The sequence below is a fragment of the Sphingobium phenoxybenzoativorans genome (assembly GCF_001757355.1).
GTDB classification, from domain to species: domain Bacteria; phylum Pseudomonadota; class Alphaproteobacteria; order Sphingomonadales; family Sphingomonadaceae; genus Sphingobium; species Sphingobium phenoxybenzoativorans.
This window is the reverse complement of the sequence record NZ_MINO01000003.1, coordinates 1-56,230: the sequence shown is the minus strand read 5'-3', so window position 1 is coordinate 56,230 and position 56,230 is coordinate 1. Positions and strand designations below refer to the sequence as shown.

54 protein-coding genes (1 of these 54 cut by a window edge) are annotated in these 56,230 nt (G+C 59.9%); 25 read left to right on the top strand and 29 right to left on the bottom strand.

What is annotated here, in order from left to right; genetic code table 11:
* A protein-coding gene (rlxS, locus tag BHQ40_RS02670; protein ID WP_070151925.1) for a relaxase/mobilization nuclease RlxS crosses the window boundary here: on the top strand, positions 1-1,184 show its 3' portion. Its footprint begins 826 nt before the window's first position; the window shows 1,184 of its 2,010 coding nt (coding positions 827-2,010); its start codon lies beyond the left edge, outside the window; the stop codon is at positions 1,182-1,184.
* A gap of 108 nt (positions 1,185-1,292) precedes the next feature.
* On the opposite strand, the gene BHQ40_RS02665 is transcribed toward rlxS, so the two are convergent.
* The 6 genes from BHQ40_RS02665 to BHQ40_RS02640 form a co-directional block, all read right to left on the bottom strand.
* Positions 1,293-2,036, bottom strand: coding sequence for a PP2C family protein-serine/threonine phosphatase (locus tag BHQ40_RS02665; RefSeq protein ID WP_083276649.1), 744 nt, complete (start codon positions 2,034-2,036; stop codon positions 1,293-1,295).
* Complete coding sequence (locus BHQ40_RS02660) at positions 2,033-3,043, bottom strand: type VI secretion system-associated FHA domain protein (protein WP_070151923.1); 1,011 nt, start codon at positions 3,041-3,043, stop codon at positions 2,033-2,035. The genes BHQ40_RS02665 and BHQ40_RS02660 overlap by 4 nt, the downstream gene beginning before the upstream one ends.
* Positions 3,043-4,680 (bottom strand): serine/threonine-protein kinase, encoded by a 1,638-nt coding sequence (locus tag BHQ40_RS02655; protein ID WP_070151921.1) that lies wholly within the window; start codon positions 4,678-4,680, stop codon positions 3,043-3,045. Before BHQ40_RS02655 ends, BHQ40_RS02660 begins: the two co-directional genes overlap by 1 nt.
* A gap of 3 nt (positions 4,681-4,683) precedes the next feature.
* Positions 4,684-5,406, bottom strand: coding sequence for a LysM peptidoglycan-binding domain-containing protein (locus tag BHQ40_RS02650; RefSeq protein WP_070151920.1), 723 nt, complete (start codon positions 5,404-5,406; stop codon positions 4,684-4,686).
* Positions 5,403-7,019, bottom strand: coding sequence for a putative bifunctional diguanylate cyclase/phosphodiesterase (locus tag BHQ40_RS02645; protein WP_070151918.1), 1,617 nt, complete (start codon positions 7,017-7,019; stop codon positions 5,403-5,405). Before BHQ40_RS02645 ends, BHQ40_RS02650 begins: the two co-directional genes overlap by 4 nt.
* Before the next feature lie 253 nt (positions 7,020-7,272).
* Positions 7,273-7,617, bottom strand: coding sequence for a hypothetical protein (locus BHQ40_RS02640; protein ID WP_070151917.1), 345 nt, complete (start codon positions 7,615-7,617; stop codon positions 7,273-7,275).
* Between the two features lie 511 nt (positions 7,618-8,128).
* On the opposite strand from BHQ40_RS02640, the gene BHQ40_RS02635 reads away from it, so the two are divergent.
* Entirely contained in the window at positions 8,129-8,677 is a 549-nt protein-coding gene (locus BHQ40_RS02635) for an opacity protein (protein ID WP_070151916.1), read from the top strand.
* Positions 8,678-8,992: 315 nt separating this feature from the next.
* Positions 8,993-9,397, top strand: coding sequence for a BLUF domain-containing protein (locus BHQ40_RS02630; RefSeq protein ID WP_083276648.1), 405 nt, complete (start codon positions 8,993-8,995; stop codon positions 9,395-9,397).
* A 284-nt stretch (positions 9,398-9,681) separates the two neighbouring features.
* Here the strand turns inward: BHQ40_RS02630 and BHQ40_RS25505 are convergent, their stop codons facing one another.
* On the bottom strand, positions 9,682-9,873 hold the full coding sequence (locus BHQ40_RS25505; protein WP_139139149.1) for a hypothetical protein: 192 nt from the start codon (positions 9,871-9,873) through the stop codon (positions 9,682-9,684).
* 257 nt (positions 9,874-10,130) lie between these two features.
* On the opposite strand from BHQ40_RS25505, the gene BHQ40_RS02625 reads away from it, so the two are divergent.
* Complete coding sequence (locus BHQ40_RS02625; RefSeq protein ID WP_070151913.1) at positions 10,131-10,325, top strand: hypothetical protein; 195 nt, start codon at positions 10,131-10,133, stop codon at positions 10,323-10,325.
* Positions 10,326-11,821: 1,496 nt separating this feature from the next.
* Positions 11,822-12,274 carry a PA2169 family four-helix-bundle protein gene (locus BHQ40_RS02610; RefSeq protein WP_070151907.1) on the top strand — a complete coding sequence of 151 codons (453 nt, stop codon included), beginning with the start codon at positions 11,822-11,824 and terminating at the stop codon, positions 12,272-12,274.
* Positions 12,275-12,308: 34 nt separating this feature from the next.
* Here BHQ40_RS02610 and BHQ40_RS02605 read toward each other — a convergent pair whose 3' ends face one another.
* The 8 genes from BHQ40_RS02605 to BHQ40_RS26460 all read right to left on the bottom strand — a co-directional run bounded on the left by BHQ40_RS02605 (position 12,309) and on the right by BHQ40_RS26460 (position 19,413).
* Positions 12,309-13,154: a glycosyltransferase family 2 protein gene (locus BHQ40_RS02605; protein WP_171905734.1), complete on the bottom strand. Its 846-nt coding sequence runs from the start codon at positions 13,152-13,154 to the stop codon at positions 12,309-12,311.
* Positions 13,151-13,738 carry an SAM-dependent methyltransferase gene (locus tag BHQ40_RS02600; protein ID WP_070151902.1) on the bottom strand — a complete coding sequence of 196 codons (588 nt, stop codon included), beginning with the start codon at positions 13,736-13,738 and terminating at the stop codon, positions 13,151-13,153. Before BHQ40_RS02600 ends, BHQ40_RS02605 begins: the two co-directional genes overlap by 4 nt.
* A complete protein-coding gene (locus BHQ40_RS02595) occupies positions 13,738-14,424 on the bottom strand; it encodes a PIG-L deacetylase family protein (RefSeq protein WP_083276647.1) in 687 nt (228 codons plus the stop codon). Before BHQ40_RS02595 ends, BHQ40_RS02600 begins: the two co-directional genes overlap by 1 nt.
* Positions 14,424-15,551, bottom strand: coding sequence for an acyl-CoA dehydrogenase family protein (locus BHQ40_RS02590; protein WP_070151900.1), 1,128 nt, complete (start codon positions 15,549-15,551; stop codon positions 14,424-14,426). The genes BHQ40_RS02595 and BHQ40_RS02590 overlap by 1 nt, the downstream gene beginning before the upstream one ends.
* Positions 15,548-16,594: a glycosyltransferase family protein gene (locus BHQ40_RS02585; protein ID WP_070151898.1), complete on the bottom strand. Its 1,047-nt coding sequence runs from the start codon at positions 16,592-16,594 to the stop codon at positions 15,548-15,550. Before BHQ40_RS02585 ends, BHQ40_RS02590 begins: the two co-directional genes overlap by 4 nt.
* Positions 16,591-17,565, bottom strand: a complete 975-nt coding sequence (locus BHQ40_RS02580) for a glycosyltransferase family 2 protein (RefSeq protein ID WP_070151896.1) — start codon at positions 17,563-17,565, stop codon at positions 16,591-16,593. The genes BHQ40_RS02585 and BHQ40_RS02580 overlap by 4 nt, the downstream gene beginning before the upstream one ends.
* Complete coding sequence (locus BHQ40_RS02575) at positions 17,558-18,718, bottom strand: glycosyltransferase family 4 protein (protein WP_070151894.1); 1,161 nt, start codon at positions 18,716-18,718, stop codon at positions 17,558-17,560. The genes BHQ40_RS02580 and BHQ40_RS02575 overlap by 8 nt, the downstream gene beginning before the upstream one ends.
* A 71-nt stretch (positions 18,719-18,789) precedes the next feature.
* Positions 18,790-19,413: a hypothetical protein gene (locus tag BHQ40_RS26460; protein ID WP_216094845.1), complete on the bottom strand. Its 624-nt coding sequence runs from the start codon at positions 19,411-19,413 to the stop codon at positions 18,790-18,792.
* A 242-nt stretch (positions 19,414-19,655) separates the two neighbouring features.
* Here BHQ40_RS26460 and BHQ40_RS02565 point away from each other — a divergent pair, with 242 nt between their 5' ends.
* A complete protein-coding gene (locus BHQ40_RS02565; RefSeq protein WP_070151890.1) occupies positions 19,656-20,369 on the top strand; it encodes a Crp/Fnr family transcriptional regulator in 714 nt (237 codons plus the stop codon).
* Positions 20,366-20,533 (top strand): hypothetical protein, encoded by a 168-nt coding sequence (locus BHQ40_RS26025; protein ID WP_171905733.1) that lies wholly within the window; start codon positions 20,366-20,368, stop codon positions 20,531-20,533. The genes BHQ40_RS02565 and BHQ40_RS26025 overlap by 4 nt, the downstream gene beginning before the upstream one ends.
* A gap of 700 nt (positions 20,534-21,233) precedes the next feature.
* Here the strand turns inward: BHQ40_RS26025 and BHQ40_RS02555 are convergent.
* Complete coding sequence (locus tag BHQ40_RS02555; RefSeq protein WP_070151887.1) at positions 21,234-22,334, bottom strand: AI-2E family transporter; 1,101 nt, start codon at positions 22,332-22,334, stop codon at positions 21,234-21,236.
* Between the two features lie 273 nt (positions 22,335-22,607).
* Positions 22,608-24,047: an IS1182 family transposase gene (locus BHQ40_RS02550; protein WP_070151885.1), complete on the bottom strand. Its 1,440-nt coding sequence runs from the start codon at positions 24,045-24,047 to the stop codon at positions 22,608-22,610.
* Positions 24,048-25,728: 1,681 nt separating this feature from the next.
* Between BHQ40_RS02550 and BHQ40_RS02540 the strand changes: the two genes are divergently transcribed.
* From BHQ40_RS02540 to BHQ40_RS02525, 4 genes are read left to right on the top strand one after another with little or no spacing between them, the layout of a single operon-like run.
* The gene (locus tag BHQ40_RS02540) at positions 25,729-26,295 is read left to right on the top strand and encodes an SRPBCC family protein (protein WP_070151881.1); all 567 of its coding nucleotides are present in this window, start codon (positions 25,729-25,731) and stop codon (positions 26,293-26,295) included.
* The gene (locus BHQ40_RS02535; protein ID WP_070151879.1) at positions 26,295-27,485 is read left to right on the top strand and encodes a zinc-dependent alcohol dehydrogenase; all 1,191 of its coding nucleotides are present in this window, start codon (positions 26,295-26,297) and stop codon (positions 27,483-27,485) included. Before BHQ40_RS02540 ends, BHQ40_RS02535 begins: the two co-directional genes overlap by 1 nt.
* An 18-nt stretch (positions 27,486-27,503) precedes the next feature.
* Entirely contained in the window at positions 27,504-28,091 is a 588-nt protein-coding gene (locus BHQ40_RS02530) for a DUF4142 domain-containing protein (protein WP_083276646.1), read from the top strand.
* A 10-nt stretch (positions 28,092-28,101) separates the two neighbouring features.
* Positions 28,102-28,884, top strand: a complete 783-nt coding sequence (locus tag BHQ40_RS02525; RefSeq protein ID WP_070152209.1) for an SDR family NAD(P)-dependent oxidoreductase — start codon at positions 28,102-28,104, stop codon at positions 28,882-28,884.
* 90 nt (positions 28,885-28,974) lie between these two features.
* On the opposite strand, the gene BHQ40_RS02520 is transcribed toward BHQ40_RS02525, so the two are convergent.
* The 7 genes from BHQ40_RS02520 to BHQ40_RS02495 form a co-directional block, all read right to left on the bottom strand.
* On the bottom strand, positions 28,975-29,919 hold the full coding sequence (locus tag BHQ40_RS02520; protein WP_070151877.1) for an NAD(P)/FAD-dependent oxidoreductase: 945 nt from the start codon (positions 29,917-29,919) through the stop codon (positions 28,975-28,977).
* Positions 29,916-33,047, bottom strand: a complete 3,132-nt coding sequence (locus tag BHQ40_RS02515) for a TRCF domain-containing protein (RefSeq protein ID WP_070151875.1) — start codon at positions 33,045-33,047, stop codon at positions 29,916-29,918. Before BHQ40_RS02515 ends, BHQ40_RS02520 begins: the two co-directional genes overlap by 4 nt.
* Positions 33,044-33,601, bottom strand: coding sequence for a PRC-barrel domain-containing protein (locus BHQ40_RS02510; protein ID WP_083276645.1), 558 nt, complete (start codon positions 33,599-33,601; stop codon positions 33,044-33,046). Before BHQ40_RS02510 ends, BHQ40_RS02515 begins: the two co-directional genes overlap by 4 nt.
* A gap of 125 nt (positions 33,602-33,726) precedes the next feature.
* Positions 33,727-34,383 carry a DUF6766 family protein gene (locus tag BHQ40_RS02505; RefSeq protein ID WP_070151871.1) on the bottom strand — a complete coding sequence of 219 codons (657 nt, stop codon included), beginning with the start codon at positions 34,381-34,383 and terminating at the stop codon, positions 33,727-33,729.
* Between the two features lie 48 nt (positions 34,384-34,431).
* Positions 34,432-34,632 carry a hypothetical protein gene (locus BHQ40_RS24875; protein ID WP_083276644.1) on the bottom strand — a complete coding sequence of 67 codons (201 nt, stop codon included), beginning with the start codon at positions 34,630-34,632 and terminating at the stop codon, positions 34,432-34,434.
* Positions 34,629-35,375: a Crp/Fnr family transcriptional regulator gene (locus BHQ40_RS02500; RefSeq protein ID WP_070151869.1), complete on the bottom strand. Its 747-nt coding sequence runs from the start codon at positions 35,373-35,375 to the stop codon at positions 34,629-34,631. Before BHQ40_RS02500 ends, BHQ40_RS24875 begins: the two co-directional genes overlap by 4 nt.
* 104 nt (positions 35,376-35,479) lie before the next feature.
* The gene (locus BHQ40_RS02495) at positions 35,480-36,007 is read right to left on the bottom strand and encodes a hemerythrin domain-containing protein (protein ID WP_070151868.1); all 528 of its coding nucleotides are present in this window, start codon (positions 36,005-36,007) and stop codon (positions 35,480-35,482) included.
* Between the two features lie 393 nt (positions 36,008-36,400).
* Between BHQ40_RS02495 and katE the strand changes: the two genes are divergently transcribed.
* From katE to BHQ40_RS02465, 6 genes are all read left to right on the top strand, one after another.
* Positions 36,401-38,575 (top strand): catalase, encoded by a 2,175-nt coding sequence (katE, locus tag BHQ40_RS02490; RefSeq protein ID WP_070151865.1) that lies wholly within the window; start codon positions 36,401-36,403, stop codon positions 38,573-38,575.
* Positions 38,556-39,125, top strand: coding sequence for an ankyrin repeat domain-containing protein (locus BHQ40_RS02485; RefSeq protein WP_253183229.1), 570 nt, complete (start codon positions 38,556-38,558; stop codon positions 39,123-39,125). The genes katE and BHQ40_RS02485 overlap by 20 nt, the downstream gene beginning before the upstream one ends.
* The gene (locus BHQ40_RS02480; protein ID WP_070151863.1) at positions 39,118-41,361 is read left to right on the top strand and encodes a hypothetical protein; all 2,244 of its coding nucleotides are present in this window, start codon (positions 39,118-39,120) and stop codon (positions 41,359-41,361) included. The genes BHQ40_RS02485 and BHQ40_RS02480 overlap by 8 nt, the downstream gene beginning before the upstream one ends.
* A complete protein-coding gene (locus BHQ40_RS02475) occupies positions 41,358-42,116 on the top strand; it encodes an SDR family oxidoreductase (protein ID WP_070151861.1) in 759 nt (252 codons plus the stop codon). Before BHQ40_RS02480 ends, BHQ40_RS02475 begins: the two co-directional genes overlap by 4 nt.
* A complete protein-coding gene (locus BHQ40_RS02470) occupies positions 42,113-43,249 on the top strand; it encodes a glycoside hydrolase family 130 protein (RefSeq protein ID WP_070151860.1) in 1,137 nt (378 codons plus the stop codon). The genes BHQ40_RS02475 and BHQ40_RS02470 overlap by 4 nt, the downstream gene beginning before the upstream one ends.
* A 370-nt stretch (positions 43,250-43,619) precedes the next feature.
* Positions 43,620-44,399, top strand: a complete 780-nt coding sequence (locus BHQ40_RS02465) for a hypothetical protein (RefSeq protein ID WP_070151858.1) — start codon at positions 43,620-43,622, stop codon at positions 44,397-44,399.
* Between the two features lie 228 nt (positions 44,400-44,627).
* On the opposite strand, the gene BHQ40_RS02460 is transcribed toward BHQ40_RS02465, so the two are convergent.
* Entirely contained in the window at positions 44,628-45,938 is a 1,311-nt protein-coding gene (locus BHQ40_RS02460) for a cation:proton antiporter (RefSeq protein WP_070151856.1), read from the bottom strand.
* A 310-nt stretch (positions 45,939-46,248) separates the two neighbouring features.
* Between BHQ40_RS02460 and BHQ40_RS26020 the strand changes: the two genes are divergently transcribed.
* Entirely contained in the window at positions 46,249-46,410 is a 162-nt protein-coding gene (locus BHQ40_RS26020; RefSeq protein WP_171905732.1) for a hypothetical protein, read from the top strand.
* Between the two features lie 104 nt (positions 46,411-46,514).
* Here BHQ40_RS26020 and BHQ40_RS02450 read toward each other — a convergent pair whose 3' ends face one another.
* Entirely contained in the window at positions 46,515-47,363 is an 849-nt protein-coding gene (locus tag BHQ40_RS02450) for a transglutaminase-like domain-containing protein (RefSeq protein WP_070151852.1), read from the bottom strand.
* 346 nt (positions 47,364-47,709) lie between these two features.
* On the opposite strand from BHQ40_RS02450, the gene BHQ40_RS02445 reads away from it, so the two are divergent.
* The 3 genes from BHQ40_RS02445 (at position 47,710) to BHQ40_RS02435 (ending at position 49,132) form a co-directional block, all read left to right on the top strand.
* A complete protein-coding gene (locus tag BHQ40_RS02445) occupies positions 47,710-47,925 on the top strand; it encodes a hypothetical protein (RefSeq protein ID WP_070151850.1) in 216 nt (71 codons plus the stop codon).
* Between the two features lie 17 nt (positions 47,926-47,942).
* Positions 47,943-48,299, top strand: coding sequence for a PDZ domain-containing protein (locus BHQ40_RS02440; protein ID WP_216094844.1), 357 nt, complete (start codon positions 47,943-47,945; stop codon positions 48,297-48,299).
* Positions 48,300-48,412: 113 nt separating this feature from the next.
* Positions 48,413-49,132 (top strand): hypothetical protein, encoded by a 720-nt coding sequence (locus tag BHQ40_RS02435; RefSeq protein WP_070152203.1) that lies wholly within the window; start codon positions 48,413-48,415, stop codon positions 49,130-49,132.
* A gap of 131 nt (positions 49,133-49,263) precedes the next feature.
* Here the strand turns inward: BHQ40_RS02435 and BHQ40_RS02430 are convergent, their stop codons facing one another.
* Positions 49,264-49,908, bottom strand: coding sequence for an alpha/beta hydrolase (locus tag BHQ40_RS02430; protein ID WP_070151846.1), 645 nt, complete (start codon positions 49,906-49,908; stop codon positions 49,264-49,266).
* 762 nt (positions 49,909-50,670) lie between these two features.
* Positions 50,671-50,865, bottom strand: coding sequence for a hypothetical protein (locus BHQ40_RS02425; RefSeq protein WP_070151844.1), 195 nt, complete (start codon positions 50,863-50,865; stop codon positions 50,671-50,673).
* On the opposite strand from BHQ40_RS02425, the gene BHQ40_RS26915 reads away from it, so the two are divergent.
* The 4 genes from BHQ40_RS26915 to BHQ40_RS02410 all read left to right on the top strand — a co-directional run bounded on the left by BHQ40_RS26915 (position 50,864) and on the right by BHQ40_RS02410 (position 53,743).
* On the top strand, positions 50,864-51,751 hold the full coding sequence (locus BHQ40_RS26915; protein ID WP_354320673.1) for a GFA family protein: 888 nt from the start codon (positions 50,864-50,866) through the stop codon (positions 51,749-51,751). The two genes, BHQ40_RS02425 and BHQ40_RS26915, sit on opposite strands and share 2 nt — an antisense overlap.
* A gap of 19 nt (positions 51,752-51,770) precedes the next feature.
* Entirely contained in the window at positions 51,771-52,190 is a 420-nt protein-coding gene (locus tag BHQ40_RS02420) for a secondary thiamine-phosphate synthase enzyme YjbQ (protein ID WP_070152200.1), read from the top strand.
* 23 nt (positions 52,191-52,213) lie between these two features.
* Positions 52,214-52,513, top strand: a complete 300-nt coding sequence (locus tag BHQ40_RS02415; RefSeq protein ID WP_253183228.1) for a GNAT family N-acetyltransferase — start codon at positions 52,214-52,216, stop codon at positions 52,511-52,513.
* A gap of 87 nt (positions 52,514-52,600) precedes the next feature.
* Positions 52,601-53,743: an alpha/beta hydrolase gene (locus BHQ40_RS02410; protein ID WP_070151842.1), complete on the top strand. Its 1,143-nt coding sequence runs from the start codon at positions 52,601-52,603 to the stop codon at positions 53,741-53,743.
* Between the two features lie 162 nt (positions 53,744-53,905).
* On the opposite strand, the gene BHQ40_RS02405 is transcribed toward BHQ40_RS02410, so the two are convergent.
* Complete coding sequence (locus tag BHQ40_RS02405) at positions 53,906-56,218, bottom strand: xanthine dehydrogenase family protein molybdopterin-binding subunit (protein WP_070151840.1); 2,313 nt, start codon at positions 56,216-56,218, stop codon at positions 53,906-53,908.
* Positions 56,219-56,230 lie beyond the last annotated feature (12 nt).

Below are 56,230 nucleotides of genomic sequence, written 5' to 3'. Positions count from 1 at the left end.
GCCTTGTTGTCGGAAGGCTCGCCAAGCTCGCCCGCCTTGGTCTCGCCAAACCCTTAGGCACTGGGCGATATCGATTGCAGCCGGCCCTCGTCAACACCTTGCGTCGCCTCGGCGAACGCGGCGATATCATCCGGACCATGCAGCGCGAATTCACGCGCCAGGGGGCGGTGCGGGGTGCTGCCGATCAGGCGATTTGCGATCCGCAAGCGCCGGGCGCCGGCCCGCTTGTCGGACGCATCATGGCGCGTGGGCTCGCGGACGAGCATGCCGACCGCCATTATCTGATTGTCGACGGTGTCGACGGGCGAAGCCATTATGTAAATATCGGGGCAGGTGCAGTCCTTGGACGTGGCGCTGTCGAAGGTGATGCCGGCCTTGCGTCTGGCGCGATCGTGCGCATCACCGCAAATGCCTTTGGCGTGCGTGATGCTGACCGGACGATCGTCGCGGTGGCCGCCGCTAATGGCGGGCGCTATGATGTCGATGCGCATCTCCGTCATGATCCCTCCGCCACCGAGACATTCGCGCAGACCCATGTCCGGCGCCTCGAAGCGATCCGCAAATCCGTTCGGCAACTCGAGCGCGAAGCTTCGGGACGATGGATTGTCACGGACAATCATCTCGCCAAGGTCGAAGCCTATGAAGCACGGAGGCTCCAGGATCGTCCGGTTGCCATCGCCTTTCTCTCCGCGCAGCCGCTCGACGGGATGATCGATGTCGAGGCGGCAACTTGGATCGATCGGGATCTCGTGTCGCCTGCACCGGAGCCTGTACGCCACGCTGGGTTTGGCCAGGAATTGCACGATGCGCAGTCAAGACGCCGGCAATGGCTGGTGGCGCAAGGATTTGCGGAGGAGGGGAGCGATGGGTTCGCGTTCCGGCCGGACATGATATCCGCGCTCCAGCGCCGCGAATTGTTACGGGTTGCGGGCCAGTTGTCGGATGAGGTTCAGAAGCCCTTTCAGGAGACGCCGGATGGCACGCGGATCGAGGGCATGTATCGCCGCCCCGTAGACCTCATCAGCGGGCGTTTCGCCCTTATCGAAAGATCGCGGGATTTTACGCTCGTCCCCTGGCGGGAGGTGCTCGATCGGCAAGTTGGAAAATCCGTGTCGGGGATCATGCGCAGCGACGGGATTAACTGGTCAATCGGGCGTAGTCGGAGCGGACCCTCGATCAGTTGAGCGGAAGGTAGATTTGCGGCGACGCTTTTGGTGTGCGATGGCCTTTTGGCATGGCTGCGGATTGAAGATCTGTTCCGCGAACTGCGAAGGTAAACATATCCTATTCCATCATGTAGCAACTAGTACAGCTGAAAGATTGTCCTTTCCTCCTCCGTGCAACGCTGCATTTCTTAGCGCTGTAGCTGCTGTCGCGATCGGACCTGCGCGCAGAAGGGAAGCGATTTCACCGTCCCCAATTGCCCCGGAAATTCCATCAGAACAGAGAAGGTAGACGTCACCCGTGGCATAGTCGATGGCACGCGTCTCGATTTCGACTGCAGGCGCCACGCCGATCGCGCGCGTGATCACGTGGCCGCGCGGATGGTTTTTTGCCTGATCCTCATCCAGGACGCCTGCGTCGAGCAACTCCTGAACAACGCTATGATCACGACTGAGACGTTCAAGAATGCCCTTCCGCATTCTATATATCCGGCTGTCTCCCGCCCAAAATAGAAATGCTTCGCCTGAGCAACTGACCGAAAGGCCCGCAACTGTCGAGCCGCAGGTCACCCCCCGCTCCTGCGCCTTTGCATATACTGTGCGATTTGCCTCATGAAGTGCCCTAAGAATAGCTGGCGCCCCCATCTCGGACAGGTTTGCTGCGACGAGCGCTTGCACGACCGTGGTCGCCGCCCAATCGCCCAGGCTATGACCGCCCATGCCGTCGGCTACCGCGAACAGGCCGCGCGTGCCGTCATCAAGGATGCGATCTTCGTTAGCAGTGCGCACCAACCCGATATGCGAAAAGGCGGTCGAACGAATATGTTCGCATAACATTTCAACGTCTGACGCCTGCGGCAAGAAACGGCTCATGCCGAGGGACTTTCGAGATTCGCTTCCGCCGCATGATAGCCTGCAAGGAAGGCGGCACCCAATTCGCCCTCCATCGCACCTGCAAGTTCATTGGCCAGCACCGTGTGCCTGTGCGCTGCTTCTTCACCTATCAGCGCCGCCCGAGGTTTCAGAAAAGTGCTCTTCCCTTGGACAGCAGCGTCGAGCGCAGCGGGCGCGAAGGTCGAGACCGAAAATTCAAGAGCGCGGTGAAACCCACTGAAGGTTGCGATCACATGTTTTTTGATATCGCGAAAGGAAGATAGCATTGCTTCCTGACCGGCCATAAACCCGTTCCGCGGTGGCCGCAGAAGGTCAACTGCGAGACGCTGCGAGGGCGCCCACTTAAAAGGATTGTTATTGCTTCCACCGATCGTAGTGTGGGCAAGAGCATAGCGTTGCCGCAGTTGCTCGCGCTCGGACATAAGATCCGCTACTCCAAGAAGCATCTGGCGGTAGAGCGCCCCTGCCTGCCGCATGACTTCAGCAGGTTTGTCCGACACAAAAGCCGAGGCGTGTAGCCCTGCGCCTTCGCAGAAGGCGTCGAGCAGCGACTCACCCGGATCACTGCCAGTATTTTCACTATCCTGCCATTCCGTTGGTACTGAGATCGAGCGCCCCATGGGCGGCGCAAGAATTAGCGTGCTGCCTTCACTCTGAGCGCCAAAGTCTTCTTGCGGTGCATAGTCGGTGCTGAGCACATACGGGCCAAAGCGGACTGAGGTCGGCACGATAATTTCAATATCTTGGTCCTGCACCATACGCTTGCCGTCGGCGCCATAGACACCGTTGGCGCCCAGGCAGCGCAAGCTCAACCTCCCGTCCCGCGCCTCAAACTCACAATGCCAGCGCGATATTTCTCGACTGACATCGGCGACAACCCAGTCGGCTGCCGGATCTCGGCCGATCCGCAGGACGCCATCGGCGAGGAAACGCGCGTCAACGGGGTGAACGATCTCGTCACCTTCGAAGAGCTTGAAGACATACATTAGGCTGCCTCCCGCTCGAACCGCTCGACGCGTGTCATCGCCATCGCATCCTGCAAATTGTCGGGTTCAGCCCGGTTCTCCACCTCCACCGAGAGGCGATTGAACATATCAAACAGCGGCGCGAATTCGTCTCGTCGGCGTGCAGTCAAGCGTACGCCCTTTTCGCCATCTGCGAGCGCTTCCATTGCCTTGCGCAAACGTCTTAAGGGTCGCAGCAGGCTTTGCGCACTCATATAACCGACCAGCCCAAGAAGGGCGGTTACAAATAAGCTGAGGCCGATCATCCACTTTCGCCCTTCAGCGCGCGCCGCTTCGATCGGCTGGCGATCGAAGATCATTTCGACTGTTCCGAACGAGGCGCCTCCATAACGAATGGGTTCGACCACCAATCCAGTCTGGTCAGGAAGCGTCCGATGAACCTTGCCTAGCAACGCCTTGTCACTTGCGGCACGGATGACGTGCTGATCGTCCGCGATTATGAGCCGAAGGACCGAGCGATCCTGCGCGGCTGTCTCCGCAAAAGCCTGTAATGGAAGCCAATCTTGCTCCTCGCGTGCAAGGCCCGCATTCTCCGCCACACGGAGCGCTGCATTGCGGGCGACGAAATCCGCCATCGAATGGGCCGCGTGCGCCGCCATTTGCTCCATCGTGGCGTTTTGACGGAAGAGAACAATCCCGCTGCTGGCAACGAGCGCGAGCGCAGAGGCACCCGCAAATACCAAGGGCATTCGGACCGACAGCGCCAGTCCGCGTCGGCGCGTCTCGGGCTCAGAGGTCAACGCCTCGATCTCGCGCAGCAGCGCGCGATGAGCAGCGCCGGCGTCGGCGAAGCGCTCATCTGGCTTTTTCGCCATGAGCGATGTCAGGATCGCAAGCACGCCATCGGGACAGCCTGGTACCATCGTCTCAACGGCTACCGGCTTGTCTTGGGTGATTTGAATTGCCAGGGTCGCGACAGCCGTCCCCGCGAAGGCTGGCTTGCCGGTCAACATTTCGTACAGAACCGAACCTAGTGCGAAGAGATCGGATCGTGCATCCACGGCAAGTCCCAGCGCCTGCTCCGGACTCATGTAGCGTGGGGTCCCCATGACCTGGCCAACCTGAGTGCGCTGCGCATCACGCTCCGCATGTTCCTCGTCGCGACTGTCGATTCGGGCTATGCCGAAGTCGAGCAACTTTGCGGTCTGACCCTGCGCGCAGACGAGGATGTTTGAGGGCTTGATGTCGCGGTGGACGACGCCACGCCCATGGGCGTAGCTGAGCGCACTTGCGATCTGGGCACCAAGCCGCAGCGCGCGCTCAAGACCTAAGCGCCCCTCGGTTCCGAGAAGCTGGTCGAGAGGAAGGCCGTCAACATATTCCATAGCGATATAAGGAACACCCTCCGCCTCGCCTACATCGTAGATTGTGACGATATGGGCGTGGGACAGGCGTCCGGCCGCGCGCGATTCATCTAGAAACCGGCGCACTATCTCGCCTTCCTGGCAAAACTCCGGCTTGAGCGTCTTGATCGCGACGGCGCGGCCAATCGAAGGATCCTGCGCAAGTGCGACATTGGCCATCGCGCCTTCACCGATCCGGCGTTCAATGGCGAAGCGCCCGATCCGATCGGCCGGAATGTTGCAATGCGCATTCATAGCTCAACCCTTCGCCTTGACAGTCTTATAGAGCCGTTCGGCTCGCGCTAGGTCTCGTCTGATCAGGACATCGTCTGGGGCGGCAGCCGCCGCCGCCCGGAGGGCTGTCACAGCTTGTGCGACCTGCCCGCGATTAAGCGCGCTCAATCCATTTGCGCGCAGTTTTGCCGCCCGCGCGGGATCGGCCGTTGCCGCCTTGGGCGGCGCTGCCGCTGTGGGGGGCTTGGCCGGACCAGCGCTTCGTGCCGGGCGCGCTTCCCGTGCGGGAGGCGCTGCTGCTTCGCGCGGCTTCGTGCCAGGGACCCTAAGCGTTGCGCCTGGTTCGAGCGGCGTTGGGCCGGTCCGACCATTGTAGCGCATCAGCGCATAGAATTTGTAGCGATCGCCGAGATAGCGCTGGGCAAGGCTGAGATAGTCGTCGCCTGCCTTAACCGTATAGGCGAAGCTCTGACTTCCGAGAAACGTCTCCGGGTCTTCGGACATGGACCGTAATAACGTCGCGGCCTCTCGGTCGGTTGGATCCTTTTTGATCACGGCTTTCAGGGCCTTCTCCGCTTTCTTCAAATTGCCGGCTTGGAGTAGGCCAATCGTATCATGGAGCCGCGCGGGATCCCGTATCGGCTGGATCATCGCAGGCCGAACCGGCTCCTTTCCGCAGGCTGAGAGCGCTGCGAGGACGATCCCGGCCAACAAGGCATTGGCGAAGGGGCGACGGGTGGGGTTCATGCGAGCCTCGCTTTTATGCCCGCCAACTGCCGGGCAGGTCCGATATCGATGAGAGAAGTGACGGCGTGAGATTGGGTAGCAAAATGGAAGAAGTCGGCAGCCGGAAGCGGCCTTGAAAAATAATAGCCTTGAAAGAGTTCACAGCCGTGGCGACGCAACCAAGCGAATTCGTCCTGCGTTTCGACCCCCTCAGCAAGGACAGGAATGCCAAGGCCTCGTCCTAGCGCGATGATGCTCTGGCAGATCGCCTGGCTGTCCTTGTGGCAATGAACGTCGATGACGAACTCCCGGTCAATCTTGAGCTTGTCAAAAACGAGCTGCTTCAAATAGCTGAGACTGGAATAACCCGCTCCGAAGTCATCAATCGAGACCGCAACGCCGAGGGCCCGAATACGTTGGAGAAGCGCTTTGGCCTGTGTGCTATCGATCGCCGCTACCGTTTCGGTTAGTTCGATTTCCAAAAGTCCGGGCTTAAGGCCGTGCTGGTCAAGAGTGCGCTTGACCAATGCATCAAGATCAGGCCGTGCCAGTTGATGAGCCGACATATTGACCGCGACCTTGAGGCCCATATATCCGGCTTGCTCCCATTCGCGTGCCTGTCTGCAGGCCGTGTTGAGAGTCCAGAGCCCGATTTCCTCCGCCAAACCGATGCGCTCTACAATCGGAATGAAGACAGATGGCGAGGGATTGCCAGCTTCGTGTCTGTGCCATCGCAGTAACGCTTCGGCACCGCAGATCCGGCCACGGACAGCATCTATGAATGGCTGATAGTGAAGTTCGAATTCCTGCCTTTCAATGGCTTGCCTCAATTGCTGCTCGATCCAAAAGGTCTTTCGCGCAGTTTCGCGCGGATCCGTCATTTCGGTCGTTCCCGCCATTTCCATTGATAATGCCGATATGGCGCGCGCGAGCGTGGCAGAGGGTTTTTCGGATTGGGGCGTCGCCTTGACGCTTGCAGACCGGATTTGGGGTTGCAGGTTTCCCGCGTCCTCGCCTAAACGATTCCGTAAAGCATAGGACAGGGTTTCCAGCTCAATTTCCGCTGTTTGCGAGTCAGCACCTGCAAACCAGATTGCAAAGCGGCTGCGATCGATCTGCGCGACAGTGCGTCGTGGATCAGCCATGCGGATGAGTTTGCTCGCGATGATAGCGAGTAGCCTGTCGGCGGCTTCTTGATCGAACGAGCATAACCTATCGAAATCCAGGACGTCGATGATGCCCAGTAGCGTCGGTTGCGCTGCGCAGTGCCAGTCGCCATCCATGGTCGATAACAGCAGTTCACGCGTGGGAAGATCAGTAACGGGGTGTCGTTGCGGCAATCGGGTCGCCGTTTCGGCGAGACGTTTCGCCACCACCGGAATACGTTCGGCCACATCGCGCAATCCTATGGCTGGAGTTGCATAGCCATCCTGTGGTGCAATACTCTTATTGTATTGCTCGATCACAGCCTCATGTAGAGCAATGCGCGAGCGGAGCGCCAATCCAGCGATAAGGATCGTAATAACCACCGCGATAGTGGCGGTAAATAGTGGGTGAAACCCAGTCGCCGCCCAAATAATTGCCAGCAACGCGAGCAGGAATAACGCTACCACATAAGCGAAGGCGTGAAGCACGCGGATTGTCCTGGTGCTTAGACGCACGATGGTTCCCTGTCACTGATGCCCCACTCCCTATTAAGAGAAAAACACCAAAGGAGACGTTAACTGCCCAAAAAAAATGAAGCAGACAGAGGAGGTTAACCCAGATTAAGGGAAATGCTACCGTTTCGACTTCGTATCAATTTCTCTGTGGCTACACTGTTGGCATTTCGATCCATCAGTGTGTGTCCGGCTTTGACGATGTATCTAAGCTCCAGCGCACATGCTTTCATTCAGGTTTGCCGTTAACCCAGGATGCCTGGTCCGCGTTGCGCGCGGCTTCCGGTGTCAGCTCTATCTCGCCCTCTTCGTCGGTACCCTTTTGGGCATGATGCGCAGCGTCCATTGCGCCAGCAATATCCCATTTCCCGACGAGTGCCGCGTCGATCATGGCGCGCCAAGTATCTCCGTTCCCAGCCGCAACCATTTCAGAATCAGGATCCTTGAGCACCGCTATAATCGTCGAGGCGCGTTCGAGGAGTCCTGACCAATCATATGGATCGACAGGTTTGGTGGTGCCCAAATAGCGCGCGAGGCGGTCGATCGCACGCTGGGGTTCAGCTATGTTGTCCATTCCTCATCAGCGTCTTAAACCGATACTGGTTCCAACGTGTCCGCCTCAACGCCGCTGACAGGACCGTGGCGGCGCTACTGTGCCGTGCCCTGACAAACAGCCCCAAATCTAACTAGCCGTCGGCTTCGCCGCCGTTAGCTCCAAATCCGGTCGGCCATCGTCGATGATCAGGGGGCTGACCGCAAGCGTTGACAGATATCTTCAAGTTGATCCGGAACCAAAGACACCATGTTCGTTACCGCCATGAGGGCGAATATTCGCAACCTTCCGCCAGCCTTTCTATACCGCTAGCACCTCGGAGTCTGGCATATGGCCGTGACAGATTTTGCCCGCAACAAACCTATATCAATTTACCTGCAGTAAGTTAGCGGCCGCATCATAACGCTTGCGAAAGCGTGTATCCTATTAGCAACAACAATGACTTAATCGATTTTGCGCTGCAACCAACCTCTCCGATGATCGCTTCATGGCTCCCGCACAATAAGCTTGCGGGTGATATTGGAGTTTCAGAATGAAGAAGTTGTTTATCGCTGCTGCCTTCGCAGCTGCCTTGCCAACCGCAGCGCTTTCGCAAGACACTGCGCCTGATGGTACCCCGGCTTTTGGGATCGAGCCTTACGTCGGCGTTCTGGGTGGCTATCACACATTTGACAAGGACAGCGAATTTGGTTCGCCACGCGGCGGTCGCATGAACGGCGGGCTTGTTAGCGGCGTCGCAGGCGTAAATATTCCGCTTGGGCCGGTTTTTGTGGGCGCTGAGGGCAACGCCTCCAAGGGCTTCGGCGACATTGATTGGGAATATGGCGTTCGTGGTCGCGTAGGCGCCCGTGCAGGTGACAGCGGTATGGTTTTCGCGTCTGCTGGCTATCAGTGGGTGAATGGCAAGCGTGGTTACAGCGACCAGAAGGACTGGATCTACGGCGTGGGCGTTGAAGTCGGCCCCAAGGATATAGGGCTTAGCGGAATCACGGGAAACAGCGGTGTGCGTGTGCGCCTCCAAGCTGAAACTTATGATTTCGACAGCATCCGGCCGATGGCTGGCGTGATCTTCCACTTTTAAACGAGAGGGGTGGGCGGCAAGTGAACTTTCTGCCCACCCGTCCGGCTCGACAGCAATATGGCTCGACGCTAAATGTTATCGAGCGGCCGCCAGACACCACGGGTTGCGGAACCTGCTGGCGGCCCACTCCGCTTCGGCTAACTCATAGACAACTTGGATCAGCCTTTCCATCTCGGTGCGTAAGGCTTTGCTGGGTGCACTCAAATCGTAGCTGATGAGCGCCAAGTGCAGGACGCGATCAATACTAACAAATGTTAAGCACAAGAAATTAGGAAATAGCGGCTACATTCGTCCTGAGATAGTGGAGTGAATGCAGTGATTCAAATAATCTACATTAGCTCCGCCCGGCCTATGGTGGGGTTAGCTGACTGCCACGACATTCTTCAGACGGCAGTCGCAAATAATTCGAAATTCGACGTCACCGGGCTGCTTTTGTTTAACTCAAAGAGATTTCTTCAGGTGCTCGAAGGGCCTGAACGGCACGTCGATTATCTGTTTCACAAGATTAGCCTAGACCCTCGTCATCGTGCGGTGGTGGAGCTAAATCGCAAACAGATCGGTGAACGCGAATTCGGTAGCTGGGCAATGGCATTTGATGATGGCCGGTCACCAGAGCGCTCCGAACTGAAACAGCGCATTTCAAAACTACTGGATCGGACAAGTCCTTCCACTCGCGCGCTGTTCGAAACCACCGCAGACCTTCATAAATCGGCACCTTAGCCAGAGGGCGTGTACCTCATGCTATCGCTGTTATCTCAAAACTGGATCGCCATATTGATCTCCATCATTGCAGCCGCTGCCGTTTCCGCCATTATGGAGATAACAGAAGATTCGGGGTCCTTCGGAAGTCGCGGTTCGATACCCAGATTAAGGTGATTTCGTTTGTGTGTGCGCTGTTGCTGGTGCTGGTGCAAAGCCGCCGCGCGACCCGAGCGTTAAACCAAACGCTTTACCTGGCCCGGTGCTATTCCCAGGATCGGGCCATTTTCCAAGATTAGCTTTGACTAATGCTGAGGGTTGTCAAAATCCTGCCTTCCCATCTTAGCGTCTTTTGCTGCTGATCGACCCATGTCGTAGCCGTAGCGATAGTGTGATACCCCTTCAGACAGTTCCATGTTTGGCAGTTTTGGAATGCTGTCAGGCTCGATGCTTTGCCAGCCGTCGATATAGCCGTCGAAGAAATTATCTTTGACCATCCTCACCCCCCGCGCGGGAATACCCTTAGAGTAAAGATTAGCATTTTGCGCGAACCTGCTTTAATACTGGCCAAAACGGACCAAAATTTCAGCGCGAGAAATGCGCGCACAGGTCCGCCATGTGAACGAGTTGAGTGCTCTGCTGGCGACTATCTTCAATCCACCTGATCGGCTTATTGACCAACCTGGATTAGCCCGATCGATTTCTTCGGAACGGACCGCCTGACGCTACGTTCGCCCAGATCATAGGAGATATTATGATCAGAGCAATTCTCGGTGGCGTCGTGCTTGGGGTCGTTGGAAAGATTCTTTACGACCAGGGTGAACTTGATCCGCTCATTCAGAAGGCGGGATCGATATTCAACGATCTGGCTGAGGCAACCTCGCAGGGTCTCGAAACCGCTGGTGTCGCATTGCACGAAGCGGGGGATGAGTTGGCGAAGAAGGGTTAGCTTAAATAACGAACCTTGGAACCAACTACCATTGTAGGGTTCAAGCAAGATGCCCCATTGCCTCGTGACAGCTCCACGTCTGTTCTTCAGCAGCTCGGTTCTGCGAAGATGTCGCAAGGCCGGTGTCGTAGGTGAAGTCGTTGTGGCTGTCATGAGGCAGGCCATGATACATGCGGCAGTCCCTATGTTGCTAGCCTCGCTGCAGTTTCTCGCGATCAAAAGGCAGAGTAAATAAGCTTTGTCGGTCTTGACAGTGCGGTGAGTAAGATATCCGCGGGATGGTCAGGTGCTCGGCCTGTACATGGCGCTTCCCTTTTTATCCACAATAGGCCAGCCACCCGGAACAAGTGTAGGATGCTCGCTGTTCCCATGGCGATAGGAGAGCAATATGCACAACGAACGACAAAATGGTGGGACTGAGACTCACATATCTACGGTCGATGCGCGCAGTGGCTCTCGCACACAAGTCACAAGAAACATCCTCGTCGTCAGCCTGATACTCGTGGTTGGCTTACTCATCATTGCTGTCGGCGTCGGTTACTTCGAGACTGACCAGACTGGAGCTGATGGAGTGAACAGCGGCAACGCTACCCGGTCTGCAGCTGGAGCGGATTGAACATGAGTGACAAAAGCTCTGAAGAAAGGACCGCGCCGCGGCAGCCTGATCCTAACGAGATCGTATGCCCGCAATGCGAAGGCAGTGGACGCGACGACGTCGAGATTTGCTCGCGGTGTGAGGGGTCTGGGGTTGTCATCGAGGGTATAGGCGGTGGCTGAACGCTGTTTATGTTAGGTTTTCACGATCTGCCGAGGTGAGCATAACCCATTCAAATGGAACCACAATGAAGGCACTCGGTTGATGCTGTCCCGATCAAATGCGACCCGATTGGAATCTTAGCGCCTCGCCATTCCATAGTGGCGGGGCTCTTTCTCATTCCAGCAACGAGTTAGGCAAACCATCAGGATATATAGGTCCACCCTCGGTTCAACCGTAATATCGGGAGCGCGATCAATAAAGTAACGATTGCGAGTTGCAGTCTCCAACCAATTCTGAAAGCCGCGCAGATTGATCATCTTGCAGCTCAGTGCTTCCTGCTGGCGACGTTCAACTCGCATTTCGGAACACGGCTTCTAAACAGGCAGCCATCCAGGTCGAGGCAGAAGCCGAGCTTATCGATTTTGGCGGTATCCCAATTAAAGGCGACCAGGTCAATTTCAACAACTCTGCTACCTGCCTACCTCATTCGCCGGCGGTGCAGATGGTTCTCGTCAAATCGGAGATTTGGATGAGCTTTACCAAACCCGTAATGAGCAAGCCTCCACCTCGGAGCACCATCGTGCCGGCGAACAGCAACAACCATCGGCGCGGGACACGGCTCAAATCGTACTGACAGAGGTTAATTTTCGCCCGCTCTAAGGGTCTTTGCGGGTATCGAGCCGTTGGACGCACGAGTTCGCTGCACCCCTGCGGCGGTCGACTATGTCAGGAATCCAATATGTCCGAGTCCACCAACGATGTGTCTGCGCTAAATAGCCTCATCGCCACCACGCTCGACAGCGTCGAGGGATATACCGAGGCAGCAAAAGACACCAAGAACGCCAGCTTCGTGACGCTGTTCACCGGCCTCGCCAGCGAACGTCGCCAGCTCGTGACGAGGCTGCAGCAGGAAGTTGCTACGCTCGGCGGCGAACCGAAGGACGAGGGCACCGCGCTCGCTGGGGCACACCGCGTCTTCCTTAACCTCAAGTCGGTAGTGATGGGTCATGACGACAAGGCGATCATCAACGAAGTCGAAGCTGGCGAAGATCACATAAAGGCTAAATATGAGGACGCACTGGGTGACCGCGAGCTCTCACCAGCCGTACAGACGTTGATTTCATCGGCCTATGATAGCGTGAAGGCAGGTCATGACGAAATCCGCGATATCAAGCATTCGATGGAGGGCTGATTTTTAGGCGGCGGGGGGTATGCCGCCACTTGTTTTAGAAAGCAGATAAGCGCCGCGCCCCTGCGACTTCATCAGCCGTCGGCAAACGCACTAACTTGATTTGGCATTCATCGCGCCAGATGAGCCCTTCTTCACCAAATGCTTGCAGCCAGCCTTCCATGGGCCAGATTTTCCAGCGATCGAAGAATAGCTGCGCGTTGCGCACGATGTCCTCAATATGCGGGAGCGGAGGGTCAAAAACTTCATGGTGCTGATGGAAGGCTCCTGGCCCGCCCATGAAAAGTAGCGGAATGCCGGCGCACTTCGCGCGAAAGCCAAAGTCGGTGTCCTCCGCCCCATAGCCCGAAAAAGCTTCGTCAAAGCCGCCTAGCCTGTCGAACTGGGTACGACGGATCCCAAAGACCAGCGACCAGAACAAACCGGCGTTGGCTTCCTCGCGCATTCCGGATGTGGGAAAATGTCGGACAGGGTGCGGCCGTGCGACGGCCAGTAATTCGTCCTCAGTCCAATTCCCACGCGCATCGGCACCGCTTAGATAAAACGCCTCGGCGCAAATCAGGCCGGCAGTTCGCCGAAGCTGGTCATCTATCACGCCCACGAGATCCCGCATCGGGATACAATCTACGTCTAGGAACAGCAGATTGTCGCAGGTTGCCGCTTGGGCCGCCGCGTTGCGGGCCGCTGCCAATGGCAAGCGTCCACCGCTGAGGGAAATAATTGTGGTGGGGAAAGCCGTATCGGGAAGCGTCACGGCCGGAGCGCTTGCCATATCGACGATGATAAGCTCGGCAGGCTGGACGACACTGCGCCTCAATCCCTCTACCAGCTGACCAAGATGCCCGGCGCGGTTTTTGACGATCGTCAAAACACTGAGGCTCATGATAGTCGCCGCCACAGGTCGAGCCGATAGCTTTCATGTCGATCAGTCTTCAGGACGGAGAATTCTGGTCCCAGTATCCTGAAGGTCTTGTCGACAGCGTCATCGCCGCTTTGTGGATAGTCGGTATCGCCTGTGTAATGGACGAGAAGAAGGTCACCGCCTGAAACAAGGTGATCGACGAGCCACGCCGCCGCGCGCTGGAGGTCCGCATCGTCCCAATAGTAGGCGACCTCGGACCAGACCACCAAATCGAACGAATCGGCAGGTGTCTCCTCCGGGAAGGCCATTTGAGCGATTTTGACGTGGTCGCAGCCTGCGGTTCGGTTGTGTGCGGCCGCAAGCGCAGTCGTGCTCACATCGATCGCCAGCAGCGATGCACAGAGGTCGGCAAGCAGCGAGGTCAGGACGCCTCTCGCGCATCCGACCTCGAAAACGGCCACGTAGTGTCGTCCCTCTAGAGAAATGATGCTTTCCGCAAACTTTGCCTGCTCATAGGGACTGCTTTCAAAATCCCACGGATCGCTCGTCCCTTGAAACATTTCCTCGAAATAGTCTGGGGGCAGGGTGCTCTGGTGGCGAGTCATTAACGTCTCCTCACATAGAGCAAGTCGCGGTCTGCCATCGACCGCTTGTCCTTGGGCAACCGAAACCCTGCGCCGAGCGATGCTGTGAGCTGACTGCGGTGAGCCGCTAATGCATGGCGCCGTCTGCCCGGCAACATTGGCGCAGTAATCAACGACAAATGGGTGCTTGGTGACGGAGCCGTGCCCCAGACGACATACTCGGCGATCGCCAGCGGTCGCTTTGAGATGGTCTGAACGGTATTTGCGAGTTCATTCGCCACAGCATGGTCGCAGTGCGGTTCGTTCGAAGTCGTGGTGGCCAGCACATCGACGCGCAATCGCGCGCACAAGGCGACCAGCCTGTGGCAACTGCGTTCGAACGCGGCTCCACCAGCTATTTCGGGGAAAGCGTCTTTCCAGCCTAAAAAAATGGGTGACGGGCTCATTTTACTGGAGAGCCGCTGCAGCGCCCGTCGCGCTTCGCGCTTGCGCGTAGCAATGAGCCGGGCGGGATCGACTTCATCTGCGCCGTGCGATCCCGACCCATCAGTCAGGAAAATCAGCCCCGCAAAGCAGCCTGCGGCTGCGACCTGTGCGATAAGGGCGCCTGCGCCTAGCGTCTCGTCATCGGGATGCGGTGCGAGAATCAGCCATCGGCGCCGTCTCCAGGGAGGTTTCTCGATTGGAACCGCGGAGCCAAGATGCATCACCAAAGAGCGTCTCCGTCGGCCCAGACGTCATGGTCGAGCCAGGCAAGGGCCGCCTGATCCTTTGCATAATCAGGCCCTGCCTGTCGGAGATAGAGACTGAGGTCGCGAATGATCTTGTCGATCCGCTGGCCATCGACGGCGCTTCGCGTACCAATGATACGGCTGGCCAACTCCATGACATCCAGAGCAGCACGCTCAACGATACCACGGGTCATGCGCGCAAATGCCGGACCATCGGGATCGCTTTTCGCTGCCCGGCAAGCGCACTCTCTCACCCATAGATAGGCAGTGCGGGTCGCGGCGACCGCATCGGCAAACTTCGCGCGTTGCAGCGAATTTTCGCGCGTTGCTGACGACATGGCCGCCCGCGTTTCGGTAAGCAGCGCCTCAATGCCGCCGAGCTGGACGGCGGTGAACCGCCAGGCTCCTGTTGTGAAATCCGGATCGCGATCATAGTCGCCGGCCTCGCCAAGCAGGTCGTCGACCGAGACGTTCATTCCGCCCAGATCATATTGGCCGCTGCCGGTCGCGCGCATGCCCCGGACCCGCCATTGCGACAAATCAGTCCTGTTCTCGTCATCAGCTCTGGCAATGACGAGCCGGCGAGACCCTTTCCCCGGCTGCGCCGTTATAATTGCCGAAGCGAGGCCGCCCGCGCCGGTTGCAAAGGACTTCACCCCGTCCAGAGTCCAGCCCGCTCCGCTTTCCCGAAGCTGCACACCCGGCGAGGGTTCTGTCGCCCACACACCGTAGAAAGCTCCGCTCATCAGAGCCCGACGCAGCACATCTTTTTGCGCATCTGTTCCGAACCATTCGAACAGGAGCATCGCATTGACATGCCCTTCATAAAGCCGGCCGACGCTCAGGTCCGCACGCCCGATGATCCGGAGCAGCGACAACATGCAGTCATATTGTGTTTGGCGGTCGGCAAAGACCTCACCACCCGCATCCTGCGGCGCAAAGGTACGATGCAGATCGGCGCCTTGAAGCAGCTTCAGGCTTTCGATGGGAAAAACTGGCGCGGCATCATAACGCGCCCCAAGGTCGACCAGCCTGCCCATGATCGAGCGCGCCCGTTCTTGAGGGGTGTCAGCTTTTGATGTCAGGCTCTGTGCACCAATCATGCTGCCTCCTCCCAGCTGGTACCGGACGAGTTGGCCATTCTGAAAAGCCATTGCGCCGCACTGGTTGCCCCCGCAGGATCATGCAAGCGGCGCCGAAGCTTGCCAGGCAGTGTCAACGCCTTCTGAATCAGATTGGGCCACTGCGCGGGCTCAGGCCAGCGCAACAGAACCACTGCAGCGCCAGCCTTTGATAGTCCGCGCGCTGTTGCCAGCTGTTCATCGAACGCTCGATTTTCAGGCAGACAGATGAACGGCCGGTCGGCTGCCAACAGGTGGCTTACCAGTCCGTCGCCTGCTGCACCTACGACCAGGGTCGCTGCGGACACCTCACGTTCGGGACAGTCGACCCAGCCGAGCATCGTCAGGTTCGGCGGCGCGCTTGGCGGTAGGGAACAGGGTCCGATGACCCGCCAATGCCATCCCGGGCATTGCGCGGCAGCCGCCGCGATTGCCGCACCGTCTCCACCCTTTCCACCTCTCCCGTTTACGACAAGGACGGTGTTCTGTGCGGTCTCGAAGGAGCCCATAGGTGCGGCCGTAATTCCTGGGAAATAGCGCGTTTTTTGTCGAACCCACAGCGGCGTGGCGTCAGCTTCGAGATCCTTATGAAACGGTGCGAGCAAGGCGGACGCACCCCGGAAGGCTTCCAGATGAGCGGTGTCGTTACGATCCCCGTTCAGTCGCACGTAAATGACGGGCACTGAGGCCAAGCGGGCCAGCATTGCAATTTCTGCCGAGACATCGACCACCATCAGAGACGGCGAACTTTCGTCGATCCATTGCGCAATCGCCGCTACCCGCGAGCGGACGCCCGGATGATCCAGCGGGGCATAGTGCAGCGCGTCCGGCCGCTTGCCGATACCATCCGCGCCATCGAACGTCTGAGAGGCAGCGCGATCGTCGGCAAGATCGATCCCTGCGGACCCGATATTCGTGCCGAGCAGGGTGACCCGTCCATCTGCGGCGTCGAAAATTGCTTTTGCTCGCGCCAGATGCCCCGCGCCGTGGTGATGGACATAATAGCCGATCGGCCGGTCGATCATCGCACGTCCTCCAAACGCATATCATGCGGCATGGCGGGGAGATTTGGTTCCTGAAGAACGATACCCGCCTGGCCATCAGCGCTGTGCCGTATCGCCCGTCTCCACAAGGCACGTTCGGCCCAGTGACGAAACGCCGGCGCCACGGGGACTACGGCCTCTCGTGCTGTCTCGAACAGTTCTCGCATTGCCGCTGCCATACCGCCTTCGGCGCGACCCTCCGTTCGCGGCGAAACCCACACAAAGACGTTCGCAGGATGGGCTAGCCGTCCCCCCTCGGCCAGAGCAGCCATTACCAGCGCGCGGTCTTCTCCTGTGGGGATGATCGGCACGCCCCCGCAGGCAAGGTACAATCTGGCGCGAATGGCGAGTGACGCGCCGGTGTGATCGCCGTGTCGCGGGGCGGGGTCCCATTCAACCGGATCGATCTGATCCTCAATGTCTCGAACCTGCGCCCAGTAGCGGTCCCATCGCTGGTAAAGCAGGGACACTGCGTCTGGAAGGGGCTCGCGCTCCTGATCGATAACGATCTTGCCACCGACCAGATCGGCTCCACGCGCCAAGGCGGCAGCGATGTTGCGAAGCCAGTCGGTCGGCGGACGTGTGTCCGCGTCTGTACTGACGAGGACGCCTCGATCGAGGTCTGAAATCTGGCGGAGGCCTTCCGTCATCGCCAGACGGCGCGCGGACCCGGCATGAGCCAGGTTCGGCGGAAAGTCTGCAATGGTCGCGCGTATGTCGAGGCGGTCGGCATGCCGCACACGCGCGCGCGCGATTTGCTCCAGGCTGTTGTCCGTCGTGTTGTTCACGGCGATCGCCACGCATATCCGCCCCGGCCAATCCTGGGCGGCAATTGCCTCGAAGAAAGCAGGCAGCCGATCACCTTCATTGCGGGCAGGGACGCATACACACATCGCCAGATGCTGCACGTGTTCAGCAACATCAGTGGTTGCCCGTTGAACCTCCTCAGACATGGAGCGGTGTCTCCATGGCGGCGTCAGGCCACGACCCGGCGGGCAAAGCGACTGCCGGCATCTGCTCGGCAGCTTTGCCAACCAACCGCAAACCCTTGCCGCCGCTCGTTGTCATGCGGTGGTACAAGGCTTCGTAAGCGTCGATCATCCGATTGGCATCACAGACCGCTTCAGCGCGCCGACGACAGTCGCGACGACCGAGCGAGAGCGCTTGCAGCGCCGCGCGCGCCAGAGAGTCCACATCATCGGGTAACGACAACACGCCGCAGGTATCATCGAGTATTTCCGGAATGGCACCACGCGCGAACGCTGCGACCGGAACACCGCACGCAAGCGCCTCGGCGACGACCAAACCATAAGGCTCGTCCCACAGCGGTGTGCAAAGAAACGCCCTTGCCCCGCCGACCAGTTCGGCAAGCTTGCCATGGGACAGGTGGCCAACATGGACCGCTTGGACTCCAAGATGGGGCGCGATTTGCTCGCGATAATAGACCTTGTCCAGGATCGGGCCAGCGATCTTGAGCGGCAAGCCCACCTGACGGGCTGCCGCCATAGCGAGGTGCAATCCCTTTTCCGGTACGATGCGCCCATACCAGACCAGATAGCCCTCGGGGTCCGGTGCCGAACGGTAGGAAAAGCGATCGAGGTCGATGCCGTTCAGGATCACCCCATCTGTCGGCATGACATGCTGCCATAGGCGTGAGACGGCTTCGGACACGCCGACAAACGCATTGTTGCGGGCGCGGCACAGGCGAATTCCGCTCTCGAGCCAGCAGAAGGGTGGGGTATGGAGTGTCGTTACCATTGGCATCGGCAAGCTGTCGGCCATCGTCACCGGGATATAATGCAAGCTATTATTGTGGATCACGTCGAAGCGTCGGTGGCGCAGCTCGATCATCAAGCTAAGATACGCATGGTGCTCCTTGAAAAAGGCGATATCGGGCGCTTCGGCCGTGCCAACCGTGCTAATCGCACTTTCCGAACAGATGGCCTCCAGACCCAGTTGCGCTTCAGAGCGAGAGGAAGCGAACACCGTCACGGAATGCCCTCGTTCGCTCAATGAGCGCGCAAGCAGGTGAGTGTGCATCTCGAGACCGCCGGCGAAGGGCTCGATAATCGGGTATTTTAAATGGGCGATGATGCCGATCCGCATCCAGGATGTTCCTCACAGTTGGGCGGGGCCTACAAGTTCGGTAGCCCCTCCGTTATTTTAAATTCACGGGCTTAGTGTTTTGGTAGCGCGGCCAAGTCGATTGCCGCTTCCCGGGGCCAGTAGCGCAGCGCACCGCAGGCCTCGATAAAGGCTTGGGCGTCAGCCGGCTTTGCAATCGCGAGACAGCCCTCGTCCAGATCGTCCACTATGCCTGCTTTTGCGAAGATTGGTTCGGCGTCAGCACTGATGCCGATACATTTGTAATGCGCAAAGGCATCGGTGGCGAAGTCCTTGGCCACCGCAGTGCGCGAGAGCAGGGCTGTGCCTTGGGCGGAAACCAGCACCGCCACTGCGTCGAACAGAACCGACGGCCCGCCCGCGCCTTGCTTGAGGCTGTTCTGGTCGTCCGCGACCGGGATGCCGTGCTGTGTCGTTAATGCTGCAACGTCGTCTCCTGCACTTTGTCGTGTCTTTCCGCCTGAACCTTCGGTCTCCTCATAGGCAAATGCGATTGCGGCATCTGAAGGGATCACGTCGGCTTTCTGCGGAGACTCGCCGCCGATATCGGCGGGCGACGAATCGGGCGGCGTGAAACTGACAATAGGCTTGGCCTTGATGCGGGCCGCTGAAGGCGTCGGGGACTTATTAGCCATGTTGCCCTTCATCTGACTATTGTTGGACGCAACTGGTGTCATGCCGAGTTCGGTCGGGCATGGGTCTGCGTTGATGTTGAGTGCTATCGGTCGAACAGGTGCAGCCGAGCGAAGTTGCCGCTCCGTAACGTAAATTAACCTGTGTCATCACGATTAATTGGGGGGGGAAGCAACGGCCCTGCGCTCAGCCCGTTATAGGTTGGCACAGACCCTGTCGCTGGTGTGCTGCGCCCATTGCGAGGTTCGCTACCTATGTTCACAGAACGGTTCCTCAGACACAGGCGGTGCATCTGGAGGTTGAGGAACGCGCCCGTTTCGAGGCGGCCATCAGTGAGGTAAAAACACTGTCGCCACGCCAGAACGTATTGACTGCCGGCGAGCCGCTCGATCACAGCATCTTGCTGATCGAGGGCTTCATGTCGCGATACATCGACCGGAATGGCTTGCGACAATTGGTTGCGGTCCACGTTCCGGGGGACTTTGTTGATCTGCATGCCTTTTCACTAGAGGTGCTGGATCACGACGTTGCCACGATGACAGCGGCAACCGTTGCCCTCGTGCCGCACAGCGAACTCGAAATCCTTGCCCAAGAGCTCCCGAAACTGACGCTCAAACTCCGGTTCTCGACTTTGATCGACGCTGCGATACACCGCGCCTGGCTGTTTCGGCTCGGCCGCCTCAATGCCGTCGAGCGCATCGCGCATTTTATCAGCGAGACCAATGTTCGCCTCATGTCGGCGGGTCTGAGCGATGGCAGGCGCTTTGCGCTGGGGCTTATTCAGCCCGATCTGGCAGAGATTTGCGGTCTCACCAACGTTCACATCTACCGGGTGCTGCGGCAACTGCGCGAGCAAAAGCTGTGCGTCTTCCGATCTTCCCTCGTCGAAATTCTTGACCCCGAAAAGCTGGCCGATCAAGGCCATTTCGATCCGGCTTATCTTTATATCGACTTGCAATCGACTGACGCCCTGTCCTCGCACCAAAGGCCGACCAAATGACTGAATTCTTCAATACGCCGCAGCCCCTGACTAAACCCGTTGTCGCCAGCGCGGAAGAGGAACTTGTGATGCTAGATGGCCTTGGCGGGGTTGCCATCATCATGACACCTGATACTGTCCAAAGGACCGGAACGAGCCTCATCTCAGCGGCGGAACCGGTCTAGAAACAAGCTTCGGACGCTGAATCCCAGCGGGTGTATGATGGCTTTTCAGGTTATGCTCGTCCGATGGCCTTAGGCTATTCGGTGTTGAAATAAGACTTCGCGCAGTCGAAATGATGAATGCTTCGAGGCAGGTAATTTCTGAACGCCTTGGAGTATTGATGACGCACTCCGCTCACTTGTCAGCAGCGACCATACCGAACCAGGCGAAACAATCCCTGAAAAGGTCGAGGCATTTTTTGAAGGCAGGCTCGGTGACTGCTGCGTCGTGGTGGTCAATGCAGAACACATGGCTAAACCATACGCAACACATGGGCGCAGTGGCTATGCGAGGGAGGGCGCCGGCGCTAAAGGAGATCACCGACCTGAACACTGAGGACAGCCGATTGGGCGCTTGAAGCTATTGAAGCCGGTGTGCGATTGGGGGTCAAAGTCTTGCCCCGTTTGATGAGAAAATTGTGGCAAATGCACGACGCTTAGGTACCCATAAGCATTTCTACGCTCCAACCGAAAATGTTGATATTGTAATTATGTCACGCTCATTTTCTATACGATCGCTCTGCAGGTCGATATTCCAGAAATCGTCGAAGATCAGGCTCCGAAGCCTCCTCTCTGATGACACGATTAGTCCGCTTTTAGCGAACGCCGTCGTTCGAGCACGCAGACCAGAATAGCAGCAATGTCTCAAGAGCAGATCCTTCGCTCAGGCGTCATCCGTTGCATCTGCCACGGATTGAGTTTGAAGCGATGGGCTCGCGAAACGCTGCTCCGTGAGGATCTGCCATCCGGTCATGAACAGAGCGCCAGCGAGTGGACCTACCACGATCCCGCTCAAGCCTATCAGCTCGATCCCGCCTAGCGTTGTGACCAGGACCAGCCAATCGGGAATACCAGTATCCCGCCCGACCAGTATCGGGCGAAGGATATTGTCTGTAAGTCCGATGACAAAAACACCGGACGCAATGACGACAATGCCCTGCCATATCGCACCGGTAGCAAGAAGATAAACCGCGACCGGTGCCCAGATAATGGCCGGGCCGATCGCCGGGAGGAGGGCGGTTATCGCCATTAACATTCCCCAAACAAGAGCTGCCGGCAAACCTACAATCCAGAAGGTAATCGCGCCCAGGGCACCTTGGACAAGCGCTACCAAACCCGATCCCTTTATAGTTGCGCGCACGACTGTAACAAAACGGGCGGCGATCCGCTCGGCCGCCGAGGGTTCGAGAGGTAGGGCGCGCACGATTGCGGGGCCGAGCGTTCCCCCGTCGCGTAGAAGGAAGAAGGTGACATAGAGGCCGACGCCAAAAGCGAGCATGAACGCCGCGGCATTTGCGCCAATGGCCAGCGCCCGTTTCGTCAGGATGCTGGCGCTGTTACTGACGGCTTCCGAAATCTTGGCCTGAGCCCGCTCGAATGTGCCGAAGCCTGCATTCTCCACCAAGTCCTGCACTCGGCGGGGCAGGACGTTGTGTATCTGCTCGAAGTATAAAGCGAAGTTGATCTGTCCACTGCGGATCTGCGTGTAGACACCTGTTGCCTGCTCAGCGACAAGGCTGCCGATAACCAGCGAGGGGATGATCACCGCTACGGTGATGATTAGCAGCGTTAGCGCGGATGCAAGGTTCCGGCGGCCTGGCCACCGCACCAGCAAGCGCTGATACAGCGGCTGGAACAGCAACGCTGCGAGCGCTGCCCACAGCAATGCGCCTAGGAAGCTCGAAATCACGAGCGTGAGTCCAATCGTCACAATTACTAGGAACACGATCAGGCCGCCATTTTCTAATCTTTGTTTGACAACCATTCAACTTCCCCCAATTTTGGCCACATGCCGAACTTGCCGCGGAATAACTGTCAAGGGAGAGATTTCGTTTCGGCGAGGCAAAAATAAGCGGATGGCGCGATGGCGAAGCACCAATGTAATTCTAGATGAGTGCGCTCTAACGCAAAATTGTACCCTGCATTGCCGACCTTGAAAGTCTTCGGCAGCAGTCGACCGAGGGCGTGTAAAAACGCTTCTGCACGGGATGATCGGAGCGTCGTCGCAGCCGTATGGGGCCCGCTGGAAGTCGGTTGGTCAGGTTCGGATTGCCTGGATGAGGGGCTGCACGCCGAACAACCGGATCATTCTCTTGATGTTGTAGGCGAGAACCGAGAGGCTCATTTCGGTTCGGACCTTTTCGAGCGTTTTTGTCAGAAGATGCGCGCTACTCGACCATGATTTGAGGGTGCCGAAGACGTGCTCGACGGTTTTTCGGCGCTGGATCATCGCATCGGGCATATGGTCGAGCCTCGCCTGCATGACATCGAGCACGCCTTCGTGCTTCCAGCGCATGACGCGCTTTACTTTTTCTGGCGTGCAGCGCGGCCTGAGCACGCATGTGTGGCATGCGGCAAGATTGCGATATTGATCCATGTCGTCGCGACGATCGGAGGGGGCAGTCGCCTTGGTCAACGTCTCGCCCGCAGGGCAGATGTAATGATCTTGCTCAGCGTCGTAGACGAAGTCGTGGCGGCTAAACATGCCGGTCTTGATGCCGATCGCGGTGTGCGACTTAGGAATGCACGGCAGCACGCCGGTCCCCTCGCAGGCCAGCACCTGATCGCCATTGTAATAGCCGCGATCAGCAATGACGGTGATCTCATCGACCCCCATGGCGTGTTTGGCATCCAGGCCCATCGGCACGAGCTGGACGCGATCGTTGCCCTCGGTGACAACCTCGTGAGCGACGATCAGATGGTGTTTGGTGTCGACGGCAGCCTGCAAGTTATAGCCAACGATACCCGTCCCACGGCCGCTGCTGTTCATCGAGCGCGCATCCGGGTCGGTGAGTGAGACCTGATGGTCGGGAACTGCTTCGACCCGGCGCTCCATCTCCTTGAGCAACTGCATGTGGCGGCGCAAACGGGTGAGCTTCTCCTTGATCCGGTCTGTCCTGGCTTCGGCGACATCACCGGACTCGCGGTCGGCCCGGTCGAGTGCCGCCAGGTAGCGCTCGATGCTGGCGTCCACCTGTTCGATGCGCCTGGCGACCTTGTTTGTCGTGAAATTGCGATCCCGGTTGTTGACTGCCTTGAACTTGCTGCCGTCAACCGCGACCACCGCCTGTCCGAACAGCCCCAGCGACCGGCACAGCATGACGAACTGCCGGCATACCGCCCGAAGCCCCGGTCCATTGTCACAACGAAAGTTGGCGATGGTTTTGAAGTCGGGTGCGAGACGTCCGGTCAGCCACATCAGCTCGATATTGCGCTGCGCTTCACGCTCGAGCCGACGGCTCGACTGGATCCGGTTCAGATAGCCGTAGAAATAGATCTTGAGCATCGTCGAAGGATGGTAGGCCGGGCGACCGGTCTCGGCAGGCGTCGCGCCGGCAAAACCCAACGCGTGTAAATCAAGCTCGTCGATAAAGGCCTCGACCACCCGGACCGGGTTGTCCTCAGACACGTAATCATCCAGCGATGCGGGCAGCAGAAAATCCTGCCGGCGGTCTTCCCCTTCGACGAAACGGCCCATCTCAAAGCCTCCCGCAAATCCAGGAAAAATATAACACAGTCTCGCGTTTTTACACACCCTCGACCAGAGCCGGCCATTTGTGGGAATAACGATAGTCGGCAGCTTTCCCGGAAGCGGACATAGCCCATCAGGCAGAGAAGCATTGGCGATCGAGGGCTGCATCGAGCGGGAGCTTATCACGTTCGATCCTTCGTCGAGTCCGCCAAATGCCTAGATGTAGGAGTCAAGCATCGTCTCGCCGCGCCAGGACTCGTTCAAAGCGTCTGACTTCTGCTGAATTGTAATTCGGTCATCCGGGCATATCTGCGCTGTATCAGAGACGCGAAAATCCATGAGGCAAAGCGTCGTCGGCTCGAACAAATGCTCGCTGAACTGAACAACGGCCATCCCGTATGAAGATGACTTGGCCCTGATTAACGTGAGCACGAGCCTTCGCCATCTATCGTCGTCAATCGCCTCGATGGCGTAATCAGCGAACACGGTTCGCTTCGCAGCAAAGCTCGAAAACTACCGTTACCGCTTTATAGTTTATGTCGAGGCACCCAACACACAAACCTGAATTATTAGCCGCGATGACACCTATTTGCCTCAGCCCACATCCGCCAATGGCTCGCCTCCGAGAAACTCCGATTTGAGCTCGACGGACTGCTGCTCGCTAGGGTTTTTCCTAACCGAGGGGTCAAACGCTCTGCCCGCCCGCTGGAGGCGCTATGGCTCCTTTAACCCGACAGCGAACGTCTGAGACATTGGCCAGTCATCGATCAGGCTTACGCGCAACTGGCGAGCACAACTGGCGTCAGTGAGGCATCCCGACAAAGCTGAACAGCCGCTTGGTGTTGATCGGCTTGCGCAGGAAACAGGCGTCCGCCAGCAGACTGGTGGTGTCGAGCGTGGCCTTGTCGGAGGTAAGGATAAGCGTCGTCGGCGGCCAGCGGTCGCGAATTTAATGACTGGGTTCTGTCCATCCATTGAGCCCGGCATCTGAATATCGGTCACCACGACCTCGATCTCGGAATGGCGTCCCATCAGCGCAATCGCTTCGTCGGCCATTCAAGCCGCCGACCCTCTGTTTAAAAAAACTCATCCAACATCAATGGCGTTTCAGGGAGCACGCTTGACCAGCGACGGCGTGATAGAGCAAGCGCTCCCGTCCCCGTCCCCGTGCTCGGACCTGACGCCGGGCGCCTGATGCGAACAGGGGAAGGATAACCTGAACAACAAACTATGCTTGGTCAGGATAATCTTCCGGCTTGACCGAGCCGACATTAGGGCGATCCTCTGGCTTTTCAGGAGCCTGCCCGCCGGGCGTCTTTGTATCGCTTTCCGTCGCATCCGGGCGTGCATCGCCGAGCGGACCTCGCTTTTCCTCTGTTTGTTCAGCCGAAACAGTCATTTCATTTTCCTCTTCTTCTACGATAGTAAAGTCAGAACGCGATGATCAGCCCATCGGTCCGCGCATCCTCGCTCGCGATCTCCTTTTCTGGCCGCAACTGACAGAAATCGTGTCGATCCAGGTTAGTTTTCGCCGATAGCCGGGTACTTCCCCGTCTCCGCGCGTTCTCTCTGAGCGACGCTGCCTCCCCTTCGCAAAGGTCCGGCGGTCTCGAGATTACCGAGAGACAAGACGAATACTTGTTTGCGTCGGAGCCGCCACAAACGAACGGAGAAGGAGCTGCGAACGATGTCCGATGACGCGCCACTGACCACATCCAAGAATGCGCAGGTTCGGCAAGACTCTGCCGAGGACCTGATTGGCATCGAGAGCGCCGACCTGATCGGTCGTACTGTGACGATCAATCGCCCCCGCGCCGAACTCTACGCCTATTGGCGCGACTTCGAGCAGCTCCCGACGTTCATGGACAATGTCGAGCGCATCGACTGTCTATCAAAGACGCGCTCCCATTGGGTCGTGAAAGCGCCGGCTGGAGCCATGGTGGAGTGGGATGCGGAGATTATCGAGGAAAGCGACGGCGAACTGATCGCCTGGAGGTCCGCCGAGGGCGCTGACGTCCCCAATAGCGGGCGCGTGGAGTTTCGCGACGCGGGCGACCGCGGCACCATAGTGACAGCGACGATCGCCTATGATCCCCCGGCCGGCACGCTCGGCAAGCTGATAGCCAAGCTCTTTCAGCGCGAACCTGCCATTCAGGCGCGCCGCGATCTGCGCCGGTTCAAGCAGCTGATGGAGACCGGTGAAATAGCAACTGCGGCCTGGACGATGGCTCAGCTGGATGAGGAGAAAGCCTGATGCGCGCGCTCACCTGGCACGGCAAGCATGACGTCCGCGTCGACACGGTCGACGATCCAGAGATTCTCAATCCCCGCGACGCGATTATCAAGATCACCTCGACCGCCATCTGCGGGTCCGACCTTCATCTCTACGATGGCTATATCCCGACCATGCAGGCCGGTGATATTCTCGGTCATGAGTTCATGGGCGAGGTGGTTGAAACCGGCCCCAAGTCCACGCTTAAAAAAGGCCAGCGCGTGGTTGTGCCGTTCACGATCGCCTGCGGCAGCTGCTACCATTGCGGCAAGCATCAATATTCGGCCTGCGACAATGGCAACCCCGCCGACAACCAGGATATCGGCCAGGAAATGTACGGCCAGCCCATGTCGGGCCTGTTCGGCTATAGTCATCTGACGGGGGGGTATGCAGGCGGCCAGGCTGAGTATGTCCGGGTGCCGTTCAGCGATGTCGGCCCAATCGTCATTCCCGATGGCCTCGACGATGACGACGTGCTGTTCCTGTCGGACATTCTTCCGACCGGCTGGCAGGCGGCGGAAAATGCCGACATCGAGCCCGGCGACACGGTAGCGGTCTGGGGCTGCGGGCCGGTCGGGCTCTTCGCCGTGCAGTCGGCGTTCCTTATGGGTGCCGCGCGGGTCATCGCGATCGACCATTTCCCGCACAGGCTTGAACTCGCCAAGCGGTTCGGCGCCGAGACCATCAATTTCGAGGAATCGAAAACTTACGAAGCGCTGATGGAAATGACTGGCGGCATCGGCCCCGACGCCGTGATCGACGCAGTCGGGCTCGAAGCTCACGGTTTCTTCGTCGACAATGTCATCGACCAGATCAAGGCATCGCTGTTCCTGGGCACCGACCGGACCCATTCGATCCGCCAGGCCATCCACGCCTGTCGCAAGGGTGGCCGCGTCTCGATGCCGGCAGTCTATGGCGGGTTCGTCGACAAGTTCCCGCTCGGCGCCTTCATGGAAAAGGGGCTGACGCTCAAGACTGGCCAGACCAGCGTCCAGCATTATATGCCGGCCCTGCTCAATGCCATCGTCGAGGGGAAGATCGATACGACCTTCCTCATCAGCCACCGGCTCCCGCTCGAACAGGCGCCCGAGGGCTACAAGATGTTCCATGACTCTCAGAATGACGTGACCAAGATCGTGCTCAAGCCCGGCCTCGACCGGGTCGCACGCTGAACCACTAGGAGACGGACGATGAAGCTTTACCATGGAGCCGCGCTTGCCGCCTGCCTGCTCGCAGCGGCGTGCAACGATACGAAGAGCGGCACGCCCGCCTCGGAGGCGCTCGACGCCAATTCCGTGACGAGGAACGTCGCGGACACGACGCCGGCACCCAACGCGGCGAGCCCATCGCCGACCACCGCAGCCAATTATCTGGCGATGGCCGGCGCCGGAGATTTGTTCGAGATCGAATCTTCGCGCGCCGTCCTCGGAAAGAGCGACGACAAGGCGGTCAAGGATTTCGCGCAAATGATGATCGAAGCGCACAGCCAGTCGACCGAAAAGCTGAAGACGGCCGCGACCAGCGCCGGGCTCACGGTCGCTCCGCCCGCGCTCGCGCCCGATCAGCAAACGAAGCTCGACACGATCAAGAACGCGACGGGGGCTGCGGCCGTCTCCGCCTATGTCGCTGCCCAGCGTGAGGCGCACGCCGCCGCCCTGACGCTGCATCAGACCTATCAGCAAAGTGGCGATAGCCCAGCCCTGAAGACGGCGGCTGGCGAAATCGTCACCGTGGTCCAGCACCATATCGCCATGCTGGCCAAACTTCCGGGGGCTTGAAGGTATGGATATGACCAGACGCTTCGCCGTGATCACTGGCGCATCGACCGGCATCGGCTTTGAGCTCGCGCACCTCGCGGCCGAGCAGGGCTATGACCTCCTCATTGCCGCCGACGAAGGATTGATCGCCTCCGCTGCCGATGATCTCCGCGCCAAAGGCGGCGAGGTGGAGGCCCTCGAGGTCGATCTGTCGTCGATCGAGGGCGTCGACCGGCTCATCGAGGCTGCCGGCGGCCGACGCATCGACCTTCTCTGCGCCAATGCCGGCACCGGCACGGGCGGCGCGTTCCTCGACCAGTCTGTAGAAATCTGGCGCCACGCCGTCGACACCAATGTGACGGGTACGCTCTACCTCCTGCAAAAAGTGCTTCGCGATATGGTGGCGCGGGACGACGGCAAAATCCTCGTTACCGGATCGATAGCGGGGTACATCCCCGGCGCATTCAACGCCGTCTATAATGGCACCAAAGCCATGATCGATAATGTGACCGAGGCGCTTCGGAACGAGATCAAGGACATGAAGGGGGTCACCCTCACGACCCTGATGCCCGGCGCCACGGACACCGAATTTTTCGCGCGGGCCGGCATGCTCGACACCGATGTTGGCCAGGATTCCCACAAGGCCGATCCGGCCAAGGTCGCTCGCGATGGATGGGACGCGCTCATGGCGGGCAAGGGCCACATCGTGTCGGGCTGGTCGAACAAGCTGCAGGTCGCGACCGCAGGCGTGGTGCCGCAGTCCATATTGGCGGAACATCATCGCAGGATGGCAGAGCCAGGCTCGGCGGATTGAACGGCTAAGCGCCGGACGCGCCCTGACCGCCCTGCAAGACGGCGGATCGTATGCTATCCTACTTAAAAAGGCCTGATCCTGCGCGCCCAATCAGCGCAGGAGCGGCGCGATGGCCGCTAGATCGTTTCGGATCGTCGTCGCTGCGACGCCAGCTTCCCCCATGGCGTGGCTGATCTGATCGAGCCCTTTGGTGACGTCGCCCGCTGCGTAGAGGCTGGCGATCGTGGTGCGTTGATGCGGGTCGACCACAAGGCATCCCTCGTCCGTGGCCGTCGCGCCAAGCTCGGTAGCGAGCTCGGATCGGATCGCGGAGCCGAGCGCTGGATAAGCGGTGTCGAACCGCGCCACGCCGCCCGGGATCGGCACAAGAATATGGTCGCCGTCGATGGTCAAAGGCTCGCAAGGGCCGTCTTGGAGCACAACCCCCGCCTCAACCAGCCTTTGCCGTTCGGTGCTACTCAGCGCATAACCGCCGGCCGGAGAGATGAGCGTGACGTCTGCGGAATACATCCGCAAAAACAGAGCTTCATTGTGGCCATGGGTCTGCGTTCCGATGACGGCGATGCACTTGTCCGTCACCTCATAGCCGTCGCAGATCGGGCAATAGCGCAGCAGTCCCCGTTGCAGGGCTATGTCATGAAGGTCAGATGCCATTGGCGGGCGATTGTTGACGACGCCGGTCGCCAGCAGCACCGAGCGCGCCCGCCACTTCCTGGCACCACTCCTCGCCACGAACCCCGTTTCCGCTCGTGCAAGAGACTCGATGGCCCCCGACACGATATCGACCCCGAACTCCTCGGCCTGAGACCGCATCCGCCCCAGCAGGTCGAGACCGGTGATGCCGCCGGGAAATCCAGCATGATTGTGTGTCCGTGGGATAAGCGACGCCCGGCTTTGGCCAGCATCGATGATCCGGATCGAAAGGCGAAACCGTGCGAGATAGATGGCTGCCGTAAGCCCGGCAGGGCCCCCGCCGATGATCAGGCAGTCGAGCGGTGATTCGTCGTCGCTCCTGCTCGAAGCCGCGACCGTCATAGCGAGACCTCGCCCAGGGCTTCGAGGAGTTCGGTGACGCGAGCCGATCGCTCTGCGTCCTCGGTCGCCTCCTTGAGCAGCCACCGCCCGTCTTTTGCGATCAAGCCCAGACCACCGGGCGGCCGCATCTGCTTGCCGTGTGGCGTGAGCGCAATGGCGGCCGGCCCGGCATCGACCCGGACAATCCCCGCCATCCGGGCCAGCAAGGCGATGCGCGCGAGCGCCATCAGCTGCTGCGCGTCCGAGGGGAGAGGGCCAAACCGATCGAGAAGCTCCTGTTCCATAGCTTCAATCTCGCCCTCGTCGCCCGCGCGTGCGATCCGCACATAGAGGCCAAGCCGGATATCCTCCTCCGGGATCCACGCTTCCGGCAGCGCTCCCGCGCCTTGGAGGGCGATCTCGGGCATCCAATCAAGGTCCGTCAGCCCGCGCGCCTGCTTCAGGGCCTTTTCGAACAGATGCTGATAGAGATCGACCCCGATGAGCTTCATGTGACCAGCCTGGGTATCACTGAGCGGATCGCCCGCGCCCCGCTGGTCGAGGTCGGCGGCGGCGATGTCAAAGCCAGCACCGAGCCGGTCATAAGTCGACAGCGTCCGCAGCCGCTTCATCGTGCGCGCGGCAATGTCGGCACCTTCGGTCACCAGAAGCACTTGGCCACGCCGATGACCCCGCCCAACCCTTCCGCGCAGCTGATGCAGCTGTGCCAATCCAAAGCGATCGGCGCGCCAGACGATCATGGTATTGGCGCGCGGCACGTCGAGCCCGGCCTCGATGATGTTGGTTGCCAGCAAGATATCGCCGTCGCCACCGGCGAAGCGGACCATCGCCGTATCAATATCCTTCGCCGGCAATTTGCCATGGGCCTCGATCCGAACAAGGCCAGGGACGATGCGCTGAAGCCGCTCCGAAAAAGGCGCCATGTCGTCAATACGCGGGACGACTACGAAGCTCTGGCCGCCGCGCGCGCGTTCGCGCAGCAAGGCAGTGCGCAGGCGTGCGTCATCGAGCTCGATCAAGCTTGTGCGGATCGGTTGCCGCCGGGCCGGCGGGGTCGCAATGATAGACATTTGCTGAAGGCCGATTATCGCCCGGTGCAAAGTTCGCGGAATAGGCGTCGCGCTCATGGCGAGGAGATGAACATCGTGGCGGCCTCGCAGCCGGGCCTTGTCGGCGGCGCCGAACCGTTGCTCTTCATCGATGATGACCAGACCGAGCCTGGCAAAACGCACGTCCTTGCCCATCACCGCGCCCGTGCCGACCACGATCGCGATAGAGCCGTCCGCCAATCCAGCCTTGACCATCTTCTTCTCGGCCGCAGTTGAAAGACGGGAAAGCCCGGCCAACTTGATTCCGAGAGTGTCGAAGCGCTGCTCGAAGGTCTGCAGATGCTGGCGCACCAGCACCGTCGTCGGCGCCGCGACCGCGACCTGGTACCCCGCCAGCGCGGCCAAGGCGGCTGCGCGCAAGGCGATCTCGGTCTTGCCGAACCCCACATCGCCAATCACCAGGCGGTCCATGGGGCGACCACTGGCCAGATCGTCCCGCACCGCCTGCGCGGCGCGCGCCTGATCGGCGGTCTCATTGAACGGAAAACCGCTGACGAACCGCTCATAAAGCGCCGGGTCCGGTTCGAGGATCGGTGCGGTGAGACGCGCACGCTCCTCCGCCAAAGCGAGGAGGGCCTGTGCGTTCTCGGCCACGGCCGCCGCGATGTCGCTGCGCCGCTTCTGCCAGCTCGATCCATCGAGCTTGTCCAGCGAGACTGCGTCCGCGTCCGCACCATAGCGCCAGATCCGGGCGGCTTCGCGCACCGGGACGAGACGGCGTGACCCGCCGGTATATTCCAGCGCGATCGTCTCGCTACGGGAATCGCTGGGATCGACTTCCAGACCCGCCACCAGACCGACGCCATGATCCTCGTGAACGACGACATCGCCGCGCCTGATGTCGCCGCCGCTGCGTGCGAGCGCCGCCATAACCGGCTCGGTCGCCGCATCGATAAGAGCTCGGCTCCCCAGCAGGTCGCCGGCAGCGACAAGCAGGACGGCGTCGGTCAGAGCGCCATGATCGATCGGTGAGATCAACGCGGCCCCGCTGCCTGCAGCCAGCGCCGTGGCCGCGCTCAGATTTTCGACGAGGGGCAGAGAAATCTTCAGCCGCCCCGCGAGACGAGGCCGCAGAAAGCGGATATCCCGTTCACTGCCGATCAGCACAAGGCGCCGACCGTGGAGGAGGGGCTTAACGAACCGGGCCAGCGCTCTGAGCGGCGAGCGTTCTTCGATAAAGCGGGGGATCGGCTCAACGGTGTTCGCGTCGAGAGGGTGCACCGCCCATTCGGCCAGGGCAGCCGCCCAACTTGCCTCGCCAATGGCATCAACGATCCTGTCCTTGCCACGGGCCGCGTCCTCGGCCAGCCGGATGAAGCGCTGGCGACGCGCGTCTGCTTTAGGCGACAGGAAGAGCGCGCCCGGCGGCAGATGCGCTAGGATCGATGTGCCTGCGCCGACATCGGGTTCGAGCGCGCGTCCAATCGCCAACGAGTGGCAGTTCTGGGTGCTGAGCTGCGAGGCAGGATCGTAACGGCGGATAGCGCTGATCGTGCCATCGGCGATCTCGATGCGCGCAGGTGAACCCGCATCCGCGGGAAATATGTCGATGACATCGCCGCGAACCGACACTTCGCCGGGTTCATCGACACGGTCGTCCTCGACATAGCCCACCGCCGCCATATCATTCGCGAAAGTCGCCTGATCGATCTGGTCGCCGACATTGAGGGACGGCGGCGCAACCTCGAAAGACGCGGGATCGGCATAGCGGCGCGCTGCCGCTTCTCCGCTCATGATCGTCGCGAGCGGCGATCTTTCGGGGTCCTGCCCAAGCCGCCGAAGCGCACTGAGCGCCGCCACGCGGTGACCGACATTGGCCGGCGAAGCCGGAGCGGTATCGCCCGGCAGCGCATCGCTGGAAGGCAGGAAGATGACAGGATTGTCCGGCGCCAGCGCCCTGAGCGCATCGGCAGTCGCCTCTGCCATTTGCTCGTCGTCGGCGAGATACAGGACATCCCCTTCGATCAGCGCCTGCCATAGTATGAAGGCCGTCTCGCCCAAACCGCGCGCCTGCGTCATCGCATCAGCTCCGGCTCAACAGCGACGGGCGCGGCGGGCCAATCGCCTTCCTTCAAGGATGGGAGCGCCTCGAAGCGATCGAGGGCACAGACCAGTTCAAGTTTCTCGCAGGCGAAGCGGATATCTGCGCGCGCGACCGCTCGGAGAGTCTCGGCGATGCCACCGACGCCGTCCGAGGCCACAACCACATAGCTGACATGCCCCGTCTCGCAAGCCACCAGCGCCTCGACCGCCTTGCCCACGGCCCGGCCATCTGCGGTTACGACCGGCATCCCGCTGATGCCCGTGGCGGTGAAAAGATTGGGGTGACGGGATCGGCGACTTGCCGCCTCGGCGGACTTACCGCCGTCCTCATAGGCGCGTTGCCTGCCAAGCCACCGCCAGATGCCGACAATGTTGACGAAGGTCAGGAAAACGTTGGTGGCGAGGAGGTTGGTCTGCCCGGTGGCGAAACCGAGGAGTGACCAGGCAAGAGATCCGGCCGTGAAGATCACGAACCCCCAGCCGGTGACACGCGCCCCGAGATTGGCAGCGGTCATCATCGCAGCGATCATTGTGGCGACAGGGGCGACCCAGCCGGCAAGCGTTTCCAGGATGAATTCCTTTTTTCTTGAACGTCCAAATTGCGGTCGAAGGTGCTGGGCGCCAAACGGAAGCGGAGATTAGGCGAGACACGCGCCTATTCGCCGGTCTGGCTGTGCGGCGCTGCCACCGCTTTGGATTCCGGCGATTCCCGTTGGCGCAGGAAGATAGACAGCACCACCAGAACTGCGGTCGAGAGGAACTCGCTTTGCCAGTTCTGGAAGGATTCGAACCAGAGCTGCGCATCGCCGAGATAGGACCACAGCGTGGGCGCGGCCTCACCATGTTCGATCGCATCCTGGGCGGCGACCCGAGCGCTTTGGGTCCAGTGAATGACGAATGACATCAGGAACAGACTTGCCAGAACAATTCCCAGTGACCGGGCATAGAGCGCCCGCCAGAGTGGTCCCCAGCGCAGGATCGCGGGCGCGCCGGGCTTACCAGCTTGCGTGACAAGCTCGGCATCTCGGGTCGGTGCGTCAGGATCTTTTGACTCGGCAGAACCGCGCTGGATGAAGCAGGCAGTGAGGACGACATAGGTCGCCATCTGCAGAAACTCGCTCTCCCAATTCTCGAATACGCTCGAGAGAAATTCCGGGCTAGCCGTATAGGCCAGAAGGCTGAGGATCGGCTGGCCGTGCCTCCGTGCATCGTCCATCGCGACGTGCCAGCCCGCAAGCCATTGGCCAAAGATCGAGCCGGCAAACAGCAGTAATAGAACCAAGGTCAGCCCGTTATTCTTCAAGAACCTCATATCGGCCTCGTCTGTCTTCGTCCGCCGCGGTCCCAAAGGACGGGCTGCTCAAGTCGATGTATCGCCATGCCGCGTCTGGGTGCGGGCGGTATCAGCGGCTGATAGAAGGCTATTGGCAGTCCCGGTCGCGGCATCGGGAGTCATCGTAACCGCCACACCGTCGGGACCTTCGAGAATGACAACCCCGGCCTCCGCCGTTGCGACGCCGGGTTCAGTCTCGGGCTGGGGAACAGTATCTGGAACGCTCATCTTTGCGCCTTTGATGCTTCGCCCGGCGCGAGCGCGGGCGTGATGTAGAGATAGGCAGGATCGAACTCACCACGACGGGCCAGCCTTTCGGGATCGGGGATCTCGACGAGCGAGGATCGGAATGTGCAGAGCCGCTCCTCGCGTAGCTGCCGCATGATCCGGTTAACATGCACGCTAGTGAGGCCACAAATCTCGGCAAGGTCATTCTGGGTGAGGCCCAGTGCGAAACGCCGGCCATCGCTTAACCCCGCTGAAATGAGCCGGGCGTTCGTTTCCGAAAGGAAATGCGCAACCCGGCCCAGTGCATCAAGACGGCCCAGTCGGAACAGCCAGGCCCGGTGGATGGCAGCGTCGATGAGGGTCGCAAACCAGAGCTTGTCGATAAGCGAGGGCATGTCAGTCTTGATCCGGTCGAGTGCGGTATGGGGTACGATCGCCACGGTGGCTGCCGTCATCGTCGCGACATCGTGATCAAGGATTTTGAGCGGATAGGAATGAAGATCGACAAAGTCGCCCGGCACATGGACCGCGACAAGCTGCCGTAATCCACGACGATCGTCGATATAGCGTGACATGAACCCTTCGATGAGCAGAGTGCTCTGCTCGATCCGCTCACCGGCTCGCACGATGATCTGCCGCGGACCGACTGTTTTGACCTCGGCAATGGCATCTTCGAGCATAGCACGCTCGGCAGGTTCCAAATCGACGCCGCGCCGGTCTCTAAGAAAGCGTTCTGTAAACATGATTGCCTCGTTCGTTCCTCCGATCGGCGCAGAGCGCGCCGTTTGTGACTCCCCCAAAAGACGGGGGCGTCCAAGGGGTTCCCGGCGAAGCGCGGTCTTCGCGATTATTGCCCAGCCTCCGCCATCAGCGCGGCTTTGCGTTCAGCGAGCTGGACGCCAAGAGCCTTGAGATCGAGGTCGCTGTCCCGAGCTTCCGGGAACATCTCGCTCTCCTCTTCCTCGACATGATGCGAAACATATTCGCCAAGGACAGTGACCTTGGCATCGTACAGCGGCTCGCCTGGTTCCATCGCGCGGATCTCGGCGATCAGTTGCTTGGCGCTGGCATGCTCGACCTCGGCTTCGTCGAGGAGGTCATCATCATCGATGCCTTCGCGCGCGGCTGGGTAGAAAATCTCTTCTTCGATCTGGGTATGGACCGTCAGCGCCAGGCAGATCCGCTCGGCTAGCGCCTTCTTCTCGGCCTCGTCCTCAAGCTTTTCATAGTTCTTGAAATAGCCCTCCACCTCGCGGTGATCGGCTTTCAGGAGCTTGATCGCATCGGCCGGCTTCGCGGCGGCGCGCTGGGTTTTGCGGGTGGTCTTTGAGCCAGTCTTCGGCTTCGCTTTGGTAGCGGTCTTGGTTTCGGCCATGGGATGCTCCTCGTCGGTCGACCTCATGTGGATCGATGTCGGTGGAACAACGGTTCAGCCATCGGTTCGGAACTGCGCTTAGCAAAGAACTAACCTCTGTCAGGACGATTTTGCGGGTTTGATAGTTTTGAGCCGCGCGCGTGCGGTCACTCGCGAACAATCGACCTGACAGAGGTTAGTATTGCGGTGCACGAGGCAACCCGCCTGCCTTTCAGCGATTGCTGCTCCGACTGGAAAGTATCGTCGACATGAACTTCTGCGGACGCCCGCGTACGCAACGAGTTTCCACTCGAACCGCGCCCCCGCATCAGGCCAAGTCTCTCCACGCCTGACCTGACGAGATCGAGCTAACGAAAACCGACCCTGCACGCGAAAGACAAGGATCCTGCGACCATGGCGAAAACCCCGAGCAAACCCAAGACCAAGGGCGAGACCCCCAAGAAGGCGCCCAAGCTCCCGCCTGCGAGCGAGTTCGCGACGAGCTTTGCCGAACCGCAGGGTCAAGGCGGCGAAACCCACCAGACCGTCCAGAGCGGCGCGCCAGCCCTCACCACGGCGCAGGGCGCGCCGATTGCCGATGATCAGAACAGCCTTAAGCAGGGCGCGCGGGGCCCGACGCTCCTCGAGGATTTCCATCTTCGCGAGAAGATCTTCCATTTCGATCATGAACGCATTCCCGAGCGCGTCGTCCACGCCCGCGGCTATGGCGCGCATGGTTTCTTCGAGCTGACCGACAGCCTCGCCGACATCACCCGCGCCGACATCTTCCAGCGAGTGGGCGAGCGCACTCCGGCCTTCGTGCGCTTTTCGACTGTCGCTGGCTCGAAGGGCTCGGCTGACCTCGTGCGCGACGTGCGCGGCTTTGCCGTCAAACTCTATACCCAGGAGGGCAACTGGGACATCGTCGGAAACAACATCCCGGTGTTCTTCATCCAGGATGCGATCAAGTTTCCCGATCTTGTCCACGCGGCAAAGCCCGAGCCGGACCGTGCCTTTCCGCAGGCGCAGACCGCGCATGACAATTTTTGGGACTTCATCAGCCTTACGCCTGAATCGATGCACATGATCATGTGGATCATGTCCGACCGGACCATCCCCCGCTCGTTCCGGACCATGGAAGGCTTCGGCGTCCACACCTTCCGGCTGCTCGACGCCGAGGGCCGCTCGACCTTCGTCAAGTTCCATTGGAAGCCCAAGCTCGGCCTGCAATCGGTCGTCTGGAATGAGGCGGTCAAGATCAATGGCGCCGACCCCGACTTCCATAGGCGCGACCTATGGGATGCGATCAACGCGGGCGATTTCCCGGAGTGGGAGCTCGGCGTCCAGCTGTTCGACGACGAGTTTGCAAACAGCTTCGACTTCGATGTACTCGACGCGACTAAGATCATTCCCGAGGAAATTCTGCCCGTCCGTGTTATTGGCCGTCTCGTCCTCGACCGCGTCGTCGATAATTTCTTCGCCGAGACCGAGCAGGTCGCCTTCTGCACGCAGAATGTGCCGCCGGGCATCGACTTCTCGAACGACCCGCTGCTCGCGGGCCGCAACTTCTCCTATCTCGACACGCAATTGAAGCGGCTTGGCTCGCCCAATTTCACCCATATCCCGATCAACGCACCCAAATGCCCGGTGTCGAACTTCCAGCAGGACGGGCATATGGCCATGCGCAACCCGGTCGGCCGCGCCAATTACGAACCCAATAGCTGGGGCGCCGAGATCGGCGGACCGCGCGAGGATCCGGTGCGGGGGTTCCGTAGCTTCGCTGAAGCGACCGAAGGTCCGAAGCTTCGTATCCGCCAGGAGAGCTTTGCCGACCATTACAGCCAGGCGCGGCAGTTCTTCGTCAGCCAGACGCCGATCGAGCAAAAGCATATCGGTGATGCCTTGGTGTTCGAGCTCTCCAAGGTTGAGCGTGTCGATATCCGCGCCAGGCTCGTCTCTCACCTGATGAACATCGATCCTGTCCTCGCCCAGACCGTGGCGGACGGCCTGGCGCTCGACCTGCCTGAGCCCGCCGTGGCCGCCCGGCCGACGATCCAGGATTTGCCACCGTCCGACGCGCTCAGCATCGTGAAAAACGGTCCCCCCAGCCTTGAGGGCCGCAAGCTCGGCATCCTCCTGACCGATGGGAGCGACGCGGCGCTATTCACCGCGCTCACCAAGGCGCTCGACGCGCAGAATGCGGTGTTCGAGGTGGTTGCGCCCAAGGTCGGCGGCGTGACGCTGTCGGACGGCACGGCGCTCGCCGCCAAACACAAGATCGACGGCGGTCCGTCAGTCCTGTTCGACGCGGTGGCCGTGCTGCCTTCGGCCGAGGGCGCGGCGCTTCTGGCGATCGACAAGCCGGCCAAGGACTTCGTCTCCGACGCCTTTGCGCACTGCAAGTTCATCGGCATCGGTGCCGCATCGGCACCGTTGTTCGACAAGGCGGGCCTGACCGAAGAACTGGACGAGGGCTGCCTGCCGCTCGGCTCGGCCAAGGACGTTGACGCCTTCCTCGCGGCATGCGGCCAGGTGCGCCATTGGCCGCGCGAGCTGGCGGTCGATCTCGATGCCCAGCCCGATGCCTGAGCATGACGAGCCAGTAACGGGCGGCCCGCGTCCACTTCCGTCGCCCGAGCGGCTGCAGGAGCTGCTGTTCGACGCAGCGCGGCTCGGCCGCGCAGACATGATCCCGGCGCTGGTCAGCGCCGGGATCGACCTCGAGGCGCATGACCCCAAAGGCTATACCGCGCTCATCCTGGCAAGCTATCACGGCTCGCTCGAAACCACGCAGGCACTGCTGGAGGCGGGCGCGCAGGTCGACGCGCCCGACCTCGGACGGGGGAACACAGCGTTGATGGGCGTGGCGTTCAAAGGGTTCGGCGCCGTTGCCCGCCTTCTCCTCGCCGCGGGGGCGGAGCCCAACCGCCGAAACCGGGCGGGCCAGACCGCCCTGATGATGGCGGCGATGTTCAGCCATGCCCAGATCGTCGAGGATCTCATCACGGCTGGCGCCGATATCGACTGGACAGACGCTGCTGGAAATAGCGCCAAGTCGCTCGCCTGTACGCAGGGGAATGCGGCAATGGCGATGTTGCTCGAGGTGGCTTCTCCGTCGATCAATTTGTTCAATGGCTAGGGCTGCGACGCTGACCAGAACGCCGCCCGGCGTCAGCGCGCAGGTTCTGGCGCTCCGGTACGAACTGATGCAGGGCGCGATGCGTCCTGTCGCCACATTCGCCTTGGCGGGCCGAGAGGTCGAGATCCTCGAAGGTCGCGACGCGCTCTGGGCGATCGTTCGCCGACCAGGCAAGGGCGGCCTAGCGATCCGCGCGGCGCATCTCCTCGGCGGCGCAGTGAAGCTGCGCACGGTCCGCGCCCATCCAATCGAAACCTGTCGCGTTGATCTGGAAGGCCCTATGGGCGCACAGACCGTTCGGTTCAGCGTGGCGGATGCCGAGCTTACGGCTTTGCGCATCACGACGACGCTGACCCCCGCCGCGCCGCTCCTCATCCCCTTCCTTCCACGCGATCTCTATCCTTTGGGCGAGAATGACGATCCCATCGGCTCGGTCGGCCGGGTGGAAGCGGCGCAGCGCGGTCTTAACACTGGCCTCACCTATTTCCACATGGACGAACCCGCCTTCGGCAGCGTCCTCTACGTCCAGAATTTCACCGCGCTTGCAGACTATTTTGCAGCGACCGACACAACGCCCGACAGTGCGGTCGGCGGTGAATGGCCGGAGCTGGGGTATCTGCCGCCATCGCCGCCGCAGAGCGGCACCCCGCCGGTCAACCCGCTGCCCGAAGGCAAAGCGACGACGATCTCGGATACTTTAATCGTCTTTCATGACGATGTTGCGTCCGACGGGCAGGATATGGGCCGCCGCTTCATCCAGATGCTGGGTGCGGCCTATCACAAGCTCGACCTCCCCGACACCGAATTTCGGGATTGGGTCGCCCGCGCGGACCAGACGCTGCGCGATCTTGATGAGGCGGACGAAGCGACCATCCGCCACTATGGCCACCGCTATGCGCACCCTTATACGGACGCCGAGTATCCAGACATCATGGTGCAGATGTCGCTCATCGGGGCGCTGCGCGACTTCGCTGTCTGGCGGAAAGAGCCCGTAGAACTCGAAGCGGAGTTCATGGCGGGCCTCGGTAAGTTCCGCGACGCCAAGCTCAAGACCCTGCGCCGCTACCTTCCCAATGTGGGCAGGGACAAGGACAAGGACGCGGTCGACAGCTGGTATCTCTACCATCCACTGCTCAACCTCGGACGGCTCGCTGTAGACGGCGAAACCCGCGCCAAGCGCTTGTTTCTCGGTGCGCTAGGCTACGCGATCAAGGCCGCGCACCATTTCAAATACGCCTGGCCGATCCAGTTCAAGGTCGACGATTTCTCGGTAATTGTGGAGGCGCGCAACGACGATGGGCTCGGGCAGACCGACGTCGGCGGGCTCTACGCCTACGTCATGCTGCAGGCCTATGAGCTGACCAAAAAAGACCAATATCTGCGCGAGGCGCAAGCCGCGATCGACGCTGCCAAAGACATGCGCTTCGAGCTCAATTATCAGGCGAACCTCACCGCCTGGGGCGCGGCCGCCTGCATGCGGCTCTGGCGGATCACGGCGGAAGAATATTATTTGCGCCACAGCTACGTCTATCTGGCTAGCTTCTTCCATAACTCTGCGATCTGGGAATCACAGATCAAGGCTGCGCGACACTATAGCAACTTCCTCGGCGTCACGTGCCTTCACGATGGTCCCTATATGGCCATCTACGAATGTTTCGACAGCTTCGTCGCCTTCGAGCGCTATCTGAAGGATAGCGGCCCCGATCTCGATCCGGCCGCGCGCATCCTCGTCAGCGAATATTGTCGCTACGCCCTCCATCGCGCTTGGTTCTATTATCCCGACGCGCTGCCAGCGGACTGCCTCGCGACCGACATCCGCAACGGGCATATCGATGCCGCGCTCTCCTTCCCGCTCGAGGATCTCTATCATGACGGCCAGCCGGCCGGGCAGGTCGGCCAGGAGATTTACGGCGCCGGCGCGGCCTTCGTGTTCGCCAGCCGCGCCTTTCATTCGGTCGATGGCGAGCACTTCCAAATCTATTGCGATCATTTCCTCATGGCGAGTGAGCGCAATAACGATCGGTCGTTGACGATCAGGCTCGACGGCGGCGACGGCTGCCGCGCCCGGCTCGCGTTGGTGCGACGCGGCCGCCCGCGCCTGCCCGATTTTACGGTCGAGGTTGCCGGAGGTGATCGCATCCGCCCGGCGCACGATAGCGACGAGCGCATCGACTTCACCATCCCCGCCAGCGGCCGGATCACCATCCGCTGGGCAAAAGCGAAGGACAGGGCATGACGGATATCGAAGACGCGCACACTACCATGCCTAGCCTGAAGGGTCGTCAGGCCATCATATCGGGCGGCACGACCGGGATCGGACGCGCGATCGCTGTTCTGCTCGCGAGCGAGGGCGCGAAGGTGTTCATCTGCGGCCGCACCCCTGAACATCTGGACGACGCGCTGGAGCGCATCCGCGAAGTCGGCGAAGGCGATGGGATAGCTCTCGATCTCACCGAACCTGACGGCGTCGATCGCTTCTTTGCCGCGGCTGCCGACTATCTTCCCGCAGCGGATATCGTCGTGATTAACGCGGCCGTCCCCGCCAAGGGCTTGTCGGAGATGTCCGATGCGGATCTGCGCTATGCCCTCGCCACCGACTTTACCGCCTATGTGATGAGCGCGCATGCCGGCGCCCGATTGCTTGAGGACAAAGGCGACATCGTCCTCATCGGCTCGATGTCGGCGCATATCCTGGGTGCGGGTTCGACCGTCTATGCGGGAATGAAAGCCGGCATCGCGGGCTTCTCGGAAGCGCTGCGCAAGGAGCTCGGCCCCAAAGGCATCAAGGTGGCATTGGTCGAACCAGGTAAGACCGGCGCCGACTTCCAATATCTCGATATTCCTGCCGAGAAGCAGCGCGAGATGATCGAGGAAGAGTCGATGCTGCGCGCCGAGGACATCGCCGTCGGCATTCACTATCTCCTGACCCAGCCGCGCCGCGCGGTTGTGCAGCAGCTCACCATTGCGCCGCGCATGCAGGATAAGGAATGAGCTTCGCGATCGACCGACTGGTCCTGACGCCCCCTGACATTGATCTCGCGCGATCGCCGCTTGCCGGTCATCTCGAGGCCGAGACCTATATCCTTGGCGCATTCAATCCGGGCCTGACCCGGCTCGCCAATGGCAATCTCCTCATGATGGTGCGTGTCGCTGAAGCGTTGCGCCATCCCATCCGGGACGGACATGTCCATGCCATACGATGGGAGTGCGGCGACGACGGCGTCGGCCGATACGTTCTGGACGCCTGGCCGCTTGAGCATGCCGATACCGCCGATCCGCGCAAGTTTCTGCTGCGGGGCGGCGGCTGGAAGATCATGGCCTTGACCTCGCTGTCCTGGCTCCTGCCTGTCGAGCTGACCCCGGACGGGCTTACGATTGTCACCGTCCATTACGACAGGGCGATCGCGCCCGCCCATGATTTTCAATGCTATGGTATCGAGGATGCGCGGATCAGCCGGGTCGGTGAGCGCTATCTGATGACAACCTGCTCGGTCAGCCCGGAACGCCATTCCACGACGCTCTATTCCTCGCACGACGGCCTGGATTGGACGTTCGAAGCGATCGTCCTCGATCATCAGAACAAGGATATGCTGATCTTCGAAGGGCTGATTGATGGCCAATATTGGGCGCAGACACGCCCGTTGGGCGACCTTTACTTCGCTTACCCGCCAGGTAGCGAATGGCGCGCAGGACCGTCCATCAACCTGGCTCATTCGCCCGACGCGCTGTTCTGGAAACCGTGGCATAAGCCTGGCATCCGCCCGCATGCTGCTACGGTCGCCACGGCGCGCATGGGCGGTGGAACGCCCCCGATCCTGACCAATGACGGGTGGCTCACGCTTTGGCACGGTGTCGAGCCAAAAGAGATCGTCGGCATTTACCGGACATATTGGTCGCTGCTTGACAGGGAGGACCCCAGCGTTGTGCTCCGCACCGAGTATGCGCCGCTTCTAGAAGCTAGCGCCGAGCTTACTAGACCGATCCAGGATATTATGTATGTGCACGATATCGTCTTTACGACAGGCATTGTTGATGCAGGTGAGTATTACGTGGTCGCGTCCGGTGAGGCAGATCTCGCCTGCAGGCTCACTCATATTCCTAAATTGACCTTTAGAAACCGGTGATGTCGCTGCGAAGCACGTCTGCCTCCGCCGAAACCCGGTATTAAGGCGGCGTGCCGGAACGACAGCCTCGACCCATCGTAGCCATTCAATTAGAGTTTTCAGGTGCCTACCGGCGACGGTCCGGTTTTATCGTCGGTCAACCTTTTGAACGGCGTGTCCAGAATGACGACTGTGCTACCACAAATGATTGTAACGCGCGCAAACGTTGCGCGTCTTCACCGCACAGGAGATATGAGCAAAAAGTAGGAAACTCGTATCTCCCTATACGTCGCTCATCTCTTTAGCGGCACTCCTTCTTCTTGACTGTTTCAAACAAGCAACCACTATCGTATCACTCGGCATCAGCCAAGGTGAGGCTAAGGGGGAGTATATGGCTTCAGTGATCGCGAGGCGGTCGTTATTTGTGGCCGAGGAGCGTTTCTTTGCGATCACTGCGATCGTTATGGCGCTCATCAATATCGCAGCCTTCTCTTTTTTGGCGGCGATGGGCATATCATCATTCCACGCGCCAGTTTCTGTACATATCCACGCGGTCTTGTTCATGGGGTGGGTTCTGCTGTTCGTCGCTCAAGTTTCACTTGCAGCGACAGGATCGCTCGCCCTCCACCGCAAATTGGGCTGGTTGGCAGTGGGCTGGGCATTGACCATGGTGATCGTCGGCACCCTTACAACGATTTGGAGCGCTCAAAAGGCGGCAGTGCCTTTCTTCTTTTTTCCTGCACAATTTCTTTTGATGAACCCGCTGAGCGTTCTCCTGTTCGCAGCACTATTGGTCGTCGGTGTTGCTAAGCGACGCGATCGTGAATGGCATCCGCGCCTGATCATATGTGGCATGGCAGCAATCATGGGTCCATCGCTCGGCCGCCTTCTGCCTGCACCACTGTTTATGTATTCGATGTTGACTGCAGTCTTCATCGGAATGATCGCATTTCCGATTGCGGGCATCGCGCGCGATAAGCTGCGGCATGGCCATGTGCATCCGGCCTGGTGGGTGGGTTTGGGATCGCTTATTCTGTTGCAACTGGCCTCGGAGACGCTCGGCCGCAGCGTAATCGCTGCCAAAATCTATGACCAGGTTGTAGTGGGCACACCGGGCGCCCTTGTGCCAGCGCTCGTCTACCAAGAACCACCGTTTCCAATACCTTCGTGATCGCTCATTGACCAGACAAACTATTTCTCATCGTCCGTATCGACTTAAGGCGAGCCGCTACGCGCCCGGTTTGGAATTTCAAGCAGCACTCGACCAAATCGAGCGGTTGCAAGCGCCTCGGTAGAACAGCTGCTTCGGCCCAGACTGGGTAAGCGGTGTTCAGAGCAAGAGGACTGCAGGGCGGATCCCTTCACATTTTCTGCAAAACTGTGTCCACGCGCATACGCCTCAGCCCTTTGTCTTTTCGGCCTCTGTTGAAGCTTCGGACTCGTGTCCGGCCTCGGCGTCGGGGTCAACCCCCCGGTATCGGTCGAGCGACCGCATGATGGGTGTGACGCTTACGCCGTGAAGGAGGATGGAGAGCAGGATTACCAAGCCGACGACACCCCAGAGCCTTTCCATGTGCGTCGTCGACATATGGTTCATTCCATATGATAGGTAGTAGATCGATCCGACGCCTCGTATTCCAAAGAAGGCCAGTGTCATCTTTTCCCGTCGATCCGCTGGATATCCAGCGAGGGCGAACCAGCCCGTTAGCGGGCGAACCACGAGGAGGATAATCAACGCGATTTCTAACTCTATCCAGCTTATTGAAGACAACAGTCCACTCGCGATCGCCCCGCCAAACAGGATCAGCACCACCATCATTGCAAGGCGTTCGATCTGCTCGGTGATTGCATGAAGGTCGCTCTGAAACTCGTGCGTGCGGTGAGTCGCGCGAAGCGTCAACGCCGTCACGAACACAGCTAGGAAGCCGTAAACGTGAATAATCTCGGTAAGGCCGTAGGAGACGAAGGTTGCAGAGATCGCGATCATCCCGTCGCCAGTTTTTGCGAGCTTGGTCTCAGCCGGGACATGAAACGTCAGCCAACCAAAAACCCGGCCGATCACCCAACCGCCCGCTATTCCACCGATAATCTCCCAAGCTACGCGGAAGGTAAGCCACTCCCATAGCCATGGCGTTCCTGCGGGTAGCGCTACTGCAAGAAGTATTGCCAGATGGACGAAAGGGAAGGCTGCACCATCGTTCAGTCCCGCTTCGGAGGTGAGGCCAAATCGTACCTCATCCTCTTCGCCCGTCTTTGGCGGCCCAACCTGAACATCGGCGGCAAGAACAGGATCGGTGGGTGCCAGGCTGGCGCCGAGCAGCAAAGCGACTGGCAATGGCAACCCGAGCAGCAGGATGCCGATCGCGGCAATTGCGAGAATTCCAAGCGGCATCGTGACCGCTAGCAGTCGCCATGTCACCGCCCATCGCTGAAAGCCGAAGACACGATCGATCTTAAGGCCTGCTCCCATCAGCGCAATGATGACGACGAACTCGCTAAGACGCTCCGTGACCTGTGGATAGCGAATCGGCAGCGGCTGAAGCACGACCTGCGGGGGAAGGAAGATAGCCATGCCAATGCCGATGCAGACGATCGGAAGCGATAGCGGCAGCCTTTTCAGTGCGAGCGGCAGCCACGCGACGAGGGCGATTAGGAGGCCAACTCCGGTCATTATCAGGATATACGGCTCAGGTGAAATTTCAGTCGCCATCAATCTGTAACGCACAAGCAAAGCATTTAGGTGGTGCGGCGTGCCAGGAACTATCGCGCCAGCTGATAATCCGGCGCCTGCGCGTAATGTCCTTGAGGAGATGGGCTGACTGACGAAATTTATGCTCACGCTGTGGCCCACGCTGATCCATACGCTCGACATGATGGCCTATGCAGACGGGCAACTCTGTGCACCGATGGAAGCACAGAAGCATGCAGCAGTAAGCCACCCTCTTTTGCGCACTCGCGCCGCTGTTTACGCAGAGCGCCTGTATGGCTGTGGGGTAGGCCGACGATCATTGGAAGCTGGAATGGCCCTGCTGACCCGTCGGCGATCGATCCAGCGCGCTGCTATTTCAGCTTCTCTGTTTGCTAACTTTCTGCTGATGAAGTCAGCGCGGCTGCTGGCCCGGACGCTTGGGCCGCGCGGGATCGTCGCTCGCATAAAGCCCGCTACCGACACATATCTGTGACGCATGATAAAGCAGATTAGTTAGTCGCTAAGCGTTGACCACATGGCGCCAATTCCCTTGGAGGGCGTGCATTGCAAGCGAGGGTGGTGACGTCAGCAACGCTGCTAAGCTGCGAGCCTCACGGCATTCCGCATGGCTAAAGGAACTTCGCTCACTTCGTCCGTATGCACCTTGAAACTTGCCAGGCGCACATTGCCAAACGCTGTGGTCAAGGCTGTGTCCGCGGCGTCGCGGCCGCAGGCCATCATAATACGTCCTATGCGGGGCACATGATGGCGCGCGTCGAAACTGTGCCATTCCCCGCCTAGATAAACTTCGAACCAGGCATGGAAGTCCATCGGAATATCCACCGGATCTATGCCGATATCTCCAAGATAGCCGCTGCAATATCGCGCCGGGATGTTCATGCAGCGGCAAAGGGCAACGGCCAGATGCGCGAAATCCCGGCAAACGCCCACCCTTTCCTGATAGGCTTCCCATGCGGTTCGGGTCGCGCGCGCGAAAGAGTAGCCATAGGTCAGATGACCGTGCACAAAATCGACGATCGCCTGCACGCGCTGCCAGCCCGGCGGAATATGGCCAAAGAGCCACCAGGCTTCGTTGGACAGTAGGTCGGTGTCGCAATATCGGCTGCCGACCAGATACATGAGGATATCGGACGGCAAGGTTTCTATCTCATGCTGGATGGCGTTAGGGCTCTGCCGATCAGGCATGCCCGAGTCTTCAACGACGAAGTCGCAGGCGATGCTGGTGTATCCCACCGGCAAAGTTGTGCGCGAACATATGTTGCCGAACACGTCCCGATAATCCTCTATGGCGATGGCGCGATCATTGCTCACGCAATGGGAGGTTCGCAAATCATCCCACCGGTCAGAACGAATACTTAACATGGAGATCATGGGCGTGGGAGCATAGGCCTCGAGCAGGAGGTCATAGCCGGCACAAATAAGCATGAGGAAGGCTCCGGGTCATCTGGGAGATTGAGATAGACAGTCGATTGCGCAAAAGCGCGTGAACATCGAACTGGTTGCAGGCCTATCATTTTAGTTCGAAGGGGTTGCGGACCACAGATCGTCCGGTTTTCCGACGGGCGGGATCGTCGCGTGGCAAGATTTATTGTGCAGATCAAAGCCTTGCTGCGTTTTCTCCCTGGCGCTCCCTGACTTATCGCTCTCTTGTGCAGCGAAATTTATCATGACTTGGATCAACTTCGACAAATGGCATGAAACTCGATTTGCGCAGAGGGTTTGATAGAGCGGACGGACCTGACGGTCCTGCACGCGCAGAAAGGTTGATACCATGCCTGGTAACGAAAATGGCTTAGATCCCGAAAACGGTCAGTCCGAAGAGCTTCCCCGTCGCGGACCCGCTGGCGACGTCCAGCCCAATGCGGATGACCTCGACCCGCGCACGCGCGGCGGCAATCCGCAAGAAGACGTAGAGGATCGGCCGTTGGTCGGCAGCGTGTCGCCGGAGGATTACCCCGAGGTCGACCGCGCCAACTCCCGTCCCTGATGATCGAAGGAATTGTGATGAGCACAGCTTTGGAAGGTAAATTCGTCAGCAGGACTCAGGCCGATCTGGCAATCGAGCGGCTGGTGCAAGAGATTGGCATCGAGCGGACGGATATCTTCGTTTCCGCGGAAGGCGATCAAAACAGCAGCGGCAGCGTGATCGCCGGATCGGACGGCGAAACGGTTGGTCAGGCTGCAAGAGAAGACGGCGCCCTTGCCGGACAGATCATCGTGTCCGTCGATCTGCAGGACGAGACCCATGCCGAGGCGGTTAAGGCCGCCTTGCGCGAATTCGCAAAGGACATGTCACCTCATTTTCATTTAGGGGTTTCAATGCCCGCTGGTGCAATAAGTGGAAGCCAATTCAATCAATGAATCGCCTAGCGCTCCCCGACCAATATGGTCATTAGAAAACTTTGGCGCGAGTAGCTGGCAGCGGACACGGTCGGCAGCCGCCCTTTGTCGCCATCAGTATGTGGGGCGCGGAAATGGGGGAAGTGGGTGGCCACGCGCCTTTGGCTAAGGAGCGCTGGTTCTTTTTCTATCTGGCGGTTGCAATCTTTGCCACGGTTGCGGCAGGCTTCGGTTCGCAAGTCGTCACCGGCCGGACGTGGTTCACCGATTTCCCTTGGCAGGTGCATGCCCACGTCGCATTGTTCTCGTCGTGGATCATTCTTTACCTTACGCAAAATTGGCTCGTAGCGAACGGACGTTCGCCCCAACTGCACCGGCGCCTGGGATGGCTCGGGGCGGTTATTGCAATGCTGATGATACCGCTAGGTATTGCAGGCACAATGGGAGCCATCGCACGCGGCGCAATCAACGGAATATTCCCGCTTGGTCTCTTTCTGGCCCTTGATGTCCTTCACCTGGTCGGCTTCGGCGTCCTGACCTTCGCCGGCCTGCGAATGCGACGCCACGCAGCATGGCATAAGCGTCTAATGTTCTGCGGTACGGTATTACTAACGGCGCCCGCGATAAGCCGTTTGGCAGGATTTCTACCAGCCGGCAGCCCAACGCCGCTCTTGGTCGTCGCTGCGCTGTTCCTTTTCCTCCTTACCGGCATTTTTTTCGACCGATTTGTCTTGGGCCGTGTTCATCCAGCTTATTATTGGGGGGTGGCTGCAACCGCCACCGTGGAATTGCTGGTTGTGCCGATTGGCGGCAGCGCACCGGTCATCACCTTCGCCAAATGGCTTGCCACCTAATCCCCGACATCGATTTGTAGCGCCCGGCGGCAATAGCGACTTGGCGCCTCAATCCCGCGAGTGCCGACCGCTCTCGACCAAGCAAGGCGACCACACCGTATCGTTCAACGCCTGGAAAGACACGTTCGCAGTTAGGTATTAAGGCACTTACCAATCGCCGCCAGCATCGCCCTTTTTTGGTAAGCTGCAGCCCTGTCCCACATGTCGTCGTGCTTTACAGGTACTGCAATGATCGACATGCCCAGTGCCGTCTGCTCCGTTGGAGAAGGCAGGACGCCGGGGTCAGCGACGTGGTCGCTCGAGCGGAGTGAACAGACTTTCGGCTGCCTCAGTCGCGGCAGGGGCATTCTGCGGTTATCGAGAGACAGCGCTATCCGTACCTTTTCGGGATGCTCGGTAGCGAATAGCATGGTCATATCACCGCCGTTCGAATGACCGATGACCATTGCGCCGTAAGCAGAATCGCTGAGGCCTTGGCGGGCCATTTCTCCAATGACGAAGCCGATGCTACTTGCTCCGACTTCCCACACAGGCCGCCGAAGAAGAGCAAGATCGCCACTATTGATCATCGGCGGGTCACCCGGCAATTCCAAATGTTCGATCGACACAACGATGTAGCCGCGCCTTACCAGATCGCCTGCCAGAAAGGCGTAGTCGCCATTATGGCCGCCGTATCCGTGAGACATAATTGCCAGTGGCTTCTTCCTCCCCGGGTCGGTGTTCCCATAGATCAGGATAGGAATGGGGCGCTGGCGGGCAGTATCGGTCAGCGTCACTGCCAATGCTCCCGGCTCGACCGAGCGCGTAAGCGATCGACGATCGTGCGAGGTGCAAGCGGACAGGCATAGGGCAAACAACATGGCACGATGTAGCATCGCTATCGTTTAGCAGGAGAGCGGCAAACGACCATGCCTGATGTCTGCCTAGCTTGAGTCTTCGCCTGCAGGCCGCCTATCGCAAATTCACCAGATTCCGCCGGAGACCCAATGACGATATTCCTGTCTTGCGATCGCAATCACATAGCGGCTATCGCACGATCGAGGCTGCCAGACACCACGGGTTGCGGAACCTGCTGGCGGCCCACCCAAATCGGGCCAATCTCTCATTGTCGCCTGGAAGCGACGGCGTATCATAGCTGCGTTGAGAGTGCCCGAGGACTGGTCGGTCGCTCACCCTCGCTGGGCGACCGACCTAAACCAGGTGGTAACGGTTACATGCTATCTGGATTTCGCGATCCCAATCGCTAATGATGGAGCCGAGGGTCGGCCTTCCCCTGAAGTTAGCCGGCCCTCACTTCCCGCGGACCCCCAGCGGCTTGCTAACAGCATCGTCGAGTGCCCAGCCTTTGCGAAGTCTGATCTCAAACGCTCCTTGCGACATTCCATTTTCGCGGGCTACCACGATGGCAAGACGACCATCGGTCAGGCGAAGATCGTGATATTTCCGCATCTTGGGCGAACAGTTCGATTGCGAAGGTGGTTCCAGCCCAGTCGATTTCAACAGATTGGGCAGTGCCCTGAGAGGTGCGGCTCAGGAAATTATCCGAGTCTCGCGCGATCGAAATCGATCAACGCTTTCGCCTTGATACGGAGGATCGACCGCCCTTCGCCGGGTGCTGCATATTCTATGACATCGAGAGGTTCGTTTTCTCCCGGCCGGGCAATGCGGACGACGCTGTCCCTGGCTTGGTACGAGATTTGATAGCCGCGATAGGCCTCTTGCCAGACTGTCATGCGCCCTCACGCAGATGCGAATGTTTCCATCGATAACAGATTATCAATCAAATCGGACCTATTGCGCACATGCTTGTGGCGGGGGCCATATGCCGTCCCGGCGCGATACTATTTAGAATGCGCGCCGGGACTTATATTAGGCCCGGGCATGAATTCTGCTTCAGTTATGACTTCGGTCTTCAAAATCCATTGCGTCGCGGAGTTTCCGGACCTGTCGGCGCATCCACACAATGGGAAATATAGCTGCGGCGATGACGGTGAGAATGGCCCCTTCAAGCAATCCTATTTTTCGCCCACGCCAGCAGCCTCAATCTCTGTTCCCTCCGCCAACGCACGAGGATGCGGTTTCGCTGCTTTACACACCATCCGACATGGAACGACTCCTCCATTCAAGGCGTCTGCGCCAGTCCCTTTGTTCCCTCCCCGCTTTGCCAGGTTTCGACCTCATCGGCGTGGGTCTTTCCCGGTCGCTGCGTGTTGTTCGCGCATGACGACAGCAACCAAGGAACGGTCGGGCGGCTGCACTTGTGGCACATTGCGGTTCTTCGCGCGGGGTGAGCCATTACGCGTGGGCCTTTGTCACTGCCTTGTTTGTCAAAAGGCACATGGCGCGCCCTATCTCGCCTTTGCCGTCTTTCCGCTGTCCGCCGTCGCTCTTTCCGGGCCGCATGCGGTCTGGGAAAGCAGTCCCACCTACCGTCGCCTTTACTGCCCAACATGTGGATCCCGGTTCGTGAACCTTACCGGCGATGAGATTGAGCTACCCGTCGCGAGCTTCGACGATGCCTCGGGTCTCGTGCCCCAATATGAAAACTGGGTTACGCGTCGGCTGCCCTGGATTGTACCTCTTCCCGTTCCCCAATTTGCGCGCGATCGGCGGTCATGAAGCTTGGGAGGCAGCCATGATGCGACAGGCAACGACAACCCTCACGATCGAAACACCCGGACAGGGATTGCATGACGTGACCTCGCCGATCCTGCGCTGGGTACAAGCAAGTGGGATCGTCGTTGGTCTGCTCACCATATTTTGCCAGCACACATCTGCCTCGCTCCTCATCCAGGAAAATGCGGCACCGGCAGCGCGCCGGGATTTGGAAACCTATTTCGCCGGCATCGCGCCTGAAGACCGGCATCGTTATGAGCATGACGAAGAAGGACCGGATGACATGCCCGCTCATCTCCGCGCGGCGCTGACGGCTGTGCAGCTGTCCATCCCCGTAATTGACGGCGCGCCGTGCCTCGGAACATGGCAAGGCATATACTTGTTCGAACATCGACGGGCGGCGCACGCGCGGCGGCTCGTGCTTCATCTGCTGGGTGAATGAGGCGCACGAAATGAGGAGGCAGGATGATGTCCGACACAAGCGAGGTTCGGAACAATCAAGCGGAAGGGCAATATGAGTTGGAAATAGACGGCCAACTCGCCATTGCCGCCTATGAACGCCGCGACGGCGCACTGGTCTTCACGCACACGCAGGTGCCCGAGGCTCTCGAGGGGCAAGGCGTGGGAAGCCGCCTCATCAGAGCCGCGCTTCGAGACGTTCGCGATCAAGGCTTGAAGATCATACCCCTCTGCGAATTTGTCGCAGCCTATTTCGAACGCCATCCCGAAGACCAGGATCTGCTCGCGCTCGACTCGCCGGGGTGAGTGTTGGGAACGCCATGGGCCGGCGCATTGGCCCTTCATCTTTGGCTCACCTGTCGTTGAAGCTGTAAATGGACCGGGAGTGTTGCGATGCTGTACGGGGCTTCGAGGCTGGTCGGTGGCTTAATCTGTGCCACGGTCATTGCGGCAGTGCCCGCAAACGCCGCCGCACGAGCAGAGGCAGCGCCTATCGGCCCGGCCAATCGCGCTGAAGCTGTCAGCATCATAGCTGGCCTACGCAAGATCGTGAGCCCGCAGGGCCTGCAGGCCATCGAGAGTATCCGGATCGGAGGCATCAACCAGGTGATTTCCATCCGCAGCCAGGATTTGAGAAATCCCGTGCTGATCTATTTTCATGGAGGTCCGGGTTTTGTCGAGATGCCGCTCGATTGGTGGTGGGACCGCGGATGGGACGAGTATTTCACCGTTATTCATTGGGACCAGCGCAACGCCGGAAAGAGCTACACGCTTAGCGGCCCCAGCGATCCGGCGACGCTGACCCCTGAGCGCTTTCAGGCAGATGCCGAGGAACTGGTGCAATGGGCGCTCAAGCGCTTCGGCAAGCGCAAGCTGTTCGTCCTTGGCCATAGTTGGGGCAGCATGCTGGGATTGAAGCTCGCAGCCGCGCACCCTGAATGGCTGCACGCCTATATCGGCATGGGGCAACTTACCGATGGGCCAGAGAGCGAACGCCGCGGATGGGCGTGGACAATGGCTGAAGCACGGGGTGACGGCAACATTCAGGCAATCAAAGAGCTTGAAGCCATCGCGCCTTATGCGGCGCCTGGCCAATCGGTCACGGTTCCCGCCATCTTGACCCAGCGCAAGTGGCTCAACCATTATGGTGGAGCCGCCTGGAAGCGGTCCGGAGGCGACTTTGAAGCGGCCGCTTTCAAGCTCGCGCCCGAATATAGCGACGAGGACGTGCGCAATGCCTTCAAGGGGCAGGTTCCCGTCACCGAGGCGCTTCTGCCCAAGATACTGACCACAGATCTGTCGCCCATTCGGCAGCTTGATGTGCCGCTGCTCCTGCTGCTTGGCCGCCATGATGTGAACGTGTCGAGCGAGGTCGCGGCGGAATGGTTCGCCCAAGTCTATGCGCCATCGAAGGCATTGATATGGTTCGAACGATCAGGGCATCACATCACCAGCGAGGAGCCGGGCAAGCTCTTGACGACTCTTATAACCAAGGCGCGCCCTATTGCAGAGCAAGCCGGCGATGTTGCACCCTGACCTCAAAGTGCAAGCGATGGAGGTGCTGTAGATCAATCCAAGTGCAGGTTTCGGCTACTGCCGTGCCAGCGGCTCCCGACCCATCCCGGCCGTCCGTGCACAAATTTGCTGATCCTGACTGCTGACGGTCAGCTATTCCGAGTGCGGATATTTCGGCCAGGACTAGATCAGCTTGTCGAGCGTCAGGGGCAGGTCGCGCACCCGCTTGCCGGTCGCATTGAAAACGGCGTTGGCGATGGCGGCCGCGACGCCGGTGGTGCCAATCTCGCCTATCCCGCGCGCGCCGAGCGGTGTGCGGGGATCGGGGATGTCGGTCCACAGCACGTCAATGTCGGGCACGTCGAGATGCACCGGCACATGATAGTCGGCGAGCGACGTGCTCATGATGCGGCCGCTGCGCTCGTCGAGCAGCGTCTCCTCCGTCAGCGCCATGCCAAGCCCCATGATCATGCCGCCCTTGAACTGGCTGGTCGCAGTCTTGGCATTAAGGATACGGCCACAATCGAAGGCACCGACAAGGCGATCGACGCGTATTTCACCTGTGACCTCGCTGACGCGCAGTTCACAGAAGTTGGCCGACGTGCTGTGCATCGAATATTTCATGATCTCGAGCGGCGCGCCGCTTTCGCCGACCATGCTGAGGTCGCTCCGTCCCGCGCGGCGCAGGATTGAGGCGAAGCTTTCCTGGCGGACAGGCTCCGCGACGCTGCGCAGTCCTCCGTTGACGAACTCGACCTCGCTCGGCTTGAGGCCTGCGAGCGGCGTGTCGTTGCCGGCTAGCCGAACCAGTTCAGCCGCGAGCTTCCCGCTCGCCGCGCTGATGGCGGCCGCGAGTGAAGCGGTCTGCGACGATCCGCCGGCGAAGCTTGCAAACGGCAGGCTCGAATCCCCGATCTCCACCGTGACACGGTCGAGCGGGAGACCCAGCCGATCGGCGGCATGCTGCCGCTGCACTGTTGCGGTACCCATGCCCATTTCATGCGCAGCGCTCGCGACATGGGCGTTGCCATGGGCGTCGATCGTAATCCGCACGGAAGTGCCGGGCATGCGCATGAATGGGAAGGTGCCGGTGGCGCAGCCCATGCCAATCAGCCACTCGCCCTCACGTCGCGTGCCCGGATCGGCCAAGCGCCGGTCCCAGCCGATGCGCGCCGCGCCGAGGTCGTAGGCCTCCATCATCGCGCTTTGCGAGTGCGGTGCGCCGCTCACCGGGTCGCGGCTCGCCACGTTGCGCCGGCGCAACTCGATGGGGTCCATGCCGATGGCGTAGGCCAGTTCGTCCATCGCGCATTCGATCGCGAAGGTGCCGGGCGTCTCACCGGGTCCGCGCATGAAGCTGTTCGCCAGCAGGTCGAGGTCGACATAATGCTGGACGATATCGAAGCTCTCGCTGGCGTAGAGCGAGCGGCCCGTAAGGGTGAAGCCTTCGTCGCAGATGCTATGCAGTGGCCTGACGCCGTAGCCATGGTGCTGCATAGCCTTGAGCTTGCCGTCCGCATCCGCGGCCAGCGCCACCCGCTGCTCTGTTTGCATGCGCCCGCCGATCAGTTGGTGCATGCTGGCGCGTGAGAGGGCGACGCGCACAGGCCGGTCAGCAAGCTTCGCCGCCGCCGCGCCCAGTATCTGGTGATCCCAAAGGCCCTTTGCGCCGAAGCCTCCGCCCACATAGGGCGAGCTTACCTCGACATCGCCAGCCTTCAGCCCGAATGTCTTCGCGAGCGAACCGGCGGTCCCGTGAATCATCTGGGTCGCATCGTGAACGATCAGCTTGCCGTTCCGCCAGACGATCGTCGCGGCGTGCGGCTCGATCGGATTATGGTTCTCCCAGGGCGTCGTATAGACGGCGTCGATCTTGAACGCGGCCTCCGCGAATTTTCGGCTTGGGCCGCCTTTCTCGAGGCGATTGCGCTCGACGAGGATGGACTCCGGCGTATAGGCGCTGGCCTTGCCTTCCTCGAACCGCGTGCGCGCCGGCGCGGCGTCGTAGCGCACGCGGACCAAGGTGGCCGCATGGTCCGCCTGCTCGCGCGTCTCGGCCAGAACCACCGCCACAACCTGTCCGTTCCAGCGGATCTCGGGATCCTGCATGATCGGCAATGTATGATTGCCGGCGGCCTTGAGGTTGGTCATGCCGATCGGCGGCGGGACGCTCATTTTGGGGGCGTTGCGATAGGTCATGACGAGCGCGACGCCGGGTGCCGCCTCGGCCGCGGACACATCGATATCGGCGATGCGGCCGCGCGCGATCGTTGAGTGGACGAAGGCGGCGTAGAGGAGACCCTCCATCGGCACTTCGGCGGCGAACCGCGCCGCCCCGCGCACCTTGTCGGGACCGTCGACCCGCGACTGCTGCTCGCCGAGCGACACGCGCTTGTCGATCAGCGGATCGGGCGTCCCGCCGGGCAGCCAGCTTGCGGGCACTTGGCCGATGACCGCGCGCACGCCGCCGACGATGGCATTTTGCAGCTTGGTCATGGATACGCTCCT

Excerpts from the sequence above, each read along its gene's own strand:
- BHQ40_RS02585 (WP_070151898.1), bottom strand. The coding sequence starts at position 16,594 with ATGATCGACCGGCCGATCGGCTATTATGTCCATCACCACGGCGCGGGG.
- BHQ40_RS02435 (WP_070152203.1), top strand. The coding sequence starts at position 48,413 with ATGGGGGAAGTGGGTGGCCACGCGCCTTTGGCTAAGGAGCGCTGGTTC.
- BHQ40_RS02440 (WP_216094844.1), top strand. The coding sequence starts at position 47,943 with ATGAGCACAGCTTTGGAAGGTAAATTCGTCAGCAGGACTCAGGCCGAT.
- BHQ40_RS02415 (WP_253183228.1), top strand. The coding sequence starts at position 52,214 with ATGATGTCCGACACAAGCGAGGTTCGGAACAATCAAGCGGAAGGGCAA.
- katE (WP_070151865.1), top strand. The coding sequence starts at position 36,401 with ATGGCGAAAACCCCGAGCAAACCCAAGACCAAGGGCGAGACCCCCAAG.
- BHQ40_RS02495 (WP_070151868.1), bottom strand. The coding sequence starts at position 36,007 with ATGGCCGAAACCAAGACCGCTACCAAAGCGAAGCCGAAGACTGGCTCA.
- BHQ40_RS02475 (WP_070151861.1), top strand. The coding sequence starts at position 41,358 with ATGACGGATATCGAAGACGCGCACACTACCATGCCTAGCCTGAAGGGT.
- BHQ40_RS02660 (WP_070151923.1), bottom strand. The coding sequence starts at position 3,043 with ATGTATGTCTTCAAGCTCTTCGAAGGTGACGAGATCGTTCACCCCGTT.
- BHQ40_RS02480 (WP_070151863.1), top strand. The coding sequence starts at position 39,118 with ATGGCTAGGGCTGCGACGCTGACCAGAACGCCGCCCGGCGTCAGCGCG.
- BHQ40_RS02590 (WP_070151900.1), bottom strand. The coding sequence starts at position 15,551 with ATGATTGGTGCACAGAGCCTGACATCAAAAGCTGACACCCCTCAAGAA.
- BHQ40_RS02425 (WP_070151844.1), bottom strand. The coding sequence starts at position 50,865 with ATGACAGTCTGGCAAGAGGCCTATCGCGGCTATCAAATCTCGTACCAA.
- BHQ40_RS02505 (WP_070151871.1), bottom strand. The coding sequence starts at position 34,383 with ATGAGGTTCTTGAAGAATAACGGGCTGACCTTGGTTCTATTACTGCTG.
- BHQ40_RS02485 (WP_253183229.1), top strand. The coding sequence starts at position 38,556 with ATGCCCAGCCCGATGCCTGAGCATGACGAGCCAGTAACGGGCGGCCCG.
- BHQ40_RS02445 (WP_070151850.1), top strand. The coding sequence starts at position 47,710 with ATGCCTGGTAACGAAAATGGCTTAGATCCCGAAAACGGTCAGTCCGAA.
- BHQ40_RS02405 (WP_070151840.1), bottom strand. The coding sequence starts at position 56,218 with ATGACCAAGCTGCAAAATGCCATCGTCGGCGGCGTGCGCGCGGTCATC.
- BHQ40_RS02410 (WP_070151842.1), top strand. The coding sequence starts at position 52,601 with ATGCTGTACGGGGCTTCGAGGCTGGTCGGTGGCTTAATCTGTGCCACG.
- BHQ40_RS02525 (WP_070152209.1), top strand. The coding sequence starts at position 28,102 with ATGACCAGACGCTTCGCCGTGATCACTGGCGCATCGACCGGCATCGGC.
- BHQ40_RS02580 (WP_070151896.1), bottom strand. The coding sequence starts at position 17,565 with ATGTCTGAGGAGGTTCAACGGGCAACCACTGATGTTGCTGAACACGTG.
- BHQ40_RS02520 (WP_070151877.1), bottom strand. The coding sequence starts at position 29,919 with ATGACGGTCGCGGCTTCGAGCAGGAGCGACGACGAATCACCGCTCGAC.
- BHQ40_RS02600 (WP_070151902.1), bottom strand. The coding sequence starts at position 13,738 with ATGACTCGCCACCAGAGCACCCTGCCCCCAGACTATTTCGAGGAAATG.
- BHQ40_RS02550 (WP_070151885.1), bottom strand. The coding sequence starts at position 24,047 with ATGGGCCGTTTCGTCGAAGGGGAAGACCGCCGGCAGGATTTTCTGCTG.
- BHQ40_RS02500 (WP_070151869.1), bottom strand. The coding sequence starts at position 35,375 with ATGTTTACAGAACGCTTTCTTAGAGACCGGCGCGGCGTCGATTTGGAA.
- BHQ40_RS02575 (WP_070151894.1), bottom strand. The coding sequence starts at position 18,718 with ATGCGGATCGGCATCATCGCCCATTTAAAATACCCGATTATCGAGCCC.
- BHQ40_RS02555 (WP_070151887.1), bottom strand. The coding sequence starts at position 22,334 with ATGGTTGTCAAACAAAGATTAGAAAATGGCGGCCTGATCGTGTTCCTA.
- BHQ40_RS02605 (WP_171905734.1), bottom strand. The coding sequence starts at position 13,154 with ATGAGCCTCAGTGTTTTGACGATCGTCAAAAACCGCGCCGGGCATCTT.
- BHQ40_RS02530 (WP_083276646.1), top strand. The coding sequence starts at position 27,504 with ATGAAGCTTTACCATGGAGCCGCGCTTGCCGCCTGCCTGCTCGCAGCG.
- BHQ40_RS02635 (WP_070151916.1), top strand. The coding sequence starts at position 8,129 with ATGAAGAAGTTGTTTATCGCTGCTGCCTTCGCAGCTGCCTTGCCAACC.
- BHQ40_RS02540 (WP_070151881.1), top strand. The coding sequence starts at position 25,729 with ATGTCCGATGACGCGCCACTGACCACATCCAAGAATGCGCAGGTTCGG.
- BHQ40_RS26025 (WP_171905733.1), top strand. The coding sequence starts at position 20,366 with ATGACTGAATTCTTCAATACGCCGCAGCCCCTGACTAAACCCGTTGTC.
- BHQ40_RS02470 (WP_070151860.1), top strand. The coding sequence starts at position 42,113 with ATGAGCTTCGCGATCGACCGACTGGTCCTGACGCCCCCTGACATTGAT.
- BHQ40_RS02625 (WP_070151913.1), top strand. The coding sequence starts at position 10,131 with ATGATCAGAGCAATTCTCGGTGGCGTCGTGCTTGGGGTCGTTGGAAAG.
- BHQ40_RS02655 (WP_070151921.1), bottom strand. The coding sequence starts at position 4,680 with ATGAATGCGCATTGCAACATTCCGGCCGATCGGATCGGGCGCTTCGCC.
- BHQ40_RS02640 (WP_070151917.1), bottom strand. The coding sequence starts at position 7,617 with ATGGACAACATAGCTGAACCCCAGCGTGCGATCGACCGCCTCGCGCGC.
- BHQ40_RS02420 (WP_070152200.1), top strand. The coding sequence starts at position 51,771 with ATGCGACAGGCAACGACAACCCTCACGATCGAAACACCCGGACAGGGA.
- BHQ40_RS02535 (WP_070151879.1), top strand. The coding sequence starts at position 26,295 with ATGCGCGCGCTCACCTGGCACGGCAAGCATGACGTCCGCGTCGACACG.
- BHQ40_RS02595 (WP_083276647.1), bottom strand. The coding sequence starts at position 14,424 with ATGCATCTTGGCTCCGCGGTTCCAATCGAGAAACCTCCCTGGAGACGG.
- BHQ40_RS02460 (WP_070151856.1), bottom strand. The coding sequence starts at position 45,938 with ATGGCGACTGAAATTTCACCTGAGCCGTATATCCTGATAATGACCGGA.
- BHQ40_RS02515 (WP_070151875.1), bottom strand. The coding sequence starts at position 33,047 with ATGACGCAGGCGCGCGGTTTGGGCGAGACGGCCTTCATACTATGGCAG.
- BHQ40_RS02650 (WP_070151920.1), bottom strand. The coding sequence starts at position 5,406 with ATGAACCCCACCCGTCGCCCCTTCGCCAATGCCTTGTTGGCCGGGATC.
- BHQ40_RS02610 (WP_070151907.1), top strand. The coding sequence starts at position 11,822 with ATGTCCGAGTCCACCAACGATGTGTCTGCGCTAAATAGCCTCATCGCC.
- BHQ40_RS02510 (WP_083276645.1), bottom strand. The coding sequence starts at position 33,601 with ATGATCGCTGCGATGATGACCGCTGCCAATCTCGGGGCGCGTGTCACC.
- BHQ40_RS02665 (WP_083276649.1), bottom strand. The coding sequence starts at position 2,036 with ATGAGCCGTTTCTTGCCGCAGGCGTCAGACGTTGAAATGTTATGCGAA.
- BHQ40_RS02465 (WP_070151858.1), top strand. The coding sequence starts at position 43,620 with ATGGCTTCAGTGATCGCGAGGCGGTCGTTATTTGTGGCCGAGGAGCGT.
- BHQ40_RS24875 (WP_083276644.1), bottom strand. The coding sequence starts at position 34,632 with ATGAGCGTTCCAGATACTGTTCCCCAGCCCGAGACTGAACCCGGCGTC.
- BHQ40_RS02450 (WP_070151852.1), bottom strand. The coding sequence starts at position 47,363 with ATGCTTATTTGTGCCGGCTATGACCTCCTGCTCGAGGCCTATGCTCCC.
- BHQ40_RS26915 (WP_354320673.1), top strand. The coding sequence starts at position 50,864 with ATGCGCCCTCACGCAGATGCGAATGTTTCCATCGATAACAGATTATCA.
- BHQ40_RS26020 (WP_171905732.1), top strand. The coding sequence starts at position 46,249 with ATGGCCCTGCTGACCCGTCGGCGATCGATCCAGCGCGCTGCTATTTCA.
- BHQ40_RS25505 (WP_139139149.1), bottom strand. The coding sequence starts at position 9,873 with ATGGTCAAAGATAATTTCTTCGACGGCTATATCGACGGCTGGCAAAGC.
- BHQ40_RS26460 (WP_216094845.1), bottom strand. The coding sequence starts at position 19,413 with ATGACACCAGTTGCGTCCAACAATAGTCAGATGAAGGGCAACATGGCT.